We start from the raw sequence: 57,671 nt of genomic DNA on the forward strand, positions 1-57,671 counted from the left end.
CTGGATCAGGTATCTTTTGATCCTGCACACCCAAAGGGAGTCGCTTTGAGCTTGAACCTCCGTGCCCAGCACAAAAAACCATTCAAATAGCAGCGGATAAGCCGTTTCGGTTATACGGGGTGCACCATAACAACCCTGCTCTCGTTGAAATAGGGAAAGGCCTGTATGAATCCTTGGCACTGCCGGAAACGACTTTGTTTCAGAAAGAACAGTCGAGTTCAAAAAGTCCAGATGAAAGCTGAATGATTGGGCAGCAATGCTGCATTTTTCCGTTATCTCCACCTTATCCCCGTCTGCCAGACAAAGAATTCCGGGGGCGCTTATCGATACAGGTCGCTCGTTGAGAGTACCTTGAAGGCTTCCGGACGTAATAAAAATCAGCGTAAGCCGCTCAGGATAAGGCAGTTCCGTAAAATTCTCTACTGGAGCAAATTCTATGTTCACTGTCCGGTTTTTGTATCGGTCTATTTGAGGCATCTTGGTCATCCACCTATCAAATTGTATAGTTAAATGCTTCATTTATAACAGTGTATCATGCCGGCACGAAGGATATAATGGCGTTGTGAATCCACAGGAAAAAGGAGGAGCAGCGTTATGGCTGTTGAACGATTTCACATTCATGTCTCTGATGAAGTCCTTGATGACCTGCAAGACAGGCTGCACCGTGTCCGCTATCCGGATCAGCTGGAAAACGCCAATTCCCATTGGGAACGGGGGACGAATCTGCAGGCTTTAAAATCGCTCATCTCGTATTGGAAGGACCATTATGACTGGCGCGCCCAGGAATCGGTCCTTAACCGGCTGTCCCAGTACCGCTGTCAAATCGACGGAATCGATGTACATTTCGTCCATGAACGCGGGAAAGGTTCCGAACCTTTGCCTTTAATTCTCACCCACGGGTGGCCGGACAGCTATCTGCGTTATCAAAAAATCATCCCACTGCTGACCGATCCGGCCAGCTATGGAGGAGACCCTGCGGATGCTTTTGATGTCATCGTCCCTTCGTTACCCGGCTTCGGTTTCTCCGGCCGTCCCGCGCATGCCGGCGTAAACAATTTTCGAGTCGCCGAAATGTGGGCTAAACTCATGACGGAGGAATTAGGTTATGACCGGTTTGGTGCCGCCGGCGGCGATATCGGCTCGGGCGTAACCCGCTATCTGGCTTCCAGCCACCCCGGACAGTTAGTTGGCATACACCTGACGGATATCGGCATCATCCGGGATCTTATGGCTGCGCCGGAGCCGGACAAACTTTCCGAAGAAGAGCGCCAATACAGGAAAAACGCCGCAGAATGGATAGCCAAAGAAGGCGGTTATATGACGCTGCAATCGACACGTCCGCAGACGCTCGCATACGGCCTTTCCGATTCTCCGGCAGGTTTAGCGGCCTGGCTCATGGAGAAATTCCGGGCCTGGAGCGATTGCGGCGGCGACCTCCTGAACACGTTTAGTTCGGATGAACTGATTACCCATATTATGATTTATTGGGTTACCAACACGGCAGGCTCATCAGCCCGGATGTATTATGAAAATGCAAATACATTGCCGCCGCTGGCCCGTATAGAAGTCCCGACGGGGCTGGCCTTGTTCCCGGCAGATATTCTGCTGCCTCCCAAGGCTTGGGCTTCCCGCAGCCTGAATATTACCCGCTGGACTCCGATGCCCCGCGGAGGCCATTTTACCGCCTTGGAAGAACCCGAGGCGTTGGCCGAGGATATCCGCGCCTTTTTCCGGCCGCTTAGGAACAAGAAAATTCGTCCGTGACAAAATATTGTTAGATACCGAAACACGGTAATGATCCGCTTTCCCGCGCCGTCTGTCTGCAACATATGCATCTAAACGCCAAATCCCCTCTGAAAGTAAAGTCATCTGGGATGGATGGTGAGCATCAGCCCGTTAGCTTAAATGATATCTCGGTAAAATTAGTTTTTTGACTGATCAATGGTACAATGTACACTTATCCTCAGCTCAAAAAAGTTATAAACCGTCTATTTAGCTAGATTTCATGGTAATTCGCTTTTGGCATGAGGTATGATTTTTCAAATTGCTAATGTTTAGATAAACATTTAATCAGAAATGCCACATTATTCTTGTCCCTCGACACCCGTTTATCATGTTAATGACGGATTAATAATGTAATCTTCTCCTAATTTAAGACGACCTTGGTCCTGCACAAAACAGGATCAAGGTCGGTTTCTTTGATTATAGCTGCAAGAAAATCTTATACAGAACCTGAGCTGCTTCTGCTCTGGTTGTCGTTCCGTCAGGACTCAAGATGACATTGCTTCGCCCGTTTATGAAACCCATTTTGACCATTGCATCCATGTCATCGATTGCGTACTTTGCTACATTTGCCGCATCTGTAAATCTATTGAGATCCTCAGCTGTACGGGTCTGCTCGGTTTTGCCCACTGCCCGCAAAGCCCGCATGGTCAGCACAGCCAAATCTTGTCTAGCAATGTCCGTTTCCGAATAGAAGCTGCCGTTCGAGCCCAGGGCGATCCCGAGTGCTTTCGCGATTCCGATTTCCTCATAGTAGAGGTCTGTTCGCTTTATATCACTGAAGGTGGTGTTGAACTCTGCTTTGAGATCCAGTGTCCTTACCAACCAAGCTAGATACTCACCTCTTGTGACCTTTTGTCCGGGACTAAAGCTTGTTGCCGATGTCCCGTCGATGAATCCTTTGGACGCCATGGTTTCAACCGCTGGTGCGTACCACGAATCCTTGATGACATCATTGAAGAACTTCTTCGTATAAACAACTGCATATTCACCTGTGTTTGCCGCTGGAAAAACCATGGCTTGTAGAGCACTGTCGTATTTGCCATTCAGCAGCTGAACAATCGTACTGTTTGCAGCCAAGTACGAAACTGTAAGGTATTTGGAATTGGCCAATTCTTCAACATCAGGAGCATAAAGCACTCTGATTTCAGCCGGTGCATTCAGGGCTACCGTTTCTACTCCATCTAATTGGACAGCGAATACAATAACAGGTCTGCTGGCTGTCACTGATTTTACATCTGAATGAAGCTTTACTGTATCTAGCCGACCTAGTGACAGTTCTACACTCTTGGCACCTGATGTATACTTCAGCATATTAGAAGGTACGGTAACGGTTCCAAATTCCGTGTTAATCTCGATCTTGATGTTGGCATGCTCTGCGGTTAGTGCAGCGGCAGGAAGCTCAACCGCATAGGCATTTGCTCCCTCTGCTTTCGGTATTTCCACTATGAGCGTTTTAACATTACTGCTATTCGCCTTTACATGCTCCAGAGCCTTATTAAGGTCTTCCTGCCGGATGGGTGCTCCTTTAGCTTTACCGGTTTTGGTATCCGTCTTTGGTGCCACAATCTTAATCCAATTCCCTTCGACTTTTATGCTTTCAGGAGTCGGTGAAGGTGCGATGACTGACACAGGTGCATCCGTTGACGGCTGTGTTTCCGTAGGCTTCGGATTGATGACTGGATTGCTGATAACGACAGTAAGGGATTGGCTCGCATAATGAGTTGCCGTTTCTTTATATCTTACTTCGTAGACTCCGTTACCAAGACCTGTAACCTCTGTGCCTGTGATCGCATTCCAGCTGCCAGCGTCCCCACCCACTTGCCGGTATTCCATTCCAGGACTTACACCAGTGATCTTGCCGTCCTTGGCCCCAGATGCACTGACATTTACAGTCTTGACCTCTGCATTGGACGGGGGATTTTGCTCCTGCTTGGTTCCGTCAGGCACAACGATCAGGATCGCAGGACTTGGATTGCTCAAATCCGTTCCGGCGTACCGGAGCTCGTAGCTGCCAGCCTCCAGTCCTTCAATGCTGGTTCCACTAGCCGGCATGTAACCACCTTGATCCGCCTTTCGGTACTCCATATCAACAGTCACATTTTCAATTCTGCCATCATTTCCGCCTGCCGCTGTAGGCGGTGTAATGACGAGTCCTTCCGCTGTTGGTGCCTCTCTGTCTGCCTTGGCTTCATTGCGAATGTCCACGGTTACCGGCGGGCTTGCCTTTAGGATGTCTGTGGCTGCATACCGGATCTGATAACTGCCGGGCTCCAGATCGCTAATACTCGAACCTGTAACAGGCGTGTAGTCCTCTTCGCCCAGCTTCCGGTATTCCATCGTATCATCCAAACCCTCAATTATGCCTTTTATACCGGTATCCGAATTGGCGTGTGAGATCACCCACCCACTCGCATCGGGTGCAGCCTGCTCCTGTGTCTGCCCTTCCGGTATAACGACTTCCTTATCCGGGCTGGCGCTCAGCGAACCAGTCTTCATATACCGGACATAATATTTACCGGCGGTGAGACCTGTGACCTCAATTCCTGCAATTGCTGTATATTCTTCTTCGCCTTCCTTCTTATACTCCATTTCTGTTGTCACACCGATCAATTTGCCGTCATCTCCATGGAGAACGGACGGGGCCACCCCGACCGGTGTTACTGGAGCCTCACGATCAGGACTGGATCCGGCCTGGAGAACTTCCCATTCCCATAGGCCAACACCGTTATCGCCTGCCTGTGATTGCTTGGTCAGGGTTACCCGCAGTGCCTTTACATTCATCACCGGATCAAACGTGTACGGATTGGAGGATTCCGCCGGAGTATGTTCAACCACTTTGATTCCCTCCGTAACCGTTCCCGCAGTTACCCATTCATCAGTTGCGCTATCCGCCGGGATATAGGAATATACAATTTGGGTAGGCGGCTTGATTCCGCCGGCATCTGACCACAGCACCAGATTCGAACTCCGGATAGATGCACCCTGCGGCCATTCATATTGCACCCACTCCTCTGCGCCTTCATGACCCCAGGTTCCCCAATGCGAAATGTTGTTGCCATCTTTCTTTCCGTCGTTTACTGCTGCCAGACTCTCCCAAGGAGAGGTATAGCTGGAAGAAGCATTTGCGAGGAAGGCCATATTGCCGTCTCTCGGACTGAGCAGACGCAAATCCATCAGCAGCTTCTCAAGCGCCAGGGTAACTTCTTCGTCTGTGGCATTCATATTCTTGATCACAGCAGAAGCATCTGTCTTCGACGCTTCGATTGGCGCAAGGCCAGGATCTGCAAGGTTTGAAGCATTTAATGTATTTACATAGTTATAGACCTTGATCAGTTCTGACTTATCTACCGCTCCGGTATAGCCGTATACCTTCCATTCCAGAATACCGCTGCCATTAACGGAAGGCTTCATGTCCATACGAACACCTGTAATATAGGCGGGCTCAAAGGTAGTCGTATTGTATTTATTAAGTTCATTGCCCAATCCCTTTATGTCCCGCGGGGTGTACCATTTTCCATCTTCGCCGCGAAGCATAAGCTGCATATCCTTCGGACGGAAGTTCCCGCCGTTGTCTTGAAATACATATACATCCATGGATGAGGCCAGGAATGGCTGATCCCATTCATACGTCACCCATGCCGGATCTCCTTCTCTACCCCAGTTATGCCATGCACTGTTGGGGGCACCTCGGTTCGGAGAGAAATCTGCCGAGCTTTTAGGTTCAATGCCGTTATTCATCGCTTCCGGATAACCGTCGCCACCAGAGAAGCTGGCGGAAGCCTTGGCTGTCAGCGCCGCATTTTGCAGCTCAGTATTCACGACATGGACGGTAGCCCGAACCTCCAAAGCACTGCCAACGACGTTTCCTTTGGCTTCGAATTGGCCTGCACTAGCATAGCTGCTTGGATCAATGGCATCCCAAGTGATTTCCTGCTCCAGATACCCGTCCTCTGATAAAATATAGATTTGTCCAGGAAGTTCTGGTTCAATATCCTTCTTGGTAACAACGCTAAGTGCCCGGTAAACGTCAACGGTATCTTCCTTGATCTCTATCGTTACATCCTTGCTGGCCTTCTTGTCTCCGTCTGCCGCACTGAAGGTAAACGTGTAGGTACCTGCCTTGCTTACACGTGCATAGGCCGCTGTTTTGTCACCATCCACAAAGGAAATGTCCGCTGAACCTTCGGGCTTTTGCTTAATGGCCCATGAGTACTTCAACTGGGGTTCTTCTTCCTCGCTATGCACAGGATCGGGAATGGCCTCCCCGGACAATACCACGATACTGTTATTGCCAACATCCTGAACCGCAGACACTTGGCCAATTGCTGGAGGTTGTTTCTCCGGCGGTAAGGCCAGCTCGAAGTTTACTTGGTTAGAGCCCGTCAGTTGTCCATCACTTGCGCTAAGCATAACCGTATAAGAGCCTTCTTTGGTACCCGTAGCCTGTGTAATGCTTGCTTTCGGATGAGTAAAGGTGAGCTTGCCGCCATCCGGGGCGCTGACCACTTCCCATTGGTAAGACAGAGTCCCTTCAGGCGCGCCATCATCGGTTACAATCCCATTCAGCATAAATGGAATCAACGCCTGTGGATGTTGTGTCGCCAGCTCTGCAATAATTTGCGGAGCTTCATTTTCACCGCCAGCTGACTTTTCAATGATCAATTCAGCACGCTGCACGCTACCCATCTGAAACATGGCAACGCCTTCATTGTTCTGAACATAGAACTGTCCGGCAGCTGCACCATTCAGCTTCATGGTATAGTATCCGTTCTCCATCCCCACTCCATCGAACAAAATCCGTGAAGTATGCTCTTTCCCTGATGGATTCAGGAGCTGAAGTGTAAAACCGTTACCATCTTTTTGAATTTGCGCGCTTTCTATTTTATCGCTTTCCAGCTCCAAATAGATTTTCTCATCGATCAGATTGATCCGCTTGCCGAAGCCGTCTTTCGGCGTAATGTTGTAGCTGTCTCCTTCGTCAGTCACCAGCGCTCCATAACCGAACAGCCCAAATACGGGATCAGTCACAATATCGGAGCTGATGCTGAGAAGGGAACCATAGAGGCCTTCTTCCGATTCGCCTGAAAAATCATTCCAGCCGTTACTCATGACGCGTGAGCCACCATCGTATACGTCCTTCGTGCCTGTGCCTCCTTTATACATCGAATATCTCCAAGAGGTGCTGCCAACGGAATTAGCCGAAATCTGTCCCATATTGACGGCGTTAAAGTTCGAAATCTTCGCGGCATAATTGCGCTGCTGTGCAATTGCCTTCTGCTCCACTGATCTGCCATCATTCTCATACCTAAGCCAGTCATCCATAATGTATCCTGCTAAAGACGCCGTATATTGAAAATTCCACCAGCCTTCACCGCCGCGGAAGACGGGCACGGAATAATGGAACCAGGTAGGCTGAATCCCGCGCATGGCACGTGTTTTCCAATCGGCCATTTCCATACTTTTCTCAGCTGCACCTGTAAGAGAGTCTGCTGGATAGTACGTGCGCAGAGCCTTCGCTGATGCATAAGCCCCTTCTTCACCAGTATTGTCATATTCAAATTCCGAGCCGTAAGGATAAGTGGCTCTAGTCATATTCCGTCCCTTGTCGAGGGCGAACTTCTTCTGCAGATTGGCTGACTCGGTCTGCATCCCCTCTTCCTTCAGTGCTTCAATCATATCCGGAATTTGCTGCTCGCCGTAGAATCCGATGGCTCCGGTGGAAACGCGCTTATAGTAGATGTTATAAGCTTTCTCCAGATAAAACTGAGGTGATTCCCGGTACTCGATCAGATTAGGATAAGCCTTCTGAATCCGGTACATGTTGAAAAATCCGGTAGCTTCCATGATTTCGGAGAACGTACGTGTATAAGGCTTATCCTTGTCGGTGTACGCTCCAGAATCTTTCAGCCAGTTCGCAACGATATAGCTATCCTGCGTATTCTTCATGTATCGTTCCCACATGAAGTCGATCAGGTATGTCTCGATAGATCGAATTTCATCGGGGTTGGGAGCCAGATAGTTCTTCATCGTCATGAAATTAATGTTGTCATGGCTCCAGTCATCTCCCCAGTGGTTTGTGTTGAGATCCATGCCGCTTGAAAGATACCAGTCGAAATAGTTCCCGTAAGTTGGACTTTCCGGGTTGTTATCCTGTGTTTGCTCAACCATGAATTCGGAATGCGCATCCGAGATTGCATCCAGCTCGGCCAGAACATTGAACTCAAATTGAGTGAATTTATCTACCCATTCGTTGCCGTCCTTCAGCTTATATTCGATACGCACGCTGTTGTTGCCGATCGAATCAAACTGAAGTGAATAGATATGATGCTGTTCACCATTTACGATCTTGGTCTCCACAAACTCAACCGACTCGTTGTAACCGGGGTTTCCGTCAGGCAGTCCACGTCCGGCCCGCGAGTTGTCAACCATTTCCTTTCTGCTCTTCCCAGGTTTGATATCCGGAATATGCGCTTCGTCAAACGGATCATTCTCTGCCACATTTTGAATATCGATGGATTGTACATCAACGATACTGTCGTCATAGTGCAGGTCCAGCTTGACAGGCATATTGATGGCTGTCTGGAAGCCCGGCACCGCTACGGCATCAATCATGCCTGATTTATACAGGATGGACCGGAGATTGGCTTCACGGTCTTCCATTGAAGTCGAACTGTTATTAGGGCTTTGGGCGCTCTCCTGCGGCGTATTGTCGCCTCCACGGACTGCTGAAAATTTGAACTTATACGTCTTGGACTCATCCGGGCCTAGGACGAGGCTGGAAGCATCCGTAAAGTATCCGCGTCCCGTTTTCTGGATTTCTTTGGAGTGGATATAGAGCACGTTCAGCCCCGGATACCAGCCGCCACTGTCTCCTGTCCAGTTTCTAAAGGTGTCTGCAGCACGCCGCTCTCCTGCCTCATGCATCCAATAATCCACATACTCGATTCGAGCGCCGCTTTCCGGCACCGGAGTGAAGAGCATGAAGTTTCCCTCACCACTGGTGCGGATGGCATAAGAATATCCACTGTCAGCACCTGCGAAATTATGCACCGTCACACGGTCATCATAGGTATCGGATAAGGTCTGGTATTTGTTGTTCCAGGGCATGGGCAAGCCGATATCCCCGAATTCGATATACTGATTGCTCTTGTTCTTCAGCGTAATCTCCCAAAGCATTGAACCGTCATCGGTCTCCATATCAAAAACGGATTTCACATCGAAGCCCTTCATTACCCGCTGGTCTGTAGAGTCCAGATTCTGTCCAATAAAGTTGACTTCTACCTTCTTGCCGTCTGCTGATGCTGTCTTGTTGATGTAGGGGTTATCCGGATTAATCGTTGAATATTGTGTAGATCCCCCGGCAGCCAATGTTTTATTGGTATCCACTTCTACAAAGCCGTCCCTGTTGTCAGGGAATTGTTCATTGGCACCCGTACGGTAGGAGAAGATCATTTCCCCCATCCATTGGTGCTGGGTACCATTCTGCGGCGATGTAGTGTTAGGCAGAACGAAATTGATCGGCTCCCCCTGTTTATTCGTAGGATTGTTGTTGATATAGAGCTCTTCAATCTGGCCTAAGTCGCCGACTTTGGCCGACAGGCTGGCATTGGAGATAGCGGTCTTGACTGCAGCCGCCGCAGCCTTAGGCAAAGCACTAACCTGTAGCGGCAGACTTGGAATAGCCAGGAGCAGCGCGATCATAAGCGGCTTCCACTTCTTCGAAATCATTGTCATTATAACCTCCTGTATACATGTGATCATATCCATTAGGGGTTTAATTCTCTTAAAACCGGTAAGTATAGTTTCTTACACGAAATACCTTTGACCGATCAATCGAAAAATGACGTTCATGCTTTCGTCTAAAGTAGAATCTCTAAGTCGTTTGTTAAGATATCGAATCCTATAACCGTTATTCCACATACGTGGAACTTACATCGTTTAGCACCCCTTCAGATGATGATAGAATGCCCCACCTTCTAGTTCGACGCAGAGGCAATAAAAATAAGACAGAAGCTTGCGACCTCCATTTCGTCAATAGAGGGATTTTCTTTTAACCTTTCACCCCGCCAACCGTGAGACCTGAGATAAAGCAGCGCTGAAAGGCACCCACATGGTAATCGATACCACTGCAGCCACTCAGAGCCATCACTACAACAAGAGGACATACCCCTAACCATACCTGCATTTTCTTCATGTGCAATCCCCTTCCCAAGGTTGTAATCCTGAATCCGTTTAAGGCTAGAAACTGAATTTCGTAAGCGCTTTATTTTCTATGTTACTTTCTGTATCCTAAAAAATAAATGCTCGATGCCAACATGAATTTTAAATATTTCAACCTGTTCGGAGGTGCCGGATTGGACTCGCCCGAGGGAGCTTAACGCCGCAACTGTTAGCCGTCGTAGACAGCTGCCGATCTCCGCGCCCCGCGTATCCGGAGAGGACTAGGATGGCGGAACTGCTGCGCAAACCGGCGTATCAGTCTATAACTTTATTTACTCGGTATAAAACATTATTCTGCAGTCTACTAGTTTATTTGCTTTGAACTGTCGTAGGGAATAAGCAAAAGCCGAACCCGTCTTTTGAACAGGGTTCGGCTTTCTTATTTACGTGCCGGAAGCTAGGTGCATGTATCCTTTGTTTACTGGTATTTTGCGTACTCATCTTTTAACCAGAGCTTATTGTTCTGCACGATGTATTGCTCAGATTCAGTTGATGTTTCACCTTTATTAATACATGACCACCCGTGTTTAACCTCTCATCGTGTCAGTTGTCCATAACAATGTGAACATTTTCATGTATTGTTGTACTTAATGAAGTTTTAAGTGCATGTGATCAATGTTTAGATATACATCAAATCGGCAATCGGGCTAACCCTGGTTAGCTTTCCATGGCATATCTTCAAGGTTAACGCCAAACTTCTTTTCTACCTCAAGAATAATCGCCCCATCATCATTTTCCGTAATTCTATGACCCAGCAATACAGGGAATTTTTCGCTTGAGAATTTTTTTACCAACGATTCAGCTTCTTCCCGGCTAGGAACTTCAAATGTTTCAACGGTTTTAAGCAATTTCATGTTATTATTTCCTCCTTCTATTCCTAACAAATAGTCTGTTGTAACTCGGAAATACCTTGCAATTAAGGGCAGCATTTCCAAGTCAGGATAATTAGCGGATGTCTCCCATCTTGAAATTGTCTGAACCGAAACGGCTAGAGCATTGGACAGTTGCTCTTGGGTAATACCACTTTTCAACCTTAGTTTTCTGATGATCGAACCAATCTTCATGTTTGCACCCCTAAAGCGAATTTCTTACGTTACATTTAGATTTTACTGTTCAAGGAAATGTATAACCAGAACTTAAACCGAGAACAAACTTAACAAGTATGTTATGTTAAGATTGAATTAATCGGCTCGTTATCGCAACGAAGGCAGCCGATCTTTGTGGTCGGCTGTCTTCGGGGCATCATTAAGCTATATTTCACCCGACAGCTTAACCGTCAAGTTCAGCGACTTCAATGGGAATATGTCCTTGTCCCTCGACATTCTTCCAGCCCCTACTATTTCTCCTCACGGAAATGGAGGATGAAAAAAGAAGCTGCAACAAAAGGTCCGGGTAATGCCAAACCTCCTCTTGATGCAGCTTCTTTTGTACTTCTACTCGTTTTGCACAGCGAATTCATAATAACTTTAAGCTTTGCGAAGCATTTGTCTCTCGCTTAGCTGTGAAAGCATATCCTTCGTCATGGCCTTCAAGTCGTAGCGTGCATGAAATCCCCATTCTGTTTTCGCTGCCGTCGCATCAATGGAATGCGGCCAGCTATCGGCTATCGCCTGTCTCTTAGGATCAACGTCATAATCGAGGATAAAGCCGGGAAACTCCTCCCGAATCGCTGCAGCGATCGCCTCCGGATCCACGCTCATTGCGGTGACATTAAATGAGTTTCGGTGAATCAACCGGGAAGAATCCGCTTCCATTAAATCAATGATAGCATTCAGGGCATCCGGCATATACATCATGTCCATGCTTGAGTCTTTGGCGATATAAGATGTATACCGGCCAGCCGTCACGGCTGCGTAATAAATTTCCACCGCGTAATCCGTCGTTCCTCCGCCGGGAGGCGTCATATAAGATATTAAACCTGGGAATCGTAGCCCTCTAGTATCCAGGCCGTACTTGTGAAAATAATAATCACAAAGCAGTTCGCCGGACACTTTGCTCACGCCGTACATCGTATTGGGCCTCTGAATCGTATCCTGCGGGGTATTGTATTTCGGAGTCGTATGGCCAAAAGATCCAATGGAGCTTGGAGTGAACAATCTGCAGCCGAGCTCTCTGGATATTTCAAGTGCATTCATCAATCCGCCCATATTCAAATTCCAGGCAAGCAGGGGTTTCTCCTCTGCGGTAGCCGACAGCAGCGCAGCCAAATGAATGACGGTATCAACTTCGTACCGCTTGGCGATTTCGAACATCGCCTTATCATTCGTCACGTCCAGCAGCTCGAATGGTCCGGATCGGGTAATTTCGTGGGCTGATGACCGGAGATCCGTAGCAACGACGTGATCCGCACCATAAATCTCACGCAATTTAACAACTAACTCAGAACCGATTTGGCCCAGTGCTCCGGTCACCAATATCTTGTTCATAAGACATTCCTCCCGAAATATACTCCCGCGAATGCATCTAAATCAGCTTCATTTCCTTACCAACTTTCTCATAAACGGAGATCACCTGGTCAAGCATCTCCTTGGTATGGGCAGCTGTCGGCATGTTGCGTATTCTACCGGTTCCTTTCGGAACTGTCGGAAACAGGATTCCCTTGGCGTAAACGCCTTCTTCATAGAGCCGTTTGCTGAACTGTTGGGTGGTTACTTCATCGCCAATGATACAAGGTGTAATCGGCGTTTCGCTTTGGCCTACATCATATCCAAGCCGGCTCAAGCCATTTTTCAAATGATTGCCGTTCCCCCACAGCTTCTCGATCAGCTCTTTGTCATTCATCAAAATGTCGATAGAAGCGCTACAAGAAGCGATTGCAGCCGGAGGTAGCGATGTCGAGAACAGAAACGGACGGCTTCTTAGCTTCAACCATTCGATCAGTTGTTTTTTACCCGCCACATAACCGCCGACAACGCCGATCGCCTTGGAAAGAGTACCAATTTGAAAGTCAATGCGGTCGGACAATCCAAAATGCTTTACGGTTCCCGCACCTGCTCCGAGAACGCCCGAACCGTGGGCATCATCCACATAAGTAATCAGATCGAATTCTTCTGCTATTTTCACGATTTCGGGCAGCTTTGCTATATCACCATCCATGGAGAAAACCCCGTCGGTGATGACCATAATTTTATGGTACTGACCGGATTCCTTGGCCTCTTTCGCCTGCTGTCTTAAATCATTCATATCCGAATGCTTAAAGCGAATCACCTTGGCTCTCGACAGGCGGCACCCATCAATAATTGAAGCGTGGTTCAGCTCATCGGATAAAATCGCATCATGCTGGTCCATTACCGCGGATATAGCAGCCATATTACAATTAAATCCCGATTGATACACGATAACGGCTTCCGTTTTTTTGAAACGGGCCAGTTTTTCTTCAAGCTCAATATGAAGATCCATCGTACCATTAATTGTTCTCACAGCCCCTGCGCCTGCCCCATATGTCTGCGCCGCCTTAACTGAAGCATCAATCAGGCGGTCATCTGTTGCCAGTCCCAAATAGTTATTAGAAGACAAATTGATTAGGGACTTTCCGTCGATACGAATAACAGGACCATTTGCACCCTGCAGCGTATCGATGACGTTATATAGACCTTTAGTCTTTAGATTTTCGATGTTCGAACTTAAAAATTGGTCCAATGCTCGACTTGACATTCGATTCCCTCCTTGATATACGTTTGTACTCGTACAGGAGACATGAAATTCTGCTAAAAACCTTTTTATAAAAGGGTTTAGACTAATTTCAATGTAGCATCTTTTTTATTTTTTGTACACATGTGAAGGACAAAAAATAAAAAATCCGCAAATAAACATAGCGATTGCTTCCCCCTCCCCGGAAGCAATCGCTACTGAATCCTTGTTTGTATTTTTTGCTGCTCGGTAACTTCTTGTGCAGCCATTATTTCTTTTGCTTATTCCTTTACATCATTCGATTTACCCGAATTCAAACGGTATTCTTCCGTGGCAAACGTAATAAGCTGACTCCGTACGGAAGCACTTGCCGAGGTTAGGCTCTCCTGACCGCTATAGTTCCATAGCTACAAACTCCTTAAGGTGCTAGCATTCCCCATGCCATCAGCACTGTTCGGATCATCATGTTCGCCTGCAGCACTCGGAACAAAAAGTTGTACCGATAACATAAAAAAGCCGCTATAATTATAGCGACTTCAACCGGACTATATTCTTGTCCGATAGCATCCCAAGCATACAGAGCGACGGCTGTGAAATGTTTCCCTCCGGTGTCTTATCGATGTTTAGGATGACAGATGGATAGCTTCTCCCGGATCAAGGACGACCCCTACTCCATCCTCAAGGAGCGAGGCGAAGTAATAGGGGTCTTGTTGAATGTACGGAAACGTATTGAAGTGGATCGGCACAACTTGTTTGGCTTGAAGCCAATCTGTGGCTACGGCCGCGTCTTCCGGGCCCATCGTATGGTTGTCGCCAATCGGGAGAAAAGCCAGGTCAATGTCATTGCGTTCCCCAATCACTTTCATGTCGTAAAAAAGGCCCGTGTCACCTGCATGGTATATTGTTTTGCCTTCGGCGGTGAACAGAATTCCGGTAGGCATTCCCGTATAGATAATGGTTCGGGTCTCCGGGTTAACATAACTGGAGCTATGGAAAGCCTGAGTCAGCTTCACTTTACCAAAGTCGAAGTGGACTGTACCTCTTTGAGGAAATTAATCGTCTTGGCAGAATCCCATAATTGATTGTTCTCCATACCTCCCATGAGAGATTTCTTCTCTGAAGGTACGTCTGGGAGATTCACTTTTTTCCCATCGACTTTGGCAACCAGATAACGTTCCCGTTAGTTTAATAGGTTAACATAAAACTAAAATCCATGCTCTGTTACTCTTTCAAGCCACTCACACATAAGAGACTCAAATAACAGAGGCTGTTCAATCTGAAGATTATGGCCTGCTCGGTCTAGAACAGCAAAGGTTGCTCTAGGATAATTGTCTAAAATTCTAAAAGCATCTTTGTAACCAACGACTGCATCTTGTCGCCCAAGAGTAAATACGGTTGGTTTATCGAAAACTAATTCATCGATATTTTTGGAAAATCCATAGTTTCTTTGAAGCTTACTAAGAAAATCGTAGTCAGCGATCTTACAACCGGCAATGATCTCCTCAGAATACCTTTTCCAATTATACTCATTGAGAACGACTTGATTTGCGCTAAAATCACTTATTTGCTCTTCACTTAAGGTGTCCAAAAACTCGCGATCACGATGAACAACCAAATGCTCGGGGACTTTCCTTCTTTTGTGATCGGGAATAATTAATGGACAAATCAGTGCAGCGCCACCAATACGATCTTTATGTTTATTAATTATTCCTCTTGTAATATATCCGCCGTATGATTCGCCTGCTATGAGATAATCCTGATTTGGGATGAGAGTTTCAATAAAATGTATAACTGCTTCCAGCATATCATCTGAATTACATATTTGATCGTAATCCTTTGTTTGCCCCATTCCAGGCAGGTCAAGATAAATGCGACGCCAACCGGGGATCTTTTCAAATATCGGTTCCATACATCCACTCATTAATCGATGGTCTGGCGAAAAACCGTGGATCATTATTATCGGTTTGCCTGTACCCATTTCCTCGTAATATATACTGGCATTCTTAACTTTACAATATGGCATACAGACTCCTCCAATTAACTATGTATAACTTGCTTAAATGAAGAAAAATCTTCATTGTTTAATCAAGCAGTTCTCCGTTTCCGTTACGTTGTGATTATACCCTCACATATTGCACATGTAAAGAACGTACGTTCCTGAATTCTTGTTTCTAGAGGCAGCTAGTGAAACTCCATTCCCAGTCAGCTTCATCTAAACCGGTTCCTACACTACATTGAAGTAAAGATTCCCGTTAGCTTGAATGAAAGATCGTGTTCTTTTTTTCGTGCTAATTTCTTATCTGATGGGAATCATAATATGTTCGGAGGTGATCTTTGACCTACACGTTTACCTGCTGATGATGCCGTCGATTGACCTGTCCTTTAAATGAAACTATACTATTTAGCAAAGAAGGTGAGTAGATTGAAACAAATAAGTAGTCGCTTTTCGATGGCAGTCCATATTCTGTCCATGATCTCGCTGGACCCTCTATATAGTACAGGCGATCGAATTGCCCGCAGCATCAATAGTAACCCTGTAGTCATTAGAAGGATTATGGCCCAGCTCAAAAAAGCAGGTTATATTGAAACAAAACCAGGAGTTGCGGGGGCCTCTCTTCTGATATCTCCTGAAAAATTAACCCTACTGAATATCTTCCAAGCAGTCGAATCTGTGGATGGAAATCAGCTTTTCAAAATTCACAAGGATACTGACCCAAATTGTTCTGTAGGAATGAACATTGAATCCATTCTATTACCCCAACTCTCTAATGCACAGAAGGCTATGGAACATGAACTAGCTTCTGTTACCTTAGCTCAGATTGTAGAGCAACTACGGATAAAGGCAAATGTAAAATAAAGCTACTCCATTAGAGGAGTAGCTTTATTTTACATTTTTTTGATTTGCGCCAAGTCAAACAGAAGCTTGCGAAGGCTCAACATATTCAATAAAACTACCATCAGGATGTCGAACAAAAACGCTTGGACCAATAGGACCATGCTGATCTCTTACGATAAGGGTATTTTGTTTTTTTAATTCTATCTTCAATTCGTTCATGGAATCAACATACACCACTGCACGGAGTGATCTAGCAGGCTCCAAGGCCTCCGGACTTCCAGATACAATGACGTAAGGATATACTGTGACTAAAGATAAGCCAGCCTCGGGAATATTCCACGTACGATCCATAGATCGGTTTGCAAGAGATTCATAATATGCAACGGTTGATTCCAATTGCTCGGTAAAAACGGGTATAAAATGATTTATGATTTTCATGTTAACCTCCAGTTTTTATTTTTATATATAACCATAATGGTTATAACTGATTTAGTTATATATAAATGTTTTGACCTTGTCAAGCTTTCAAAAAGGATCGACATGGTTAAAAATGATAGAAAGCGTTTCATGTTTCTCCTTTTGCTGGCAGGGTTTGGATAACTGAATCATCCACGGCCGCTCTGCCGGGAACGTAACCTATAACCGCACAGATGCTTACGACCAACATACGAATAACCATCCATTTAACAAGGTTATAGCACTGCTTCATTTCATTGCCTCCTGACTCGCTTAAATGTAGAATTTCGCGCAAAAATAAAAGACCGTTTCCCGGTAGAATACGAGAAAACGGCCATCGTTTTTCCTGTCTGCTATTCAAAAAATCGCTTGCCTAAGTAAAGAATATAAACTTTGTTTTATAATCCTCCCTCGTCACATTGCTCCTCCTGTACAATTCGAGCAATGTGAATCATCAAATATAATAACTCCTCGTTCGATATGGAAATATCCAGCATGTTTTGAACGTAGGTTTTGATCATCTCCGCGCATTTGTATTCAAGCGGATGCTCCTTCACCATATGTTGAAATATAAAATCTTTCGCCGAATTGCCCAGACGCCCTTCTTGTAAACGCTGGATGAAAAATTGCAAATGTGTAACGAGTCTCACATAATGGATGGAGTTTTTGTTCAATTGCATATCAAAGGTGTATTGGATAATGTTAAAAATATCTTTTAACATCTTAACGGATTGCATCGTGCGCTCCATATTCTGCTCATGTGTTTGGGCATTCACGAAATGAAAAGCAATATTCCCTGCTTCTTCTTCCGGCAGTTCAATACCCAGTTCCAGATTCAGCATCTGAACGGCTTCAACCCCCAGTTCGAATTCGACAGGATGAAACCTCTGGATCTCCCATAACATGCGATTCTGTAATGATACACCTTTTTTCCATCGTTCAATGGCAAACGACAAGTGATCCATAAGCGTAAAGAAGATTTGATCGTCAAGAGACAGCTTTTCTTTCGCATTGGTAATCAATTTGTTTATGACATTCACATGTTTTTCTGGCATGTTTTCGATAGTTCGTACGTAAGCCTGGGCAGACGGATTATTTTGCAGAATGAATCGTTTCTGGATGTGCTCCTCATCCAGTCGCTCGCCGACTTTGCCTTTGAATGCCAAGCCTTTTCCCATGACAATCATTTCTTGTCCCTGTTCATCTTTGGTCAGAAGCAAGCTGTTATTCAATATTTTGATTACTTTCATGCATTCATCACGATCCTTTATTCTTTCGTGACCGCCTGATCCGAATTACCGATACATCTGCCATTCTGTTTAATGACCTCCTGATACCACGAGAAGCTTTTCTTCTTCAAGCGCTTCAAGTCTTTCAGATCCTGTTCACCACGGTTTACATAGATCATGCCGTAACGTTTCCCATAACCTTGATGGGTGCTTACCACGTCAATAACGGACCAAGGGCAATAACCAATCACATCTACCCCATCCGTTAGAGCCAGTCTGATCTGTTCCAGGTGTTTCTCGATAAAATCAATCCGGTACGTATCATTAATGGTGTAATCTGCCTCCAGTACATCTGGAGCTCCTATACCATTTTCCGTAATTAGAATCGGGAGACCATATCGTTCACATACCTTACGCAATGTTAGCCTTAGGCCAACCGGGTCAATGACCCAGCCATATTTCGTTTTTTCCGTATAAGGATTCTCTGCGGCCCGGTAGACTCCCTGCTCGCCAAGCATAATTTGCTGATCGCCCGCACGAGCTGTAACATCCGACGCATCGCCCGTACTGGCGGCAATGGTTGCCGTCGAATAATAATTGATTGCTACGAGATCAGGGCGGCCAGACTGGATATCTTCCATGTCGCCCTGCTCAATAACCGGCTCGATGCCACGTTCCTGCAAATAACTCCAGAATAATGGATTATACCGTCCCCACACCGATAAGTCGAGAAAACCCCATCCGCGAATCGTCTCCCAGTTATGTGCAGCGATTGCATCTGCTGGTCTGGAGGTTGCCTGATACATGGAAGTCATGTTTAATGCAGGACCGATCTTGCCTTGCGGGAGCATGGCATGAAATAGTCGCATCGTTCTGCCTTGAGCCACAAACATGTGATGATTTTGCTGGTACTGTTCCTTAGTGGAGGGCATACGGCCGCCCTTCGGTGTACCAATGGCACCTGGATGGAGAATCATCGTATTTTGCTCATTAATGGTCAACCAATATTTCACTTTATGCCCGTAATGCGTAAACAAGATACGCCCGTACTCGACAAAGGCATCGATCGTTTCCCGGTTGTTCCATCCTCCGGTTTTCTCAAGCTCGTAGGGTAAGTCGAAATGGTACATGGTCACAATGGGTTCAATACCGTGGAGCAGCAATTCGTCAATCAATTGGTGATAAAAATCGAGCCCCTTCTCATTAACTGCTCCTGTGCCTGAAGGCAATATTCGAGTCCATGCAATTGAAAAACGATATGCTTTGAGGCCCAGCTCTGCAAAAAGCTTCACGTCTTCTCTGAATCGGTGATAGTGATCGCTCGCAACCGTGAAATCGGCGGTTCCAGCCGGATGATCACACATATCGATTACGGACAGACCTTTGCCATCTTCGTTCCAGGCTCCCTCCACTTGATAGGCCGAGGTAGAGCCTCCCCACAGAAATTCATTGGGGAATGGTTTGATGTGTTGATATAACATCTCAAGCACTCCTTCATTTTAATGTTGATCAAGATATATGACGAGCCGTATTAAGGTTGTTACGAAAGGTGGATAATAGTCGCTCCAACCTCCACAGGACTCTGCTTCTCCAGCTTAATGTCCGGGAAACGATCCGAATTGGCGATAATGATCGGGGTTATGACTTCATACCCTTCTGCCTTGATGGCATCGATATCAAAGCTGATCAACAAGTCACCCCGTTTTACCCGGTCCCCCACTTTAATGGAAGAGTCGAAATGTCTCCCCTTCAGGTTGACGGTATCCACTCCAATATGAATGAGCACCTCTTCTCCATCATAACCATTTAATTTGACCGCGTGTTTGGAGTCCATGAAGGCCGTAACTTCCCCTGTGATCGGTGCATACAATTCTCCTTTGGCAGGAATAATTGCAGCACCTTTACCCAGTAATCCCAAAGAGAACACATCGTCTGGTACTCGGTCCAGATGGACTAATTCCCCTTGCATCGGGCTGGCGATCGTAAGTGGGCGTAATTCATTTTGGCCGGGTACATTTGCATTTGTTGCAGCAGACTGCGTGCCTGGATTGTTGTCTTTAACAGGCTCTTGGGAAAGCGTCTTGTCATCGTTAATGTTGGTATTTCCTTCTTCATCGTCTACTGGATCCTCAAAACCAATGATCCATGTCAGAGCAAAGGTAACGATAAAAGCGATCAGACAAGTCACAATAGCATGAACGATGTTCATCGGATTGCTGCCTATGAAGGCAGGCAACGCGGCAAGTCCCGGAGAAACGAAGGCATAACGCACTAATCCGGTCAGACCGGCGTATATCCCTGCTACACCACCACCAATCATTGCGGCAATCAAGGTTTTTTTCAGTTTCAGCGTTACACCGTACAACGATGGTTCCGTAATTCCCAGCACAGCGGTGAAACCGGATGAAGCAGCGAGCTGTTTCAGTTTTTTGTTTTTTGTTTTTAATGCTACAGCAAGCGTGGCCCCACCTTGAGCAATATTGGACGCGAGCATCCCCGGACCGTTGATCATTTCATATCCATTTTTGGTCAGTTGGCTAGTTGCAATCGGCGTCATTGCCCATGCAGTGCCTGTCACGATCAAGAACGGCTGCAAAGTTCCCATTAACAAAGGGATCAGCCAACTGGCTCTGGCATTAATCGCTTCTGCACCCATCGCAACCAGATCATTCAGGTACGTCCCGAAAGGCCCGATCGCCACCAATGCAAGAGGTGCTGTGATCAATAGCACAATCATCGGTTTCGTGAAAAATTTGATCATTGAGGGCGATACTCGATCCGCGAAACGTTCAATATAAGACATGAGCCAAACGACAATAATAATTGGCAGCACGGAGCCTGCGTAATCGGTTAGTCGAACTGGAACACCGATGAAAAACACGTCTTTTCCTTCCGCCATCAAGGCGCTCCATCCCGGGTGTAACAAAACACCGGCAACTGTCATCGCCAGAATTGGACTTGTTTCGAACTTAATGGAAGCTCCATAAGCCAGTAGAATAGGCATGAAATAAAACGCCGCATCCGCAATGGTGTTAAGGATATAATAGTTTTGGCTTTCTGTAGTTACGAGGCCTGTCAGCACAAGTACGGCTAATATCGCTTTGATCATACCCGCGCCAATAATTGCCGGTATTACTGGAGTAAATGTCGTCGAGATGACGCTGATGAATCTGGAAATCCAGCTCTGTTTCTGCTTTGGTCCGTTATTTTGGCCGGAATCTGATTTGGACTCCGCACTTCGAGTTGCCGAACCCATCTGCTGAGTGATAACTCGGTAGACCTGCTGGACTTCATTGCCCACGACAACCTGGTATTGTCCACCATTGTTCACAACGGTAATGACACCTGGAAGAGCTTTGAGTTTTTCTGTCTCCGCTTTGGAGATATCGTGCAGCTCGAACCGAAGTCGGGTTGCGCAGTGCGTAAGCCGAGCGATATTATCCTTCTTTCCAACCAATTCCGTAATCTCTTGTCCCAACTTGCGATAATCCATACCTTAGCCTCATTTCTGAATTTGGATATAAAAAAAGACCAAAACGATATGCCTTCCCCTACTCACATAAGGAAAATGCAAAATCATTTTGGTCATGCCTGCTTTACCAGTAACAGCCAAATACTGCTAATATTCAATTCTTTATTGATGTAAACGTTTACTGGATCATAGTATCACACATTTATTCAGTTAGCAATCACTTCATACGACATTTTTCTTTATACCTAACCACTTATGTTTTACCTTTTATCGTGTCAGTTGTCCCGCTACAATGTGAACATCTTCATGTATTACGGTGCTTAATGAGTTTTTAAGTACAAATACAAAGTACCCTGCTTTAAGCGTGCTGCGCGATCTCTCAGATCCAAATCGTTGTTGCGTAACACTGCAGAAAGGTCACATAAGTTATTTCACTTTACGTTTGGGTTTCGTTAGGTCAAAACTATGTTTTACCATATCATGAAGATCATCCTCCGGAAGGTTTCCATCTAAGATGATCGTATTCCAATGTTCTTTACTCATATGATATCCGGGCTTAACTTCTTCGAATGCGTTTCGAAGGAAATCAGATCGATCGGGATCACATTTCAAGTTAACGCAAAGATGACCATCTTTTTCAAATATTAACGCAAAGATCTTCTCGTTCCCTTTGTGGCGTATGGCTGTCCATCCTTCTCCAAAGGGATGATCCTCATATGAGGCTGGATAAGATAAACAGTATTCTACGATTTCTTCTAATTTCATTGTGGTATCCTCCTATCTGTAAAGCCTATTCATGATTGGTGTTTTTCTTCTTGTGCCATGCTGTAATTTCTTCCATCCTTTGTTTAATTTTAAATTCAGACCCCTGTGTTGTCGGATGGTAATATTCGCGTCCGATCAGGGAATCTGGCATAGTCTGCATCGTTGTTAGCTTTTCTTCCGTGTCATGGGCGTACTGATACCCTTTACCATAGTTCAGCTCCTTCATAAGCTTCGTTGGAGCGTTTCGAAGTTGCAAAGGAACAGGTTCACTCATGGAATGTAGGGCATCTTTTTTCGCATAACGGTAAGCCAAGTAAGCAGAATTTGATTTGGGAGCCAGGGTCAGATAGATAACGGCTTGTGTTAGATGTACATCGCACTCTGGCATCCCTATGAATTGACATGCTTGAAACACAGAAACAGCGATTTCCAAAGCCCTATTGTCTGCCAAACCCACGTCCTCACTTGCAAACCTAACGAGCCTACGAGCAATAAATAAAGGATCTTCCCCTGATTCCAACATTCGAGACAACCAATAAATAGATGCATTTACATCACTATTTCGCATGGATTTATGCAATGCTGAAATGATATTGTAGTGTTCTTCTCCATCTTTGTCATACAATAATGATTTTCGATGAATAATTTGAAGCAGCCCTTCTTTGCTGATTTCAATAGCTTCAGCTTGTTTCTCTCCATTTAGCACAGCCATTTCTAAGGTGTTTAATGCCACTCTGGCATCGCCGTTTGAATATTCCGCGATAGCAGATAGTACGCCCTCTTCAAAACCGATCTTTTGATCTCCGTATCCTCTAGGATCCAAAATCGCTTTTTTTAATAATTCAACAATATCTTCACTGCTTAATTGATGAAGGACAAAAACTTTGCTGCGGGATAACAAAGCCGAGTTAACTTCAAACGATGGATTTTCGGTTGTCGCGCCGATGAGAATAATGCTTCCTTTTTCCACATACGGAAGAAAAGCATCCTGTTGTGCCTTATTAAAGCGATGAATTTCATCGATGAATAGAAGGGTTTTCTCCCCTAATTGCCTGTTTCCCTCAGCTTCCTTCATTACATTCCGGATATCTTTAATACCGCTGGTTACAGCACTAAAATCAATAAATTTAGACTTGGTTTGATTGTTTAGCTAGTGTTGTTTTGCCAACACCTGGAGGGCCCCAAAATATCATAGAAGACACTTGATCATTTTTGATCATATCCTGCAGAACTTTTCCAGGGCCAAGTAAATGTTTTTGTCCGATAAAGTCTTCCAACGATTGAGGACGCACACGATTAGCCAACGGTCGATCATGTTCATTATCAAATAATGTTCCTTGTATCACAGTATCACTCCATTTAAAGGTTCTGCTTTCGGAATTCTACAGGCGTATAGCCAGTTTCCCGTTTGAAAAATTTACTAAAGTGAGTGGTTTCTTGAAAATTAAGCATTTCTGCAATGTCGCTAATCAAGTAATCTGTATGCATTAATAAACGTTTAGCTTCGAGACTAATTCGAGCGGATATGAAAGCTTTAGCACTTATTCCAACAGCTGCGACCGTAACCCGTGTTAACGTTTTTTCTGTGCAATTTAAAAGGGCGGCATAGTCACTAACATGATTTAACTTGGCAAAATTTTTCTCCACTAATTCTTGAAATTTTAAAAACTTTGGTGAGACCTGAGAAGGAGTAGGGATATTTTTTTGTTTATGAATAATGTTGAGCCATGCTACGAATGCATAAAGCTGAAACCGTAACAACATATGAACATCCTCTTTGGCTACTTGAATTAAAGAGTCTTGAACCATTTGCTCGATTAAAGTGTTTGCCCGATGCAGCTCTGTATTATTTAAAGTCAAACTATTAGGCGTTCTTCCGATATCAAACGTTAAATTCAGTTCATTCAACGTAAGTGAAGCAGGAAGAAGGAATTCTTCACGGAATAGAATGACCCATCCGTCCCAGTTTTCATCATGTCCAAAATTATGGACTTGTCCTGGTGTTACTATTATCAGTGTTCCTTCCTTACAAGCGATGGGTTCAAAATCGACCCATTGAGTACACATTCCTTCCGTGACACAAATGAGCATATAAAATTCATAACGATAAGTGATTTTCATACGTTCCTCTGGTGTTCGCTCTTTGAGAGAAGATACACTAAAAATCTCCAGATCGTAGGGGTAAGAAAACACGGGTTTATATTTAAGAGGTCTTATATTATTTTCCTGTTTGAATGAATGAACGATTACACGAACCTCCTTTAAGAGTATTTGACGAAGCGAAATGTCTGTAAAGTATCATTAAATTTCCCGTTTTTGCCTTCATCAAATCTGATAAATGACCTAAAATGATCATACCATAATATTGGGACGAAACAAAACAGGCAGTCAGTTCGCGTTACTTGGATTGATCTGATCGCTCTTTAATTTAGTATCAGCATCCGAAATATGGGAGGCTAACATGCAGGTTAACAGCATAACAGCAAAAAAAATCTTAACTGAAATGAAAGGAGATTCAAGTGTTGGTTTCACACATTCATTAAATCCTTATAGTGGTTGTGCTTTTGGATGCAGGTATTGCTACGTTAGGGAATTGCCTATTCAAAGGTACAGTGATACTCCATGGGGAGAATGGGTAAGCATCAAAACAAATGCGGCCGACAAATATCGGAATGAGATGGTCAATCTCCGCCGGAGAAATAAGTCCATTCATCTTTTTATGTCTACTGCAACAGATCCCTATCAACCACTGGAACGGAAGACGGAGCTAACACGCTCTATTTTAGAGGAAATGATCAAATACCCTCCGGATTTCCTTCAGATCCAAACACGAAGTCCTCTTGTCGTAAGGGATCTTCATTTATTACTTGAACTAAATCAAAAATGCGAGGTCCTTGTCTCTATGACTATAGAAACAGATCGGGAAGATATGAAACGATTGTTCGCTCCCCATGCTCCAGGTATTAAGTTACGCTTGAAGGCATTAAAAGAAGTGAATAACGTAGGCATCGCTACCCAAGCTTCCATTTCGCCTGTTCTTCCATTCACACCCGATTTTCCTAAAACACTGGAGTCCATCGTTGATCGGATCTACATCGACACACTTAACATTGGAGATGGAACAAGGGGGAAACGTTCCGAGCGCTTAGGCATGCCATTTTTGTTTAAAGAGAACGAGTTGTCCGGATGGTATCAAATGGATATTCATCTTAGAGTGGAAAAGTATTTTAAAAAGTTTTTTCCGGAGGAAATGATATTCATTTCTTCCGATAAGGTTTATCCCTTAAAAGGAAAAGTGCTTGAATAGGCGGGGCCTATCCTTCTTTTAAGGGATAGGAAGATAAAGGAGAATGAACCGTTGAATTTTACAGCAATTGATTTTGAAACCGCAAACTTGAACCGATCGAGTGCGTGCTCTCTGGGTTTAGTTCAAGTTAGAGATGGGATTGTAACTGGTGAATATGAATGGCTAATTGATCCACAACAGCCGTTTAATCGAATGAATATGGCCATCCACGGTATTACACCCTCCATGGTTGACAAGCAACCTGTATTTGGAGAACTATGGACAACCATTGAACCACTAATATCCGGAGAAATTATCATTGCACATAATGCTGTTTTTGATATAAGCGTGCTGAGGTATTGCTTAGATGCCGCTGAAAAAAGCTATCCTGAGATACAATATTTATGTACGTACAGAATTGGGAAAAAACTGCTACAAGAGCTATCCTCCCATAAATTAAACATCATCTCCAACCATTTCGGAATTCGCCTAAATCACCATAACGCACTCGACGATGCCCGGGCATGTGCCCAAATTATGTTAAAGCTAATGGAACAGCAAGAGGAATGTGATCCACTGCTTTTTGCGAAATCCCTGGGATTTCAGGCGGGATCACTGTATTCAGGTGGGTATACTCGGTAGCTGCGGCATTCAAGATATCTTCTCTCATGTTGGACGTGTACACACCAACACAGCATCCTTAATCACTCTAAGGCAGATGGGTTTGACTGACATGTCCCAAATATGTCATATCAAGTCTTGATTTCACCTTTTCTTATTATAAACAATGGCCTAAAATGATCATACCGCTTCACCTATGAAAGGAGAAATACAAATGACACCTGACCATACTCTCAACGGAAAGAATCATCACACGAACAACACTAATACCGCCGGTCAAGCGGTCCGCTCCTGGCTAGGCATCCCCTACGCTAGTGCAGAACGCTTCCGCCGACCCATTTTGCTGCCGTTCAACCCGGATCTGCCATACGACCAAAAGGGACCCGCCCCGCTCCAACCGGGCGACAATAGCTGGTTGGAGGCCGACAACGGATTCAGCGAGGACTGCCTGAACCTCAACGTCTGGGCACCCGAAAACGCTGGCGACGAACCGCTCCCCGTAGTCGTCTACATCTACGGTGGCGGCTTCGAACGCGGCGCGAACACCCAGACCACTTCGAACGCCTCAGGTCTCGCCGCGACCGGCCGGGCCATCGGGGTGTCCCTAAACTACCGGCTCGGCCCGTTCGGTTGGCTCTCGCTCTCCCAATACGGCGGCGCGTTCGCGGATGCCACTAACCTCGGCCTGCAGGACATCATCACCGCGCTCAGATGGGTGCAGGAGAACATCTCTCGCTTCGGTGGCGACCCTCAGAACGTCACCGTCACCGGTCACAGCGCCGGCGCGTTCTCCTCGATAGCGCTCCTTGCAGCTCCGGCGGCCGACGGCCTCTACCAGCGCCTCGCTGCGTTCTCCGGCGGCGCATCCCGGATCGTTCCGGCCTGGTGGGCAGAAGAACTAGCGATCAAGTTTCTCACCGAACTCGGCATCGCGGACGAACCCGAACAACTGCTCACCCTGGATGGGAAGCTCCTCGCCGAGACGCTCGTTAAGATTAGCCCACGTGACATCGGCGACCGAAACGGCATCGACAACACGACGATTGGCATCGTGAACGACCACTCTCAGACCGGGGCCATTCTCGCAGACACGCCGCTGCGTGTACTCGAATCCGGGCGTCACCGCGACGTCGACATTCTCTTTAGCACGGCGACGAACGAGGGGGACTGGTGGGTTATCAACGCGACCGAGCAGTTCGACCCGGGCAGCATCGACAACCTCGTTGACGAATTGGTAACGAAGTCGCGGATCCCTCGAAGCCGTGCTCGGCGCATCGTCGCCGCCTACGACGTCAACGGACGAACTCCTGTCGAAGTACGCGGGGCGCTCTTGACCGACTACCTCTATACCCTGCCCGCCGCCCGTGCGGCACTCGCCCACGCCGCTGCAGGCGGCAACGCCCACCTGCTCGCCGTTGGCCCTGTCGAGGGTGCGCCAGCCGTACACGGCACGGAGATGTACGGCATCGTCGGCCAGCAACGCCCCCGACATAGCGACGAGCAAGCCATCCGGGACACCTTCGTCCGCGACGCTCTCCTCGACTTTGCCGCAGGCAAGCACGATCGGCTTTGGAGCTCCGTGACCACGGAACCTATCACACATGGGATTGGCAACCCACCATTCGACCCCACCGCCCATGCGGCCGAGGTCCTGCGCATCTTCGAGGGCATTGAACGGCCCTGAACGGCCCCAACGCGCACGGGGTCCCGCACCGATCCAACTCACTTAGCAGCGCCGGCGGCCCGCCACAGCACGTGAGAACAGCTTCATGAACAGGGAATTGACTATGAACATCGGTACAAGTTATTGTCCTTGGATTGGGACAATAACTTGTACTTATAGAACAAAAAAGCCGCCAAAATAGCGACTTCAATGGGAATATGTTCTTGTCCCTCGACAGATCAGGCTGTCCGGGGACAGGAATATTGTTGCTTAAATGACAAAAACATAAACTTGCCCACAACTGTCCCGATACCTTATCAATCATCAGCACCGTTCCTCTAGTTCATCGTATATACCCAATAACGGAATTCGTTCCATGCTCTGGCCTCTCCGTCCTGAATAAATTCGATTCGAATATGCAGCTCCCTCTTGCCTCTGGTATAAGATGCAGGGATCACAAACTCATCATCCAACCATCGTTTGTAGGGATTTCGGTCCGCAGTGTACCACGTTCTTTCTGTTACTTTCACCCCATCTACATGAACGAAAGCCCGTTGTCTCCCTGTGATCTGATCGCATCGCCGCCGCAGCCTTACGCCGCTGTTGTCCTCCCTGATGCGGATTGTGAATTCACTATAACCGTCTGTTTCATGCCCACTATCGCGAATAATGATATCGTCTTGATCCCCTTCATAAGCTGAATCCAGAGTGTAGTAACCGCGGCTGCCTTCTGTTTTGTAATCATGGTTCCTCTCAGATGAGGGGTCGCCAATATCCATTTCGTCCGTCAGAACCATTCCCGGATCGTCCACACCATAGTAGAACAGAATGCCTGAATGTTCGAGATACTGGTTGTTATGCTCGCCTGCTTCGATACCAAATACGAGCTCCGTCTGAAACGGATACCAGTCACCGCTGCACATTCTGACCATGGACCACGGGTTGTCAGGAATTCCGTCATAGGCGCTCGATGGATTACATTCAGGCGGCGTGGGAAACCCCCAACCATAACATATCCAGCTCTCGGAACCGTCGCTTTCAACTTGTGGTGTCGCATTGCCGTCAATATGCACACGGACATCGCCCTCACAGCTGATCGTGCCCGGTTTATGGGTAAAACCTGTTACATGACCAGCTACCATGTGTCCTCTTCCCTTGAGTTGACCGATGATGCTGTCCGATCCTGCTGTTGCCTGGCGTTCATAATATTTTGATGTGCGAAAATAACCGGTTCGGCCCTTCTCATAAACAGCGTTCCGCTCTTCTGTAAATTCAATGTTTAATTCGGATAACCATACGTCACGGTTCCCTTTGTTCACCAGTTCAATCACCGCATGCTCCCAGTACGGCATGGAGAAATAGTTATAGAACAATCCGTCCCCTCTTCTTCCGTGCGACAGTACGCCGACAGGATTAAATCCAAGCTCGTTGCCGAAGAATACACCTATGGGGCACCAAATATCCGGTTGTTCATGTTTATCCCAGCTTGCTTTGATCCAAAGGTGCTGCAGGTCTTCGGATGAAAAGGAGTGGGGATTGAATGCAGCGCTTATGGAGGCGATACTGCCTTGCCCGACCTCTTCCAGAATGGTTAGCTTCTCCCCTGCTTTAACGGTCAACATTTCGTAATATCGAGACTTGCATTCCACGGCCGTTTTGGGATCTTCACCAACCCGAGACCACATTTCGATCAGCGGGGCATAGTTTTCTTTTCCCGTGAACGTAACCACTTGATCAGAGTCACTATAGGAATGATAAATGACATGACCCCAACCGCCATCTCCTTTGGCTGCTCCTTTCAGTTGAATATCCGAGGTAATTCTGCATGATTTCTTGAAGGGCATAGGGACATAACTTCGGACTACGCGAATAGGTCCGCGTCCATTGTCCTCGGGCCCAATATAAGCGTCTGCCAGTGGAGTTACGAAAGGAAATTTACTCCCGAATTCGGAGGCCTTGATCACAAATCGGGGCGTATCCTCGCCGTCAAAATAAAAAGAAAAGGTAGGTTCCGGACTATCGGGATAACGGTGTTGGACGAAATTATAGATGCATCCTGGACCGCAATAATCAAAAATCACCCACTCCTTCCCGTCCTTATAAAGCCACCAGTCCCAGTCCGCATTGCGTCCCTGCTTGTCGATGCTTCCTTCATAGTGAACCTGCACGCCGTCTTTTAGCACAGGAAGCAAGTCGAACTTTTCCATGTTGCCAATCCCTTTAGGCTGTAAATGGGTCATCATTGGCCTGCAACCTCCGAGTCATAAATGATTACTTGTCCATAGTCACAAACGATTTCCAATCCTGCCATCCTCTCAGCTCAGCCATACAACGGGCCATATGCAGCACAAGCACGGTAGTCTGCAGCTTCCGGATCTTTCGTGCCAAATGCTGACCAGGCGCTAGGCCGGAAAATGCGCTTTTACTTCAACATTGTGCATGTTAACCGGAATGCGCAATATGCTCGCAAGCGTAATCAAGTCGGCTCCGATGTGGCCATAGCTTACAGCACAATGGTTCGAACCCCAGGCTTCCATCATGCTGTAGACGTCATCGAATATCGGATCACCTGCTACCCGTTTCGGAACAAACCATGTCGTCGGCCACGTTGGCGTCGTTCGCAGATCCAGTCGTTGATGTACTTCCTCCGGCAACTCCAAAGTATACCCTTCCGCAAGCTGAAGCACCGGCCCCAGCCCTGCTATGAGGTTAATGCGTGCCATCGTGACGGGCATTCCCCCTCGCGTTGTAAAGTCGGTAGAATAGCCTCCGCCTGCAAATTGGTCCATATAGGTTGGTCGCCAGCTTACAGCATTTAGGCAAGCCTGGACCTCCTGTTCTTCAATCTCCCAGTGAGGCTTCATCGCGGGCTGACCGTCGCGAAGCTGCTCCCCCGTTCCATCAAGCGCCGCCGGTCCCGAATTGATCAGATGCATGAACCCTGCCGCAGCCAAGCCATCCGGCTGCCAGTCTGTCACTCGTTTCACGGCTTCCGGACTCCAAAACGCGCGAACATCGGCAAAAATCTGGGCGGTATGCGACAAATAGTGATTGAACAACATGGTGATGGCGTTCAGATTGTCGTTCTCGGTGGCGACCATATAGGGTTCGCGAATGCCATTCCAGTCGAATGAACTGCACAGAATCGCTTCCAGCACATCCGCACTGGGAAGGTGATCGGTCCATTCACGCTGTCCCTGGAACCCGGAAGCAATGGCGTTATAACCATACGCCTCCTCTTCATATCCCAACTCGGCCAGTTTGGGATTGCCAATCATCAGATCACGCACGATCAACGTCATGCGGATGGAAGTTTTCCAGTTTTCCTTTTTGCTCTCTGGATCGATTTGAACCGATTCCGGATTGGGATCAGGTCCTTCTTTGCAATGAAGCTCGGCCCAAGCCATAGCTGAGTGGAATTCCTGCTCGTCATAAATATGTTTCTCCAGCCTGCGCGCAACCTCAGTCATGTCCACATAGGCGTTGCGCATGCCCAGATAACGCTGGTAGAAATCTTCGTCTACAACACAACCTGCGATGCCCATGGAGACGGAGCCGATCGACAGATAGGATTTTCCTCGCAGCAGTGCAACAGCCAGACCCGCACGGGTGAACCGGATCAGTTGATCCCTAACATCCTCTGGCAGATTGCGTTCCTCCCGGTCCTGAATATGCCTGCCGTAGATTTTGAAAATGGGCAGGCCTTTCTGGTTATGCGCCGCATGCAGCGCAGCCAGGTAGACCGCACCGGGCCGTTCGGTGCCATTGAATCCCCAGACGGCGTGCGGCAGGGTTGGATCCGTTTCCATCGTTTCAAGCGGATAACACCAACCGTTTGCTACCGTGACCAGGACGCCGACGCCTTCCTTCCTGAATTGCTCGGCACAGCGGGCTGCTTCGCTCATTCCGGAGATGCATGTATCAAAGATGACAACCTGCACTGGGGAGCCGTCCGGGTTCCGGAGAACGGAGGTAATCGCAGCAGCAGCTTCATGCGCCAGTTCCATCGTGCTGCCAGCTAGCGCAGCCTTTACAAGCTTGCGGCGATCCACGATCGGGCGAATGCCGATCTTTGGAAATCCGTTTTCATAACGATGCGTCATATCCGTCATCTGTATTTCCCCTTTTCTGCATATTTTATCGGATCGTACCGATTGGGATGGAGAAGACGTGTCGTCCCGGGTTCAATTTGTGAGAACGGCGCAGTTTCGCGGCATTTACTATATCAGGAGGCACAACAAGCGTGGCTGTGGTTCCTTCAGGGATCGTCACCTCCATATGCAGACCTGCCTCGTCTTTCTTCCATGCTACCGCAATGGTTCCATGTGCCGTCCTTAGCGAAGCGCTCACCCGTTCCAACTTTGAGGGGATGATCGGCTCGATCCATATTTTTTCATAACCTGGCGAGTCGGGCCTAATGCCAGCCAGTCGCGTGTAAAAAGAAACGCTGATGCCCCCGAACATGGCGTGGTCATGGGAATGCATGCCACCTTTCTCGCTCCATTGCTCCCAGAGCGTCGTGGCTCCGCGCTCAATCTGGTATCCGAAGCCGGGATATTCCTTCTTGCTCAGAAGCTCATAGGCAACATCGATGTACCCGTAGTCCGCCAGTACGTCAATCAAATATCTTGTGCCATAGATGCCTGTATGAAGATGACCGCCGTGTTCCCAGATAGCTTCCACAAGCCGCTCTGCGGCTGAGGTCCGCTCTTTGACCGGCACCATGCCAAACGCGAGCGGCAGAAGCTGAGCGGTCTGGGAACCGCTGCCGTAAACACCGTTCCCCAAGTTCCAATGGCGATGAAAGGTCTGGTGGATATCCCGAGCCAGCCCCGAATAATGTTCATGATCTGCGCTCATGCCCAGGATCACCGCCGTTTCGGCGACAATGGACGTGATTTTGTAGTAAATACTTGTATTCACCAGTTCGACTTCGTGAAAGTAGTTTTCCCAACCATCATCATTGGGAGGGCACCAGTCCCCAAAGCCATCCTTCACCTGATGGTCTGGCCATACCTGATGCAGATGGTCAATATATGCTTTCATGGACGGATAACTCTGGCGTAAAGTATCCAGATCGTTGTAATGCTGATAGAGACGCCAAGGAAGGAAGACTTTGTCCCCGCTCCAGTCCGGGTTGGTCATGCTTTCTTCAATATCTCCGAGCCATTTGCGGTAGTAATTCTGCATATGGAAATGGTGCATGCCGGCTTCCTCAACGACAGCGGAATCCATGAGACAAGGCGTGCGCTCATCACGCTGACAGCAATCCGTGGGTATGCTGACCAGATTGTTGAGGTACGACCAACGAATATTGCTGTAGAGCTGATTGATGCCTTCATCCGAACATTCAAAACTGCCGGCCGGCTCGACATCTGCATGAATGGGAATAGCCTGAATGGAGAGATGATCTGTTTCACCGCTGACTTCCACATAACGGAAGCCGTGATAAGTGAACCGAGGTTCATAACGTTCTTCCGGCTCCCCGCGGAGAATGTACGTGTCGGTTGCTTTGGCATTTCGATTCGTCCAGGGATCGATGCTGCCTTGTTCATCGACCAGCTCGCTGTATCTCAGCCGCACTTGACTGCCTTCAGGACCGGTTACCTGAATGCGAACCCACCCTGCCATGTTTTGACCAAAATCGTATACGCCCACGCCCGGACGTGGCCGAAAGACAGCGATGGGCTCAACCGGGTTGCGAGGCACAACAGGAGGTTGGGTGTTCGCTTCAAGCTTGCCGACAGGCGGTTCGGCAGTTACAGCCCTCGACCAATCCCCGTTTTTAAGAAATCCCGGTTGATCCCAACCGATGTGCTCCTGTCGTGCATCATAGGACTCCCCGTCATAGATATCGTTGGAAAGAATCGGGCTTGACGCGAATGACCAAGATTCGTCCGTCATGATAGTGCGCGTGCCGCCATCCTCAAACCGGAGGTCCAATTGCAGGATAAAGGCTTTATCCCGATTCCATTTCCATCCCCACCGCGAATAATTGAAATGGTAACCATTCCCGAGCCACACGCCGAGTACGTTTTCTCCTTCTTGAAGCAGATGGGTCACGTCATAGGTGTCATAGAGCATTCTGCGGGAATACGGCGAATTGGCTGGAGCCAGAACACGGTTGTCCGCCCGGTTCCCGTTGATGCAAAGCTCATACCAACCTACCGAATAGATGCGCAGTCTGGCTTCGAGTGCAGATGACGGCAATTCAAATGTTTTGCGAAACTGAGGGCTGTCAACAGGAAGGGGTGCCTCACAGATCGACAGCATGTTTTCCTCAAGCACGAGCCCATTCCCCGAAGGGCTAATCGTGCCTGTGGTAAAATGAGTCGTCTTCGGATCATAAAAGCGGTTGGAGTACAGCACGCGGCCATCACTCCCGCTGAGCTTCAGATCACGGAAGGTTGCCTTTTGCCCGTCTGTCGTCCGGAATGCAATCGTTCCTTCATAATCCGCTGCCATGCAGCGATGCGTGTAATGTTCATCTATGGATACTTGCCATTCCCCGGCTTCCGTACGTATCTTGAGCGAAAGACGTGGAGGAAGTTTGTGCAACGCAGGTAAAACAATCTTCCCCAAAGCCTGGCGTACGTCTTCTTCAACGCGATAAATGTAAACGAGCGTCTGCTGTATGTCTTCTTCATGCTCATGCAGTTCAATACCGCAGTGATTGCCTTCATCACGATAACCGAACAGAAATACGGCACCACCTTCTTCCACGCTGAGAATGACCTCTGCCTGATATGAAAACCAGTCATGAGGCTGGACTACGGGGCGCGTAATCCACTTGGCATACCATTCGTCAGATCCTGATTTCTCCTTCATTTCCACCATGGTCTTCATGGATGTCATGTTATTGCTCCTTCCTGTCAGTCAGCACGATTTGCTTATGATGGGCACGCCGCTCCGGGATGTCTCAAACGCATTCCAAGCACTTACAGTAATTCCGTCCAGCATCACCTCAGGACCGATTTCAAACGGGATGCGTCTCTCTTCTCCCGCAAGCAGTCCAAAATCGTTGTCATCCAGATAACAACCCCACTCGTCGGGAAAATGGTGAATCATCACCCGAATCGCAGGCACGTTTCCCATGTTTCGAATGGCAATGAAATCGTTCTTGTCTTGGGTCTCAACAGACCATTCAAGCGTGGTGCGCGGAAGTTCACGCAGCGGTGCATCGGAGAGTTCGGCGTACAATGCAAACGCCTGCTTGGCCTGATCGCCCGGATATTCGTTTGCTTGATGCCGATGCTCCCTCTCAAAAGTTATCAGCTCTGGGGTCTTCGGCTGGGCATTGAACCAATACCACTGATCGGACACGAGCATTCCATTGCTTTCATGAAGCATGACGGCAATCAAGAACGGCCGAATTGCTGATTCTTCCGGCAAAGTTACTTCCAGCTGATCGATGCAGCTCGCCAGCCCGGGCTTCAAGGTTAGCGCCGGATAATTCCACGTTGTCATCTCGGTTAATTGGCTGTCGTACATCGAGACTTGGATAGCTGCATTTATAAGGACGTTACGCGAATCGTTCACGACATGCAGTGCTGCGCGGAACGTTTCATCTGGCTGCCACGCATCCGATTTGGCGCAGGTGATAAAAGCATTTTGCGGACGTGAAGCCTGTTTGGCACGATAATAGGACAGCTTCGGTGTACCGTAAAAATCGACCACCGCCCACGAATGTCCGGGAAAACAATCCGTGAATTTGTAGTACCAAAAGCCGCTCTTGTCTCTCCCTGTTCCTGCCCTCTGTACATCAGCGGTCAGCCGGATCGCATCACCTTGAGCGGTCTGGGAGTAGTTGATGTAGTCCTGCCAGTCGCGGATCGGTCCGTATGCGGCGTAACGCATGACTTTAATGACATCCTTCAGACCGAACTGGTGAAAATGCGCTTTCCAGCCCCTGCTGTCTTCGGTTGGAGGAAATGACGCCAGTTCTTCCTCCGGCATATAGCGGAGACAGCTTGAAACATTGGTCTGACTTGGAATGCCGAATTCGCCGTAAAACACCGAAGGCGTCGCTAACGTTGCCTCATCCAAGGGTTCACCCCCGTGATATACGTTCCAATTATGCACGCTGCCGCCCCATGGATCGGTTCGATGGAACGGTCGGGACGGATCGTATCCGCGGCATCTTTTTCCAACCAGAAAGAGTCCTTCATCTGCACCGCCATGATTGCCGTTTTCGTTGCCGCCGCCCCACATGATCAAGGAAGGATGGTTCCTCAGCCGTTTCACCGAAAGCACGGTCTGCCGGTCGATGACGCCGAGGTCAGTCAGCGGTGAATCGGGCGGACCCCAGCAGAGCGGGAATTCCTGATAGACCATAATGCCTTTTTCATCACACAGATTATAAAATTCGTCACTTTCCACCAACCCGCCGCCCCATGCCCGGAGCATCTGCACATTGCCCCTGCGCGCGAGCTCCAGCAGTCGTTCATACTGCCCTTTCTGCTGGTCGAGCATGGCATCAGGCCAACACCAGTTAGCGCCTTTGATGAACATTGGCTCGCCATTGATGACAAACTGCCAGCGATATTCCGTTTCCGGAGCTGCATCGGTCATAGGGCGCATTTCAAGCGTGCGGATGCCAAAAGACGTGTGAGCTTTCCCAACTTTAATGGGCTCAAAATTTGATCCAGATAACACAAGCTCATAGAGAGGCTGTTCACCGTAACCCGCCGGCCACCAAACCTCGGGATCGGTCAGTCTGATCACGGTACTGAATTTGCTGCGACCATATGGCACTTCAATGGAATAAGTAAAATGGGTATCCCTTTGGCAGCATGTTTGGTTATCGGGGTCAAATGAATCAACATCCATTTTCGATTTCTTCGATCGGATATAACCTTTGATGGATAATTCCACTGGCTCAACGAGACTGCTCTCAGCCGTAAACTCCAAGTGAAGCACAGCTTCATCCGAGGTGTGGGACAGGGTTACAACATACGGATCAAGCAAAGCTATATCCGGTTCGGCCACCACCCGTACATCCTTCCAGATGCCGATTGAAATGAGGTGTCCATAATGCCAGCCAAAGCCCGGACTTGGCTTCATCAGGCCGTTCCAGCTTCGAGGTGCAGGGTCCAGCCGAACGACAACCACATTGGGTTTATCACATCGAACCAATTCTGTAATGTCATGAATGGGGCCGCCAAACATGCCCCGATGATGTCCCAGCGATGCGCCGTTGAGAAATACGGTGCCCGAATAGTCGATCCCGTCGAACTGCAAGGAAAGTCGGCGCCCCACCCATTCTTCAGGCAGTTCAAATGACGTAGCAAACCACCATTCCTTGCATTCCACGCGTGTCCTGCGGAACCAGACGGGGGTCTCTTCAGGCATGCCGTGATGCTCCAGTTCATCGATAGTATTGGTATTCCAGTGGGGATCTTCCAGCAGCTCCTGATCAACCAGCGCTTTTTGCACCGTTGTGGGCACGCTGACTTCCAGCCAATCGCTCCGATCGTGAGCCGGTTCGTACCAACGTTCCCGCATGCCTTCACTCGCCCGGGCTTTTCGCCCAAACCAGCCCGTCGCAGGCGCCGGATCTCCATGATCAGCCGCCTCGCCTCCCTTCATTCGCCAGGTTCCGGACAGAAGTAATGTTTCTTCGGAGGAAGAATTGCGATCGTTGTGGGGATTGGCATATGTGAAATCAGGTGATGGCTCTGCACCGGCATGGCGGGATGCTATTGGAGTGTGCGCTTTATCTGTCGTATAGCGGACTGGAATGCGGCTGTCCATCTCCACCCATGCATCCCCATGCAGCGAGGAACGGGCATAGGCCTCGTCCTGAACTTCGTCCAGAAAGCGTTCGCTTTCATTTGTACGGTAATATGAGATGTGTGTCATCGCGCTAACTCTCCATTCTTGATCCGTTTCGCTTTAAATGTGCACTCATAAAGTCCTGTGTACAAGCACTGGTCGGTATCCTTCAGGTGCTTCCATTACAATTGCAATTTCTTTCGGAGCACATACCTCCAAATGAAATGTGGACTCGCTGCCTTCCTCTTCCCGAATCTCCCATTTCACGTCGATCCTTCCGTCGCCAGGAAGAGGCACAGCTCCTTTTGCCCATTGCAGATGGCCAGGCTGGGGAGCAACCCGAACTCGTGTCCAACCGTCTGCAATCGGGCGAACCCCGAGCACCGATATTCCCAAAAAGTAACCTGGTGCTGCCGACCAGGCGTGGCAATGACTGCGTGTCAGGTATTTCGGATTGGGCCGATTCTCGGCAAATCCCGGATACATCTCCCAGCAAGTGGTCGCCTCATGTTTCACCATTTCCCCAAACTTCTCTCTCATGTCCCGGAGCATATGATCCGTCTTGCCGTTCATCACTAGCGCCTCATAATAGAAGAACGTCATAAACGGACTGCCTATGGTTACAAAATCTTCAGGCGGCGATGTTAAATATGCGTTGAGCTTCTCCTTTCGTTCATTTGCTGCAATCCCGGTAACCAGCGCCATCACCTGCGTCTGCATACTATAGGTGCTGGAAAGAGAGCCATTGGCATGGATGCAGTCCATATAAGCCTGCCGATCATCACTCCATAGATAACGATTTATGGCGCGGGCCACTCTTTCCGATGCGGAACAGTAGTATGGGCTGTCTTCTGCGCACCCTGCCAATTCGGCCAATTGGGCCGCGTCTGCCAGCGTGCGCGCAAATATCGCATTTTGATGGGTGACCGTCCCGTCGTTCGGCTGCTCCAATGGTGCCCAGTCCAGCAGATTCCAGGCTTCAATGATCAATAGTCCTCTGGCATCGATATGTGAGATATAGTGATCGAGCATGAACTTTACCTTGGGCCAGATTTTCGCGGCAAAGTTCCTGCTTCCCGTATGACGGGCATATTCAAGGCAAGCGGTGACCCAGAAAAACGTCCAATTCGGAATCACGCTGCTCCAGCCGCTGGGCACCTGATCCACATAGAGCGGCGTTTGCCGGCTTGATCCCGGAACAAGCTGCAGACAATGTTTTACGATATCCGTTGCACCGAATACATAGTAGTTCACGAGCGCTTCATTGCGGCTGTCGCCAACCCAAAACACCTGTTCATACGTGGGACAATCCACAAATGTATCCTCCATGCACAGCCGGGTGGTATGCTTGCTGATCTCCCAAATGTCATTCAGGATCGCGTCTGAACTATGAAATCGGCCGATCTCTGCCACCGGATAGTTGCTTTGCACAAGGGTAATGCCGAACAGTCGCACGGGTCTCGCATTCCCGTGTATGGTAAGCATGAGATAACGAAGTCCGCGCCGAATCGGCGATTCGTAGCGTTGTCTCCCTTCGCGGCATACATAGCGAAGCGTATTATCCACGCCAAAGGTATCCTGTCGCCAGTCGCCGTCCATATACTCGAAGCCATACGCGTCGATGACGGTGCCGGCCGCCGCATCGACCTCGAATCGCAGATAGCCTGACCATTCGCGGCCAAAGTCCAGAATCAGCTCCGTGCTCCTTCCGGCAGAGCTTGCCGGAACGATTGCAGGCTGCCGACTTGCGGCGCATACCTGCTGCAAGGCCGCAGGAACGGGACGCGCCTGTTCCTGCCTCTTCCAGATGCTGGACGCAAAGATTGAAGCTTCCGAGCTTAGCCTCTCGGGGAATGGTTTCATCCAGCCGCGGAATGGAGCAAGTTCAGGGACGGAAGCCAAACTGCGGCATCGCAGATATACATCGGCATCCGGAAATGCCTTCTCGTCCAGAGGCTGATTGCCGCCAAAGCCCTGATATGCACGGATTGGATCGCGATCCGGCTGGTGGTCGATATGCACGAGGGTGGCAAACGGACCCATCAGGACAAACGGTGTTTTGCCCGTTTGCGCATCATCGAATGGCGATACAACCGTAAACGGAACATCGCAGTCGATTCCGAAGTGCAGACCGCCGCCGTGATCCTGCCCTGCCAGCTCGATCAGCAGCAGATTGTCTCCCTGCTGCAACGTTACCCGCTGAAGACGGCGCGGCCGTTCTCCCTCCATAGCTGATGCAGGATAATATGAGCCGTTAAGCGTGATGCCGCGAAGAGCATGGAACGCGCTGAAAAATCCGACAACGGCTTCGGCTTCGCTACTTGCGCGAATGACCGCTGCGACATAACCGGCAAAGGATACCGGATTGGCGTGCATCCTGCTCGTCGGCTCCATCGCTTCACGTACATCGAGCACATGCGTCCAGGGCACAAGAGATGCTTCTTTCAATGATTCCACTCGGACAGGCCATACTTCTTGCTCCGTCAGTTCGGGAATGTCACTTGCAACCAGGAATTCCCATGGCGCATCGCCAGGCGTGCCGATGATGCGAACAGGAGTCCAGACGCCGTGCTCTGCGATCGGCAAGGTTTCGACTCCTTGCCAACGATCATTCCAGCGGCGCGCATCCACCTGTTCGGCAAAACCAAGCTGACAGGACATGCGCGCTGACCTTCGTTCATATCCGTCATGCAGAGCCGTCTGCCAGGATGCATCCGTACCCACGATAAGTTCTTTTCTCAGGTAACTCCCATCAGCCTCATAGCGAACCGACTCCAGTTGAGCGAGAAGCCCGCCCCTTCCCGGCAGATACGCGAACGTAGCTGCACCATAGCTGATGACAAGTACAGCCAGTGTATTACGACCGGAATGCAGCAGATGGCCCACTTCATGCACGTGATAGTTAAGTTCAGAAGGCCAAGAGCGATTGGGTCCTCTTCCGCACAGTACACCGTTGACATATAACACATATCTGGCATCTGCTGTGATGGTTACCTCGGCGCTTCCATACTCCCAATGATGCAATTCGAATTCCCGGCGAAAACAACGCCATTCGTTGCGCGGCCAGTCCTCGCCTTCTCCCCAGATCCATGAGGCGCGCCACGTGAATGCTTCCGTCTGAACAGCGCTTCCTTTCCGTTCCGTCGGCAGATCCCACCCGCCAGTCGATAAAATGTGATCCATTGCTGCATCAACTCCCGTTCCCCTGTATGTTTCAATAATAAGGAGCTAAAACTTCACAGCTTTAGCCCCTCTTCATGACGCTTGCCGTTGCGAGCGAAGTCGTATTACAGCCCGTGGGCTTGACGAAGCCGCTGCACTTCGGCGTTATACCAGGCCGTAAACTCATCTGCTCCTGCTTTTTTGAATGCCGCAAGCGCAGCCTGTTTATTTGCTTCGAATGCCTGTTCATCCTTGGAAAGAATAACTTTGGCCGCTTCGCGCGCAGCCAGCTCTTTAAGTTCGGCTTCCTGTTTCTTCAGCTTGTCGTCCAGGGTTACGCCCGGAACGGTGTTGCGCTGCACGATCTCCTCGTCCGTCATGCCATTCATCCAGGTGGTGAACGTATTTAGTTTGCCTTCATCGATCAATTTTTTGAATACCTCTCCCGAGTAAGAAGCGCCATAGTGTTCTGCAAAATCTTTCTCAAGCGGGGTGGCCGCTTTGGACAGCGCCTCCTCCGAGGTAAAGAGGTCGACCGGCATCTTGTCAACGGGATTGATCATGTTGCCGCCAAGACCGATGATGTTGCGATCCAGCGAAAGTCCGGTTGCTTCGTAGGGAGCTCCGCCTGCTGCTTTCAATGCGAGTGTTTCGTCCGTGAGTGTCGGTTTGCCGTCCACCATCTTCCAGTGCTTGCCTTCTACGCCGTTATACATGGTGCGTGCACCCTCATAAGAGTAAATATAATTGAGGAATTCCATCGCTTTTTCAGGATGTTTTGATGTTTTGGATATGCTGTAGGCTTTATCCTGCCATCCGAGCGGATTGACTGCACCCGTCCAGGCCAGTTTGCCGGCAGGCACAACCAGATATCCTTTGCCGTCATTGGCATGCTGTGCATTGAAATCCCCCATCGCCCAGGTGGCGGGACCAACAACGATCTGTCCTGCAGTTGCCTTTGCCATGTAGTCATTGTTCTTCATCGTCAGGGAATCCGGATCGAGCAATCCTCTGCGTTGAGCCTTGTTATAGAAGTCCAGTGCAGTCCAGAAGTTGGAGGACTCGTCGGTCAAGTTGCTGATGAAGTCGCTCCCGCCAACTTTGGATGCAGTCAGGTCGCTTGTAGCCCCTACATTCTCGGTAAAGATGACTGGCGGAATCGTATAAGGCCATAATCCCCAATCTTGCCACATGGACACGCCGTACACCTTTTTGCCGTCTTCGGTCTGCGGGTGCTTCTCCACAATTGTTTCGACAACGTCCAGCAAGTCATCCATTGTGGCCATTTCCGGTGTGCCAATCTCCTTGTACCAGTCCCAACGAATCGTCGGGCCTATAGTGATTGGCGCAATTGAAGTGCCCGGTTTGGATTGCACTTGGGGAGGCAGGAAATACAGGTTGCCGGTACCGTTGCTCCAGTTCTTTTTGCTGTATTCGACCACAGTACCGATGTTCGCCGTAATGTCTTTGCCGGATGTAGCGAGCAGATCGTCGAGCGGAACGATCAGATCCCCTTCAATCAGTTGTTTTTGATATTTGTTCACGTCCGTGCGCACCAGGTCGGGCAGATCGCCGCCAGCGAGCAATACATTGAATTTGTTTTCGTCTGCTTCAACGTATTCAATTTTGACACCGATCTTCTCGGCAATGGCTTCGGCCACTTCATTGTTCTGCTGCGTATTCCACTTGGATCCGGTTTCCATGATGAGCACTCGCAGCGTCACGAGGTCTTTGTCCGAGCCCGTGTCTGACGAACCGGTTTCGCCCGTGCTGGTCTGGCCTGTTCCCGAGCCGCTGCCCGTACAAGCTGCCAGCAGCAAAGACGTCATCATGAGCAGTGCGATGACTTGGCGGAACGACTTTTTAGTTCTCATGTCATAACCCTCCTGTTTCTTCTTCTATAATTATCGGCGATTGCCGGATAATCCGGTTTGGTTGCACCATTTTTCAGCCTTAACCCTTGACGGCTCCCATCATGATGCCTTTGACAAAATACCGCTGCAGCATCGGATACACCAGTACAATCGGCAGCGTGACAAGCATCGTAATGGTCATGCGAATGGACTGCGGTGTGAGCGTCCGGACAACATCTCCGCGGGTCAACTCCTCTGTCGTCATATTGGACAGGTTGCTGGACTGGTTCAGGAAGTTGTAGAGCACCAGTTGCAACGTTTGCAGCTTCGGATTTTCCACCAGGAAAAAGTTGTCGAACCAGGTATTCCACTGACCTACGGCGGAGAATACGGCAATGGTGGCGATGATCGGCATTGACAGCGGGAAAATGATGCTGCGATAGATCCGGAAGTAGCCGGCCCCATCGATTTTGGCCGATTCCTCCAGGGATGCGGGCAGCTGTTCGATGAACGTTTTGATCAAAATGATGTTAAAGCCCGACATCGCGCTTGGAATGATGTACAGCAGGAAATTGTTCTGCAATCCATAGGTTTTCATGGTCAGATACCATGGGATAAAGCCTGCATTGAAGTACATGGTAATCAGTACAAAACGGTAAATGATTTTGCGGAACGGCATCTCTTCTTTGGTAATGAGATAGGCAAAGAAGGAACAGCTGAACACCGTAATCAACGTTCCGAGCACGGTCCGGGAGACACTTACAATGGCAGCGTCCATGATGCCCGGCAACTGTACCGTCGCTTGGTATGCTTCAAGGGAGAAGCCGGCTGGCCAGAAATATACGCCTTTCTGAACCTCGATGGGATCGCTGATCGAATAGATGAAAATATAATAGAACGGATAAATGGTGATGATGACAAGCAGGGACAGCACGATGTAATTAAACAGGGTGAACGCAAGGTCTTTCCAGTCGGTATGGCGGACGGGACGAAGCGTCTGTCCTGTGGGTTGTGTGCGCATATTTGTTTTGCTCCTTTCCCTGGGGTCAGACGATGCCTTGACCGCGAACTTTCTTGGATAGAATGTTGACGCTGAAGAGCAGCAGAACACTGATTACGGTTTTGAAAATGCCCACAGCCGTCGAGTACGAGTAGTCGCCCGTCACAAGTCCAAGCCGGTATACGTAGAGGTCAAGCACTTCGATCCGGTCTGCAATCATGACGTTGCTGAACACGAGATATTGCTCAAACCCTGCGGACAGCAGGTTGCTGACGGAGAGCAGCAGAAGCACAATGAAGGTCGGCATGATGCTTGGCAGCGTAATGTGCCAGATCGTACGCATGCGCCCGGCGCCATCCACCTTGGCTGCATCGTACTGTTCGCTGTCTATGCCAACGATGGCAGCCAGATAGATGATGGCGCTCCATCCTGCGGACTTCCACAGCAGCAGCAACGTTTGCACCGTCCATACCCGGTCATAGTTACCGAGGATATCCACGGGTGGACTGCCGATCCCCGTTTTCATCATGATGGAATTGACGGCTCCCTCCGTACTGAACATGCTGAATGCGAGGGAAAATACGATGATCCAGCTGATATAATTCGGCAGTGTAGAGACGGTCTGCACCAGCCGTTTGAACCAGCCGGAGCGAACTTCCGAGATCAGTATGGCAAGCAGCATCGGTACCGGGGCGGTGGCAATGGACAACAAGCTCAGTGCCAGCGTGTTCGCCAGCACGGGTCCCATCCGTGGATCATCGAACATGTTGCGGAAATTTTCCAGCCCCAGAAAAGGGGTTTGTTGAAGCGGTATGCCTGGTTTGTAATCAAAGAATGCGTAGATCCATCCGAATAAAGGGACATAGCTGAAGGCCAGCGTAAACAGTATGAATGGCGTGGCCAGAAGCAGGAGCTGCATGCCATCCTTGCGATTCAGCTTGCCGGTCCTTTGGGTTGCGGCGCCGTTCAGGGTCTTGGTACGTTGCATATGAATTTCTCCTTTGTGCGTGTGCTTTCGTTTTGGCTTATTCATATGATAACGCTTTCTTTATTACCCTTGAATGAAAGATCCCCTGATCTGCTTGAAAAAAACAAAGCTGCCCTGCGAGCCGACTTGAACAATTTTGAGGCTCCGCTTGAACGAATAAACAGGGCTCCAATATGAAAAAAACGCCCTCATGTGCTGCCTTCCGGCGAAGCTCACGAGAGCATGGATCATTCGAAGCCGCAGCTCCTCTTCTATAATCGATGTACAGGCAAGGTAACGATGGCCTCAGCACCCTGATCGGCCGGAACGAAGTGAATGCCGAAGTCCGGTCCATAATACAAACGAATCCGTTTATTGACGTTATTCAGTCCGATTCCGCTCCCGCCAACGGTGGATTTGGGCGATTCCCCCTTGGCCAGCTTTTCGTTTAACATGAAGAGGCTCTCTGCATCCATTCCGACGCCGGAATCGGTGACGCTCAGCATCAGACGGTCATGGTCGCCCGAGGCAGTAATTCCGATCTGGATGGCAAAATCTTCGCTCTGTCTGCCGGAAGCAATGGAATTTTCCAGCAGCGGCTGCAGAATAAAACGCGGCACCTGACAATCCATCCACTCTTCATCCACGTCCATCGTAAACGTAATATTATTGTTGAATCGCATGTTAATGATCTTCAGATAATTGTCCAGATACGACAGTTCGTCCCGCAGGGAACACATCGAGTCTTTGCTGGAGAATACGGGGCGCAAAATATTGCCCAGTGCTACAATCGTATTTACGATGTTGTCCGCCTTCACAATGACAGCCATCCAGCGGATCATGTTCAGGGTGTTGTACAGGAAATGCGGATTAATCTGATACTGTAGTGCCTCCAGTTCCAGCTCCCTCTTTTTCTCCTGAATCTCATTGTTTTTGTTCACCAGTTCTACCATGCTGAGCGACATCTCATTAAAGCGGCGGATGACCGTGCCCAGCTCATTATTCGGAACATGATCGACGGTAACCCCGAGTTCACCGCGGCTCATGTCTTTCATTTTGCCGGACAATTGGTTGAGCGGTTTGATGATTTTGCGAAGCCAGAAGTAGGAGGCTATGAATATCGCGAGCACACTGATCGTGAACACCAGTACAAGCATTCGTTGAACGCCTAGAATCTGGTCTGCGTACTGGCTGAGCGGAATTTCTTTCAGCAGGTACCAACCGCCATCATGGAGTTTGTAATATACAACCTGCATGCTGCGTCCGGCCTTTTCGTCATCCAGGCTTCCGTAAGCTCCGTCCGTCAGTTCCGCACCCGGTTTGAAGTGGCTCTGCGTACCTACCCGATCCGCCTCACTGGCCGAAATGATTGTTCCGTCAGCGCTGGCGATATACATATCGCCTTCTTCACTGTTCAGCGCCGTCGCATAGATGGATGACAGATACCGTTCATCGATATTAAAAATCAGCGTGGCGCTTGTTGTTGGATCATAGATGGCACGCGTGCCCCGCATCAGGCTGATCAGGTAACCATCGTTTTCTCCGGTCAGATACGGATTGTAGAACGATTTCTTGATCCCGGAATGGATAACCAGATGAGGATACTGTTCAAGCGTTTGACGGAAGGGCTCAGAAGTAAAAAAGCTCTCCTGCCATGCTTCCCGATCGTAAACGAGCGTCCGCTTCTGACTTGCTCCTACTGCCCCGAGATTGTTCGCCGTAATATAAATCGAGTCAATATAGTTGTAGTTGTCGATGAAATCGGCGATCACCCGCTGCACGTCGTTTTTCGATTCGAGAAATTCCTCTTCCGTTTTCTCCGAAATTTTGTACAAAAACTGCTGAATGTGATCATCCCGCAGAAAAAGCATGGATAAGCGATCGATCTCTTTCACCAGGCCGCCTATGTTATGGTCAAGCTGTTGGAATTGCTGGTAGAGCAACCGTTCGTTCTGGATTTTGATCATGTTCTGCATAAAGGAATAAATAAAATAAGAAGCCCCCGCCAGTACGGCGAGGCTGATGACCATAATATACAGAATAAGCTGTGTTCGGAGCTGTCTGGAGACAAACAGGGATTTGACGGATGTCCTCATTCATGGCACCCTCTGTCTTTGAGCGTCGTTTGGCGGCGGTATTCGTTCGGATTAAGACCTGTGATCTTTTTGAATACCTTGCTAAAATACGTATATTCGGGCGAAAAGCCGACCAGAGCCGGCACATCGGAAGAGCGCAGTTGGTTTTGGGCAAGCAGGTCCTTGGCACGTTCAATCCGATAACGGTTCACATAATCAATATAAGTGATCTGCAGCTCTCTCCGGAACAGGTTGCTGAGATACCCCATGCTTAGACCTACATGATCTGCAACCATCTGGAGACTGATGTTTTCGGTATAATGACGCTTGATGTACTCAATGGCGCGGGTAATCTCATCACTCATTTGTAAGCGTTTGCGAATCAATTCAACCAAGGTGTCAATATAGATAAGGACCTGGTCAAGCATATCCGGCATCGTGTCACAGGTTTCCAACTTTTCGTTCATGCTGAGCAGCAGCGTTTTCTCATTGTTATGATCGTATACATTCGTATTAATCCATTGCACAAGCTGGTAAATGGTGATCTCCATTGATTTTCGCTCTTCGTTCATGCCGCGTTCAATCTCATCCAGGAATTCGTCGTATTCTTTCTGTTTAAGCGACGGAAGCAATTCCCGAATAGGTGTGTGGCCTCGAAGCCGTTCAAGTCGCCCAAGCACGCCCGAATGGTCCGCACGCCCTATTCCTTGATGATGTTGTCCCGGGCCGGTGATGAATTTACGCTGCAATGCGCGCTGTGCTTCGGCATATTGTCTCGGCAGCGAATCATAACCTCCGTTGATGCTGCTGATCCCGAACGAAACGGTACTGTTGAAATAATGACGAATCGTATCCTGAACATGTTCGAGCAACTGACGAAGCTCCTGCACGATGGCTTGTTCGGACAACATATCGGCAAAATGCAATACAAGCGCGTAATGCCGGTCGTTGATCTGAACCGCCTCTCCCCGTTTATAACCGGACATGATCTCGCTTAAAATGTTTAACAGCGACATCTTGACCAAATGGCCGTGTTCATCCCGAAAACGTTCCTTGAGCGAGGCATAACGGTCCACTTCCATTACGCACACGACAAGACGAACGGGCGAAAGGCGCAGACCGCTCTCCGAGACGAACCTGGCGAATTCCTCCGTTGAGAAAATGCGATAGAACATAAAATCTTTAAACATCTTTTCCTTCACAAGCTCCATATCCGGAGACGCCGTCCCTGTCCTGCCTTGCGGTTGAGGCGGGGTATGCTGCTGATCCAGCTCTTCCCTGACTCCTGTCAGCACCTGCTCAATCTCTTCTTCGGTCATGGTCAGCTTCAGAATATAGCTGGACACGTCCAGCGTCAGTGCTTTGCGGGCCAGCTCAAACTCTTCGAGACATGACAGCACAACGACGCGTGTATGTTTGTCTTGCTTGCGGATGTTGGAGATCAGTTCCATGCCATCCATTCTTGGCATACTGATATCGGTAATGACCACGTCGGGTTTCTCGCGTTCATAATAATCCCATGCGGCCAGGCCATCCGGGAAATCGGCAGTGACCTCCAACCCGAATTTGCTCCATTCGACGGAATTTTTCAGTCCGATGCGAACGAGCATTTCATCCTCGACGATCATCACCTTATACATGCATTAGACCCCCTTCAAAATCAAAATCCAGTCATTCCCTCTTCCGCTGGTTGGGGCTGCAAAACGTTGAATGCCTTGATTCGGTATTGTAGAATCTGAATCTGAATCTGAAGAAACCTTGGTCGTATCTCCTGTTCTGGGGCAAAACCACATGGCATTCGCTTGCTTGCCCTCAATATACCCCATGACGACGTCAACGTACAAGCCATTGGGCAGATAAATGTAAGCGTTATATTTATTCTGCGCAGCAACGGCTTGATTCGCGCCTGCACGGTTCTGATGAATCAGATTCGAATTGGGTCTCCAATCCGGGCCCAGCTCCCCTTCGAGCAATGCACGCGCATGGCTCATCTGCTTTGCTCCCGGACGATGCAGTGCTTCAAGCCATGGCATAATGAAATAATCGCCTTCGCTGTTCGATTCAATGAGATCATGCGGACCTTGGTACATTGACCATATCGAATGGTGTCCATACGTATGACCCAGCGCGCCGGCAAATAAAGCGTAATACGCAGCTTTCCTCACATCCGCCGCATCGAAATAGCCCTGTTCACCCCGGAACCCGACAGGAATATCCTCGTAACATGGCTCGGCATCAAGCGTGGGTTTCACCGGCTTGCGCTCATAATCTTGCTGCACACGTCTATCATTGGTAATCTCCCGCTCTCCGTGTCCGGATTGAATCATGTTGAAATCAAGCCATGACTCATCATGAAGTTGGCGGGAAGATGAATCGCATCCCGGTGGATGGAAAGCCATAAGCTGCCGGGCACCACCTTGTTTCAGCCCCTGTGCCATGGACGTGACGATGTCGAAATGGCGCTTCGTCTCCAGTGGACGGTCTCCCCCCAGTACCCAGATAATCTGAGGATATTCAGCGTATCGCTCACCCAGCCATTTTCCGTAATCAAAGGCCGTTTCCGGTGTAAATATTTCCGGCCCTTTCCCCCACTTCTTGTTGAACTTGTCACCCCAAGTCGGGAGCAGTGCAACATACAGCCCAAGGCTGCCTGCAAGTTTCAGCATGGCGTCCACATGATCCCAATAGGAGTAAGGTCCATCGGTATCCGGATGGGCTGGATCAGGTTGACCATTCTCGTCCATATGAAAAGGCAGTCTGCCTTGAGCATTGCCCGTTGTGGTACCGCTGAACTCGGCCAGCAGCACCGTTTGAATGACTGTGAAACGCTGTTCGGCCCTTGTACGGAGGTACAGTTCGCTCTCTTTCCGGTTCAAACGGTGCAGAAGTTCCCAAGCCGTGTCGCCGAGCCAAAAAAAAGGGACTCCTTCCGACGTTTCCAGATAGCGACCGTTGTCGGAAACCCGAAGCGCAGTGATGGCAGATTGTGGATTGGTGGACATGTTATTGGACCCTCCCTGTTTTACAGTTCCATGGGCGTTGCTATGGCGATCATTCATGTTTCTGACGAATCACTCTCTAATGAAAAGCATAAAATGCACATTTGTTTTCGTAAAGGGCCTTTACCGAGCAGAATCGTTCAACCCGGCTTCGTTTTGTTCAACCACAGCCGCTATTTTTTCAACCGTTTCAATGGATAATTCAAATCTGACTTTTATTGTAAACGCTATCATTTTAAGTGCCGCAAGTCGACTGACATGAAACCACCTCATGGATTGACCTTTGCGGTAAACCATGAAAAAGGAGAGCTGAGATGAAAAGTAGATCCGGTCGTTTAGCTTCACGCTGGGGAATTCCGCTCCTTATATCCACCATGCTCGCTTCGTTTGCTCCCGCTCCTTCCGTAATTTACGCCAATCAGAATCAGAGCCAGAACCAGAACCTTAACAGTACCAGCCACACGATTACGATTGATACGAATGATGTGATTCAGGATGATTTTCTCGGCGTTGGCGTCAACACCATTCCCACGGCCCTGATGCCCGGGCAAACGCAATACGGGTATACGGAAGCCCACTGGGAGGTAGACAACAAGCGAATTCAGACCATTCAGCCCAAGGTGGCCAGAGTGTGGTTTCAGATCGACTGGATGGAGCCTGTGAAAGGAAACTATACGTGGGACAGCGCCAAAATGAAAGCTTTCTACAAATACCTGGACGCCTTCAAGGCTGCCGGAACCGAAATCGAGCTGAACTTTGGCTGGAAAGTGGGATCAACGGTGCATGACTGGTTTACCATTCCGGGGATAGATCCATGGACAAGTGCGCCTGCTGACCTGGATGCTTATGCGGCTTCCGCCTCTGCCCTGCTGGAGGAGTTGATACTGAACCGCGGTTACGACAACGTGAAATATTTGACGTTTTATAACGAACCGAACGGCAGTTGGGACTTTGAGGCTCCCGGTGACCAGAAAGCCTATTATGCCGAAATGGTTAATAAAACGAGTGCCAGGCTGACTGCGGACGGTCTACGCGATCTGATCGAAATCTGGGGTCCCGAAGAAACGGGCGCTCCGGCCTGGATTGAGTACATGAAACAACATGCGGATGATGCCATCGACGGATACAGCTTCCATGTATATGGGGAATCATATGAAGGACTCGGGAATGCCTTTGCGTTGCGGAAACAGTATGTCGGCGACAAGCCGCTTCATCTGACCGAATTCGGCTGGGCAGATGATCAGGCGAGCAATTGGGATGCGGGTTATGCAAACTCGGTCATTCAAACCGCCAATATGGGCGTGAAATCAGCTCTCATGTGGCAGTTAAACGGGGTTTGGACCAATGATCCTACCGGCGGAACGAACGGAACATATACGATGTGGGATGCGCTGGTACTGGGGCTGACTCCTCGCAAAACATTTTATATCGCAGGCATGCTGAATCGTTATATTCCTGAGCACAGCGAGGTTCTGGCTGTGGATACGGGCGGTTCGACCGACGTACGCGCTGCGGCGTTCAGAGGCGACGACGGCAATTATACCGTGCTCGTAGAGGCCAAAGCCGGCACGGAAAAAGAGATCACGCTCGATTTTGGCAGTACTGCGGTCAACCAGACGTTCCGTAAATTTGAATACAACAACGATATTGTTCAAGAAGCCAATGCGGTTCTTCCTCCGGTTGCAGCAACCTTTCCAGGAGGAACTTCGCTGACAGACCGCGACGTGGATGGAGATTACAATGTGATCATCTACACGACCCGGCCTGCCGAGACCCAAGTCAAGCTGGATGAAGTAAATCCTACTGTCCGCTCAGGTGATTCCATCACGCTTGGGGCAGAAGTAATCGATAATACCGGAAGTGTGACTTGGAGCGTCGTTGGACAAAACAACGGCACCATTAACCGTAGCAGCGGCGTATATCAGGCACCACAGGTGACGGATGAAACGATGATTGCGGTTCGCGCGACCAGCACGGCCGATCCATCGGCGTATGGCGTCGCCCTCGTACGCGTCCTTCCTGCGTCACAGGCGGATAAAGTCGAAGTTCCAACATTCAGCCTGGATCGGCACATATTCCCTAGCTCCGAAGTGCTCTATCTGGAGACGGCGACGAGCGGAGCGCAAATTCGGTATACGACAGACGGCAGCGAACCTACGGCCCAGTCCTCCCTGTATGTCAGACCGATTGTGCTGAACGAAGGTTCACTTGCACTCTATAAAGCCAAAGCGTTCAAAGATGGTATGCAACCCTCAGGCACGGTATCCTCCCTGTATCAGATCGGACAGATCAGCAGCGCACCGGACGGGTATAAGCTGTGCATGGTCGAAAACGGTGGAGAGTGTTATTTTCAGGGTAAAGCGGTTGTCGCTTACGGTGCAGACGGATTATTTAATTATTCCATTCAGGAAAACGGCGTTGCTTGTACAAGCGCCATTCTCGGCGATCCGATTCCGGGCGTAGACAAGCGATGCTTTGTTAACCCCGAAATTCCGGATGAGCTTCCGGTAGTCACGCTCTTCAACGCCGGTTTTGAAAAACCGGCTACCACTTCGGCCAGACCGGGACCTATGACCAACGGATGGGTGTTCGACAGCCGCTCCGGCGTGCAGCATAACAACGGTGCATTCCAGGCCACTGCCGCGCCCCAAGGTGTGCAGACAGGTTATCTGAAAACGGATGGCGGCGTCTCCGGCACGATAAGCCAGTCGATCCATTTCAAGCCGGGAACGTACCAAATGTCGTTCAAGGCGGCCAAACGCACCAGCTTTGGCGGCACCCAGTCCTTTGACATCTATTTCGATGATCAAATCATCGGTTCGTATCAGCCTGAATCCGGCAACTTCCAGACCTTCCGCACAGAGCCCTTCGAGACGGCTGGCGGAAAACATACGATCAAGTTCGTAGCCACAACGACTCAAGGTGACAATACGGCTTTTATTGACGATGTACGAATTGCGTTTCCACAGACCCCCTAAGACCCCATATATCGCCAATTCGAGCTTTGAGTCCCCTGTGGTTAACCGATCCGTCAGGCACGTTGAGCGGGGTAGTTGCTGGATGGAGCTTTTATTGATTAGGCAAGGATGTTGCGCGGTGGCAGCAGCGTAACTTCTACTCCAGTACCCGCCGGGGTTCAGGCTGCATTTGTTAGAAGTCAACATGGCGTTCAAGGTTCATTTCATCAGTCGCTGACGTTTCCTGCGAGCAGCTACGCCATTAACTTGAAAGCTGCCGCTCAGAATGCAAATGTGCCAACACATATCTCAAAGTGAAGTCATTGCCTCAAGTTGAAGAAACTAGTTTAGACTGATTCCATATAATAAGCAACGGCCAGTTTAAGATCTTAAAGTCTTAGACTGGCCCTTCGATGGAAAAGAGCCACATTCCCGGGAACCACGGCGCGATGAGTTCAAATATCTCCTTCGAGAACAACCATACTGTCCAATGAGGTTCAGCGTAGAGGAGATGGCGATGTTCCAGAACGGTTTCAACGTCAAATGATTCCAAAGCGCGTTATACATCACGCCGAACACTACCGCAGCAATACCGGCTATGCCGGCCGCATTCCATAACAACGACACACGGACCGTATCTCCTTGATAAAACAGAGTCAATAACAGCGCCACCCACAACAAGCTCAACGTAAAAATTGACCCCATTTTTTGCTTATTCTTTTAATGTGATGTAATCCATACTCTAAAATAGAAATTGTACATCGTATCCTCCCATTATTCAATTTAATAAACCTTCACAATTCCAGAAAAGCGCCCATTTAGGCTTAAGGCTTTGAGCGAGATTTCGGTACCCGACAGCCCTCCATCATGACAATCTCCTGATATTTTGACAACCGCAACGCCCCCCAAAAAACGAAACCTTCCATTCCTTCATTTGCTCTTCTATATATGTATGGATGACCTATAATGATTCCACTATCATTAATACCTCTCTCATATAGTCCTCTTTCCTTAATCTCACTATAATCTGATCGGACGCTTAAGGATTTGCTCGGTTTGCCTATATCGCGCAGTTATCTGGTGCCGATCGGCTTTGCTTTTACAACTTTGATGAAAATACTTCTGAATAGAAATACATTTGGAAGGAGATGATGCACGCTCAATGTGCCTTCTATCTCTTTGAAAACGTATACGGCTAGACTCTAACTTTAAGTTTTCACTTTTTCAGCTTAAAGGAATAACTAACGACCATCCTTGTCATGTTTAAAGTATATTTTCGTTAAAATGTTGTTATTCTATCTCTAACTTGGTAGTAAACATAAGCATCCGATCAATGTTAAGAGATTGTTATGCCTGCCATTCAGTAATAACCGTTTTTGCGTATCCTATGTAAACGATGTGAATGTCATTAACCTCCACCCATTTGCATTATTAAATAAAATCTTCAGTGTGTTTAGCTCATAGAAGAACATATCCACTATGATAAAGAGCCGCTAAATATAGCGACTCCAATAGAAATATAATCTTGCCCTTCCCCCTTATGGTATACATAGCTCATTTTTCTCCTTATTAGTTCAAATTAATTTTAAGAAGAATTATACATTATTTAATATTTTCCATAAAAATCAGTTAGAAACAGCTGAAATTCGCGCGCAGCTTGGGACAGGTAACGCGCATCATTCCATGCAACGGAAAACGCCCGCCTACTTTCCACGCCTTCAATCCGGAGTAAAGGGTAGGACGGAGGTTCATCGCTTTTACAGCCGGGAATTAACGCTACGCCCAGACCGGCTTGGACAAGATGGCCTAGAGCGGCGGGCTCCTCCACCTCGCATACGATGTTCCGCTGTATGCCTGCCCGTTCTATAATTCCGTCGTTGACTTCGCGGAACGGATGGCCGTTTTTGTATTCGATAAACGGTTCGTCTGCCACCTCTTTCAAAGAAATGCTGTCCCTGTACGCAAAGCGGTGTCCGCGCGGGACAGCCAGAAATACCTCCGTCCACAGCACGGGCAGGTTAGAGATGCCTGGCTGCGGCGATGGCAGGGACCCGAATGCGAGGTCCACGCTGCCCTCCTCTAGCAGCTCTTTGATACTGTACGTTGCTGCGGGCGCAATTTGATTAATGCGGAAGTTGACCTCCGGATACTGGCTGCGAAAAGCAGCCAGCGCAGGCGAAAGGCGATTCAGCGTATTGGTTGCAATTACGATCGTTCCCCGTTCCAGCCCTGCCATATCCGTGATTTCCTTCCGTCCTTCCTCCAGCAAGCTCAATGCTGCCTCGGCTTTTGCAAGAAATGCTTTGCCAAAGTCGTTAAGCCGAATTTGACGGTTGCTCCGGTCGAACAATGGCACGCCCAAATCCTCTTCCAGCCTGGATATTGTCTTACTGAGAGCGGGCTGCGCGATATGCAGCTGCTCTGCCGCTTTGGTCATGTGCCCCAATCTGGCTGTTATGCGGAAATAGTGAAGCTGCAGCAGTTCCAAGTTTTCACCTTCTTTTCATACACTAAAAGTTATGGATAGTGGACTAAATATATATTTTTCATTATTTATTTAACAGTATAAAATACGGAGTGACTAAAAGAAAGGGTGATTTCCATGAACGTAAAAAAACTATTGTATATCCTCGCCTTCACGTTGATTCTGTCCTCCATGAGCGCAACCATGTTTAATATTGTGCTACCCAAAATGGGAGAGGAATTCGGCTTGTCCTATTCGCAGGTGAGCTGGGTATCCGCCATTTACCTTTTGGTCTATGCTATTGCCTCTGTAGTCTATGGCAAGTTGGCCGATCTGATCAAGCTGAAAAACCTAATGACCTTTGGCCTTGTGCTTTTCGCCATCGGTTCGTTGATCGGGCTAATCTCCCAGGACTATTGGATGGTGATCATAGCCCGGGTCCTGCAAGCTTCTGGAGCTGCGGTCATCCCTGCCTCGGCGATGATCGTTCCGGCAAGATACATTCCGGCAGAACGACGTGGCTGGGCGCTGGGAATAACGTCGAGCGGTTTGGCCATCGGGAATGCACTTGGGCCGATCGTATCCGCCCTGCTCGTCAGCTTTGCCCATTGGCGCTGGTTGTTCTTCCTGCCGCTGCTTCTTGTTTTTACATTGCCTTTGTATCGCAAATATCTCGGAGATGAACAAGGGGACGGTGGTAAGCTGGACTGGATCGGGGGAGGTTTGCTGGCGGGAACTGTAGCATCTCTTATGTTGGCGATTACGTTCTCGGATTGGAGAGCGGCTGTTCTTGCCGCAGTATTCTTGCTGTTGTTCCTTTTCCGCATTTCCAAGGCGGATACACCGTTCGTCAATCCTGCCTTGTTCCGAAACAGCCGCTTTTCGTTGAGCTTGACCATTGCATTTGTGGTGATGGCTATAAGCTACTCACTACCTTTTCTTACTCCGCAGCTGCTGGCGGATGTCCACCGGCTTTCGCCGAATTTGATCGGGTTTGCCATGGTGCCTGGAGCTGCGGTTGCGGCCATTTTGGGGCGAAAAGCGGGTAGACTGGCAGATTCCAGAGGAAACAATGCGTTATTTTCATTAGCCGGCGGGCTGCTCGTGACATATTTTTTACTGCTGTCTTTTTTTGCTGGTTTGCCGCCCGTGCTTGTTGCTTTATTTCTTGTTTTCGGGAACGTTGGGCAAATATTCATGCAAATTGCAGTATCCAATACGATAGCAGGTACACTGCCCAAGGAACAGATGGGAATCGGAATGGGACTGTTCTCGATGGTAAATTTCATATCCGGCGCCGTGGCAACGGGGGTTTACGGAAAAGCCATCGACCAAGGCGCGACCTTTCGCCTCAATCCGTTTTATGATTACGCGGATTCATATGTGTATAGCAACTTGTATACATTATTAGCGTTCGTCGTCTTGGGGGTGTGGACCATCTATTGGATCTGTTTTCGTAGCGGGGCGCCTATAAGTCCAAGCGCAAAGAACGTTAAGAAACAGGCAGCGAGCTAATGAAATGATTGCAGAAAAAGACACCTCCAGCACCATGAGTAGTAAGCTCACGTCTCTTATACCAATGACGTGGGCTTTTTGGAATTTATACTCCGTCCCCGACCCTCAATCTCCAGTCATTACATCGTATGGTAGTACCAACAGGGTATTCAAAATCACATTCACCAATAAGGGAGAAGCCGAGCTTGCGACAAATGGCATTAGAAGCAGGATTGCTGATTTTAGGAAAAGCATGAATGAATTCATGTTTCTTTTCAGAATGGATCGAAGCTATGGCTTTTGCTGTTGCTTCTGTGGCGATCCCTCTGCCTTGGAATACTGGTAAAACACTCCATCCCACCTCATAAATCGATTCTCCTTGCCAAGACTGATCCCAATAGCCCACACTGCCAACAACCTCAAGACTCGGAAATAGGAGAATCTTAAACATTCGTCCTGTGCCTCTTTCAGCGATTTCACGATAGCGCCTATGACGAGTCACGAGTTTTTCCTCAGTTTCTGGACCTCCAAGGTGCGCTGTCATCTTTGGCGAATTTAATTGGCGAAGTAAACCTAGATCCCCTTCATTCCAAAGTTCAATGATTACTTTTCGCATATTACTTTGTTCCGTAATGTTACTCACCTCACTGTTTTTTTCGATCGAAACAAAACTATAAAACATCTGCTGTTTTCATTTTAATCATACCGGAACATACATTCTTAATCCATCTAAATTCACCTCAATAATTTACAGGTAAAATAACGATTAGAGATACGCCTAATTGCAATAGGAACATGTTCCTGTCCAACACGGTAATCGGGTACATGGTCTTGTACCGAAAAAAAAGCCGCTAATATAGCGACTTCAATGGGAGTATGTGCTTGTCCCTCGAGATTAAATTCGGTCTACCTCCTCTTGTAAGCAGCCTTATGAAAAGCATTGATATAACCAAACAGTGCTTC

Annotated in this window: 32 protein-coding genes and 3 pseudogenes (2 of these 35 cut by a window edge); 7 read left to right on the top strand and 28 right to left on the bottom strand. The window is 48.5% G+C overall.

What is annotated here, in order from left to right; genetic code table 11:
- A protein-coding gene (locus MKY59_RS15935; RefSeq protein WP_339272256.1) for an AraC family transcriptional regulator crosses the window boundary here: on the bottom strand, positions 1-477 show its 5' portion. It extends 375 nt beyond the left edge of the window; 477 of the gene's 852 nt are visible here — the first part of the coding sequence; the start codon lies at positions 475-477; the stop codon falls past the left edge of the window.
- A gap of 117 nt (positions 478-594) precedes the next feature.
- Between MKY59_RS15935 and MKY59_RS15940 the strand changes: the two genes are divergently transcribed.
- Positions 595-1,764 (top strand): epoxide hydrolase family protein, encoded by a 1,170-nt coding sequence (locus MKY59_RS15940; RefSeq protein WP_339272258.1) that lies wholly within the window; start codon positions 595-597, stop codon positions 1,762-1,764.
- A 438-nt stretch (positions 1,765-2,202) separates the two neighbouring features.
- On the opposite strand, the gene MKY59_RS15945 is transcribed toward MKY59_RS15940, so the two are convergent.
- The 6 genes and pseudogenes from MKY59_RS15945 to MKY59_RS15970 form a co-directional block, all read right to left on the bottom strand.
- Positions 2,203-9,519, bottom strand: coding sequence for a DUF5695 domain-containing protein (locus MKY59_RS15945; RefSeq protein WP_339272260.1), 7,317 nt, complete (start codon positions 9,517-9,519; stop codon positions 2,203-2,205).
- Between the two features lie 1,133 nt (positions 9,520-10,652).
- A complete protein-coding gene (locus tag MKY59_RS15950) occupies positions 10,653-11,069 on the bottom strand; it encodes a helix-turn-helix transcriptional regulator (protein WP_236412798.1) in 417 nt (138 codons plus the stop codon).
- A 402-nt stretch (positions 11,070-11,471) separates the two neighbouring features.
- Positions 11,472-12,431, bottom strand: a complete 960-nt coding sequence (locus tag MKY59_RS15955; RefSeq protein ID WP_339272263.1) for an L-threonine 3-dehydrogenase — start codon at positions 12,429-12,431, stop codon at positions 11,472-11,474.
- Positions 12,432-12,468: 37 nt separating this feature from the next.
- Positions 12,469-13,659, bottom strand: coding sequence for a glycine C-acetyltransferase (locus tag MKY59_RS15960; RefSeq protein WP_339272265.1), 1,191 nt, complete (start codon positions 13,657-13,659; stop codon positions 12,469-12,471).
- Between the two features lie 599 nt (positions 13,660-14,258).
- A pseudogene (locus MKY59_RS15965) lies at positions 14,259-14,663 on the bottom strand (metal-dependent hydrolase); the annotation flags it as partial.
- Positions 14,664-14,839: 176 nt separating this feature from the next.
- Positions 14,840-15,658 carry an alpha/beta hydrolase gene (locus tag MKY59_RS15970; RefSeq protein ID WP_236412785.1) on the bottom strand — a complete coding sequence of 273 codons (819 nt, stop codon included), beginning with the start codon at positions 15,656-15,658 and terminating at the stop codon, positions 14,840-14,842.
- Between the two features lie 390 nt (positions 15,659-16,048).
- On the opposite strand from MKY59_RS15970, the gene MKY59_RS15975 reads away from it, so the two are divergent.
- Positions 16,049-16,492, top strand: coding sequence for an Rrf2 family transcriptional regulator (locus MKY59_RS15975; protein WP_339272269.1), 444 nt, complete (start codon positions 16,049-16,051; stop codon positions 16,490-16,492).
- A gap of 54 nt (positions 16,493-16,546) precedes the next feature.
- Here MKY59_RS15975 and MKY59_RS15980 read toward each other — a convergent pair whose 3' ends face one another.
- From MKY59_RS15980 to MKY59_RS16010, 7 genes and pseudogenes are all read right to left on the bottom strand, one after another.
- Positions 16,547-16,909: a VOC family protein gene (locus tag MKY59_RS15980; protein WP_339272271.1), complete on the bottom strand. Its 363-nt coding sequence runs from the start codon at positions 16,907-16,909 to the stop codon at positions 16,547-16,549.
- 416 nt (positions 16,910-17,325) lie between these two features.
- Entirely contained in the window at positions 17,326-18,177 is an 852-nt protein-coding gene (locus MKY59_RS15985) for a PRD domain-containing protein (RefSeq protein ID WP_236412782.1), read from the bottom strand.
- 17 nt (positions 18,178-18,194) lie between these two features.
- Entirely contained in the window at positions 18,195-19,637 is a 1,443-nt protein-coding gene (locus MKY59_RS15990; protein WP_236412781.1) for a glycoside hydrolase family 1 protein, read from the bottom strand.
- 59 nt (positions 19,638-19,696) lie between these two features.
- Positions 19,697-21,649, bottom strand: coding sequence for a beta-glucoside-specific PTS transporter subunit IIABC (locus MKY59_RS15995; protein ID WP_339272274.1), 1,953 nt, complete (start codon positions 21,647-21,649; stop codon positions 19,697-19,699).
- A 405-nt stretch (positions 21,650-22,054) separates the two neighbouring features.
- Positions 22,055-22,393, bottom strand: a complete 339-nt coding sequence (locus MKY59_RS16000; protein ID WP_339272275.1) for an MmcQ/YjbR family DNA-binding protein — start codon at positions 22,391-22,393, stop codon at positions 22,055-22,057.
- A 25-nt stretch (positions 22,394-22,418) separates the two neighbouring features.
- Positions 22,419-23,739: pseudogene (locus MKY59_RS16005) on the bottom strand (replication-associated recombination protein A).
- A 13-nt stretch (positions 23,740-23,752) separates the two neighbouring features.
- A complete protein-coding gene (locus MKY59_RS16010) occupies positions 23,753-24,514 on the bottom strand; it encodes a helix-turn-helix transcriptional regulator (RefSeq protein WP_339272277.1) in 762 nt (253 codons plus the stop codon).
- Positions 24,515-24,854: 340 nt separating this feature from the next.
- On the opposite strand from MKY59_RS16010, the gene MKY59_RS16015 reads away from it, so the two are divergent.
- The 3 genes from MKY59_RS16015 (at position 24,855) to MKY59_RS16025 (ending at position 27,984) form a co-directional block, all read left to right on the top strand.
- Positions 24,855-25,700 carry a radical SAM protein gene (locus MKY59_RS16015; RefSeq protein ID WP_236412773.1) on the top strand — a complete coding sequence of 282 codons (846 nt, stop codon included), beginning with the start codon at positions 24,855-24,857 and terminating at the stop codon, positions 25,698-25,700.
- Between the two features lie 51 nt (positions 25,701-25,751).
- Entirely contained in the window at positions 25,752-26,321 is a 570-nt protein-coding gene (locus MKY59_RS16020) for a 3'-5' exonuclease (RefSeq protein ID WP_339272279.1), read from the top strand.
- A 193-nt stretch (positions 26,322-26,514) separates the two neighbouring features.
- The gene (locus tag MKY59_RS16025) at positions 26,515-27,984 is read left to right on the top strand and encodes a carboxylesterase/lipase family protein (RefSeq protein WP_339272281.1); all 1,470 of its coding nucleotides are present in this window, start codon (positions 26,515-26,517) and stop codon (positions 27,982-27,984) included.
- 317 nt (positions 27,985-28,301) lie between these two features.
- Here the strand turns inward: MKY59_RS16025 and MKY59_RS16030 are convergent, their stop codons facing one another.
- From MKY59_RS16030 to MKY59_RS16080, 11 genes and pseudogenes are all read right to left on the bottom strand, one after another.
- Positions 28,302-30,206, bottom strand: a complete 1,905-nt coding sequence (locus tag MKY59_RS16030; RefSeq protein WP_339272283.1) for a DUF2961 domain-containing protein — start codon at positions 30,204-30,206, stop codon at positions 28,302-28,304.
- Between the two features lie 77 nt (positions 30,207-30,283).
- Positions 30,284-32,075: pseudogene (locus MKY59_RS16035) on the bottom strand (L-fucose isomerase).
- Positions 32,076-32,100: 25 nt separating this feature from the next.
- The gene (locus MKY59_RS16040; RefSeq protein ID WP_339272285.1) at positions 32,101-34,818 is read right to left on the bottom strand and encodes a family 78 glycoside hydrolase catalytic domain; all 2,718 of its coding nucleotides are present in this window, start codon (positions 34,816-34,818) and stop codon (positions 32,101-32,103) included.
- A 21-nt stretch (positions 34,819-34,839) separates the two neighbouring features.
- Complete coding sequence (locus MKY59_RS16045; RefSeq protein WP_339272286.1) at positions 34,840-37,824, bottom strand: sugar-binding domain-containing protein; 2,985 nt, start codon at positions 37,822-37,824, stop codon at positions 34,840-34,842.
- A gap of 45 nt (positions 37,825-37,869) precedes the next feature.
- Entirely contained in the window at positions 37,870-40,920 is a 3,051-nt protein-coding gene (locus tag MKY59_RS16050; protein WP_339272288.1) for a family 78 glycoside hydrolase catalytic domain, read from the bottom strand.
- Between the two features lie 104 nt (positions 40,921-41,024).
- Positions 41,025-42,773: an extracellular solute-binding protein gene (locus tag MKY59_RS16055; RefSeq protein WP_339272290.1), complete on the bottom strand. Its 1,749-nt coding sequence runs from the start codon at positions 42,771-42,773 to the stop codon at positions 41,025-41,027.
- A 79-nt stretch (positions 42,774-42,852) separates the two neighbouring features.
- Complete coding sequence (locus MKY59_RS16060) at positions 42,853-43,773, bottom strand: carbohydrate ABC transporter permease (protein ID WP_339272292.1); 921 nt, start codon at positions 43,771-43,773, stop codon at positions 42,853-42,855.
- Positions 43,774-43,798: 25 nt separating this feature from the next.
- Positions 43,799-44,740, bottom strand: a complete 942-nt coding sequence (locus MKY59_RS16065; RefSeq protein ID WP_339272294.1) for an ABC transporter permease subunit — start codon at positions 44,738-44,740, stop codon at positions 43,799-43,801.
- Positions 44,741-44,991: 251 nt separating this feature from the next.
- On the bottom strand, positions 44,992-46,815 hold the full coding sequence (locus MKY59_RS16070) for a sensor histidine kinase (protein ID WP_339272296.1): 1,824 nt from the start codon (positions 46,813-46,815) through the stop codon (positions 44,992-44,994).
- Positions 46,812-48,434, bottom strand: coding sequence for a response regulator (locus MKY59_RS16075; protein WP_236412759.1), 1,623 nt, complete (start codon positions 48,432-48,434; stop codon positions 46,812-46,814). Before MKY59_RS16075 ends, MKY59_RS16070 begins: the two co-directional genes overlap by 4 nt.
- 3 nt (positions 48,435-48,437) lie before the next feature.
- Entirely contained in the window at positions 48,438-49,796 is a 1,359-nt protein-coding gene (locus tag MKY59_RS16080; RefSeq protein ID WP_339272299.1) for a glycoside hydrolase family 140 protein, read from the bottom strand.
- A gap of 311 nt (positions 49,797-50,107) precedes the next feature.
- Here MKY59_RS16080 and MKY59_RS16085 point away from each other — a divergent pair, with 311 nt between their 5' ends.
- Complete coding sequence (locus tag MKY59_RS16085; protein WP_339272301.1) at positions 50,108-52,771, top strand: chitobiase/beta-hexosaminidase C-terminal domain-containing protein; 2,664 nt, start codon at positions 50,108-50,110, stop codon at positions 52,769-52,771.
- Between the two features lie 1,585 nt (positions 52,772-54,356).
- Here the strand turns inward: MKY59_RS16085 and MKY59_RS16090 are convergent.
- Positions 54,357-55,238, bottom strand: a complete 882-nt coding sequence (locus MKY59_RS16090) for a LysR family transcriptional regulator (RefSeq protein ID WP_339272303.1) — start codon at positions 55,236-55,238, stop codon at positions 54,357-54,359.
- 114 nt (positions 55,239-55,352) lie between these two features.
- Between MKY59_RS16090 and MKY59_RS16095 the strand changes: the two genes are divergently transcribed.
- On the top strand, positions 55,353-56,729 hold the full coding sequence (locus tag MKY59_RS16095) for an MFS transporter (protein WP_339272305.1): 1,377 nt from the start codon (positions 55,353-55,355) through the stop codon (positions 56,727-56,729).
- Positions 56,730-56,814: 85 nt separating this feature from the next.
- Here the strand turns inward: MKY59_RS16095 and MKY59_RS16100 are convergent, their stop codons facing one another.
- Positions 56,815-57,342 carry a GNAT family N-acetyltransferase gene (locus tag MKY59_RS16100; protein WP_339278409.1) on the bottom strand — a complete coding sequence of 176 codons (528 nt, stop codon included), beginning with the start codon at positions 57,340-57,342 and terminating at the stop codon, positions 56,815-56,817.
- Between the two features lie 272 nt (positions 57,343-57,614).
- Positions 57,615-57,671, bottom strand: partial view of a GNAT family N-acetyltransferase gene (locus tag MKY59_RS16105; protein ID WP_339272307.1) — the 3' portion only. Its footprint extends 627 nt past the window's final position; the window shows 57 of its 684 coding nt (coding positions 628-684); its start codon lies beyond the right edge, outside the window; it ends in the stop codon at positions 57,615-57,617.

It is taken from the genome of Paenibacillus sp. FSL W8-0426, from assembly GCF_037969725.1.
In the GTDB taxonomy this organism is placed as follows: domain Bacteria; phylum Bacillota; class Bacilli; order Paenibacillales; family Paenibacillaceae; genus Paenibacillus; species Paenibacillus hubeiensis.

What these genes read in the sequence shown, in the direction of transcription:
- MKY59_RS16065 (WP_339272294.1), bottom strand. Translation starts at nt 44,740, where the DNA reads ATGCAACGTACCAAGACCCTGAACGGCGCCGCAACCCAAAGGACCGGC.
- MKY59_RS16075 (WP_236412759.1), bottom strand. Translation starts at nt 48,434, where the DNA reads ATGTATAAGGTGATGATCGTCGAGGATGAAATGCTCGTTCGCATCGGA.
- MKY59_RS15980 (WP_339272271.1), bottom strand. Translation starts at nt 16,909, where the DNA reads ATGAAAATCATAAATCATTTTATACCCGTTTTTACCGAGCAATTGGAA.
- MKY59_RS16095 (WP_339272305.1), top strand. Translation starts at nt 55,353, where the DNA reads ATGAACGTAAAAAAACTATTGTATATCCTCGCCTTCACGTTGATTCTG.
- MKY59_RS16060 (WP_339272292.1), bottom strand. Translation starts at nt 43,773, where the DNA reads ATGCGCACACAACCCACAGGACAGACGCTTCGTCCCGTCCGCCATACC.
- MKY59_RS16000 (WP_339272275.1), bottom strand. Translation starts at nt 22,393, where the DNA reads ATGAAATTAGAAGAAATCGTAGAATACTGTTTATCTTATCCAGCCTCA.
- MKY59_RS16025 (WP_339272281.1), top strand. Translation starts at nt 26,515, where the DNA reads ATGACACCTGACCATACTCTCAACGGAAAGAATCATCACACGAACAAC.
- MKY59_RS15970 (WP_236412785.1), bottom strand. Translation starts at nt 15,658, where the DNA reads ATGCCATATTGTAAAGTTAAGAATGCCAGTATATATTACGAGGAAATG.
- MKY59_RS15960 (WP_339272265.1), bottom strand. Translation starts at nt 13,659, where the DNA reads ATGTCAAGTCGAGCATTGGACCAATTTTTAAGTTCGAACATCGAAAAT.
- MKY59_RS15985 (WP_236412782.1), bottom strand. Translation starts at nt 18,177, where the DNA reads ATGAAAGTAATCAAAATATTGAATAACAGCTTGCTTCTGACCAAAGAT.
- MKY59_RS16015 (WP_236412773.1), top strand. Translation starts at nt 24,855, where the DNA reads ATGCAGGTTAACAGCATAACAGCAAAAAAAATCTTAACTGAAATGAAA.
- MKY59_RS15995 (WP_339272274.1), bottom strand. Translation starts at nt 21,649, where the DNA reads ATGGATTATCGCAAGTTGGGACAAGAGATTACGGAATTGGTTGGAAAG.
- MKY59_RS16080 (WP_339272299.1), bottom strand. Translation starts at nt 49,796, where the DNA reads ATGTCCACCAATCCACAATCTGCCATCACTGCGCTTCGGGTTTCCGAC.
- MKY59_RS16070 (WP_339272296.1), bottom strand. Translation starts at nt 46,815, where the DNA reads ATGAGGACATCCGTCAAATCCCTGTTTGTCTCCAGACAGCTCCGAACA.
- MKY59_RS15950 (WP_236412798.1), bottom strand. Translation starts at nt 11,069, where the DNA reads ATGAAGATTGGTTCGATCATCAGAAAACTAAGGTTGAAAAGTGGTATT.
- MKY59_RS15940 (WP_339272258.1), top strand. Translation starts at nt 595, where the DNA reads ATGGCTGTTGAACGATTTCACATTCATGTCTCTGATGAAGTCCTTGAT.
- MKY59_RS15990 (WP_236412781.1), bottom strand. Translation starts at nt 19,637, where the DNA reads ATGTTATATCAACACATCAAACCATTCCCCAATGAATTTCTGTGGGGA.
- MKY59_RS16045 (WP_339272286.1), bottom strand. Translation starts at nt 37,824, where the DNA reads ATGACACACATCTCATATTACCGTACAAATGAAAGCGAACGCTTTCTG.
- MKY59_RS15945 (WP_339272260.1), bottom strand. Translation starts at nt 9,519, where the DNA reads ATGACAATGATTTCGAAGAAGTGGAAGCCGCTTATGATCGCGCTGCTC.
- MKY59_RS16050 (WP_339272288.1), bottom strand. Translation starts at nt 40,920, where the DNA reads ATGGATCACATTTTATCGACTGGCGGGTGGGATCTGCCGACGGAACGG.
- MKY59_RS16085 (WP_339272301.1), top strand. Translation starts at nt 50,108, where the DNA reads ATGAAAAGTAGATCCGGTCGTTTAGCTTCACGCTGGGGAATTCCGCTC.
- MKY59_RS15955 (WP_339272263.1), bottom strand. Translation starts at nt 12,431, where the DNA reads ATGAACAAGATATTGGTGACCGGAGCACTGGGCCAAATCGGTTCTGAG.
- MKY59_RS16055 (WP_339272290.1), bottom strand. Translation starts at nt 42,773, where the DNA reads ATGAGAACTAAAAAGTCGTTCCGCCAAGTCATCGCACTGCTCATGATG.
- MKY59_RS16010 (WP_339272277.1), bottom strand. Translation starts at nt 24,514, where the DNA reads ATGAAAATCACTTATCGTTATGAATTTTATATGCTCATTTGTGTCACG.
- MKY59_RS16030 (WP_339272283.1), bottom strand. Translation starts at nt 30,206, where the DNA reads ATGATGACCCATTTACAGCCTAAAGGGATTGGCAACATGGAAAAGTTC.
- MKY59_RS16040 (WP_339272285.1), bottom strand. Translation starts at nt 34,818, where the DNA reads ATGACATCCATGAAGACCATGGTGGAAATGAAGGAGAAATCAGGATCT.